This is a genomic window from Micromonospora sp. WMMA1363 (assembly GCF_030345795.1).
In the GTDB taxonomy this organism is placed as follows: Bacteria; Actinomycetota; Actinomycetes; order Mycobacteriales; family Micromonosporaceae; genus Micromonospora.
The window spans coordinates 57672-114515 of sequence record NZ_JAUALB010000015.1 but is presented as its reverse complement, the minus strand read 5'-3'; the positions used below and the strand labels follow the sequence as shown (position 1 = coordinate 114515).

The 56844-nt window shown below is 67.6% G+C and carries 54 protein-coding genes and 7 pseudogenes (1 of these 61 cut by a window edge); 33 read left to right on the top strand and 28 right to left on the bottom strand.

Going from position 1 to position 56844, the window contains the following annotated elements; genetic code table 11:
* Positions 1-397: 397 nt before the first annotated feature.
* The 3 genes from QTQ03_RS29575 to QTQ03_RS29565 all read left to right on the top strand — a co-directional run bounded on the left by QTQ03_RS29575 (position 398) and on the right by QTQ03_RS29565 (position 7792).
* Positions 398-1180 (top strand): transposase family protein, encoded by a 783-nt coding sequence (locus QTQ03_RS29575; protein ID WP_289277203.1) that lies wholly within the window; start codon positions 398-400, stop codon positions 1178-1180.
* Between the two features lie 3231 nt (positions 1181-4411).
* Entirely contained in the window at positions 4412-5755 is a 1344-nt protein-coding gene (locus QTQ03_RS29570; protein ID WP_289281240.1) for an NF041680 family putative transposase, read from the top strand.
* Positions 5756-6610: 855 nt separating this feature from the next.
* Positions 6611-7792, top strand: a complete 1182-nt coding sequence (locus QTQ03_RS29565) for a cation:proton antiporter (RefSeq protein ID WP_289281239.1) — start codon at positions 6611-6613, stop codon at positions 7790-7792.
* A 242-nt stretch (positions 7793-8034) separates the two neighbouring features.
* Here QTQ03_RS29565 and QTQ03_RS29560 read toward each other — a convergent pair.
* Positions 8035-8553, bottom strand: a pseudogene (locus tag QTQ03_RS29560) (transposase); the annotation flags it as partial.
* A gap of 855 nt (positions 8554-9408) precedes the next feature.
* On the opposite strand from QTQ03_RS29560, the gene QTQ03_RS29550 reads away from it, so the two are divergent.
* Together QTQ03_RS29550 and QTQ03_RS29545 are read left to right on the top strand one after the other, a co-directional pair.
* Complete coding sequence (locus tag QTQ03_RS29550) at positions 9409-10110, top strand: MIP/aquaporin family protein (RefSeq protein WP_289281238.1); 702 nt, start codon at positions 9409-9411, stop codon at positions 10108-10110.
* A gap of 174 nt (positions 10111-10284) precedes the next feature.
* Positions 10285-11106, top strand: a complete 822-nt coding sequence (locus tag QTQ03_RS29545) for a transposase family protein (protein ID WP_289281237.1) — start codon at positions 10285-10287, stop codon at positions 11104-11106.
* 103 nt (positions 11107-11209) lie between these two features.
* Here the strand turns inward: QTQ03_RS29545 and QTQ03_RS29540 are convergent, their stop codons facing one another.
* Positions 11210-12415, bottom strand: a complete 1206-nt coding sequence (locus QTQ03_RS29540) for an IS256 family transposase (protein WP_289280776.1) — start codon at positions 12413-12415, stop codon at positions 11210-11212.
* Positions 12416-12834: 419 nt separating this feature from the next.
* Here QTQ03_RS29540 and QTQ03_RS29535 point away from each other — a divergent pair, with 419 nt between their 5' ends.
* The gene (locus QTQ03_RS29535) at positions 12835-13518 is read left to right on the top strand and encodes a hypothetical protein (RefSeq protein WP_289281236.1); all 684 of its coding nucleotides are present in this window, start codon (positions 12835-12837) and stop codon (positions 13516-13518) included.
* Between the two features lie 218 nt (positions 13519-13736).
* Here QTQ03_RS29535 and QTQ03_RS29530 read toward each other — a convergent pair whose 3' ends face one another.
* The 4 genes from QTQ03_RS29530 to QTQ03_RS29515 all read right to left on the bottom strand — a co-directional run bounded on the left by QTQ03_RS29530 (position 13737) and on the right by QTQ03_RS29515 (position 19176).
* Entirely contained in the window at positions 13737-14981 is a 1245-nt protein-coding gene (locus QTQ03_RS29530) for an ISAs1 family transposase (RefSeq protein WP_289279424.1), read from the bottom strand.
* Positions 14982-15099: 118 nt separating this feature from the next.
* Entirely contained in the window at positions 15100-15993 is an 894-nt protein-coding gene (locus QTQ03_RS29525) for a transposase family protein (protein WP_502889898.1), read from the bottom strand.
* Between the two features lie 72 nt (positions 15994-16065).
* Positions 16066-16569 (bottom strand): transposase family protein, encoded by a 504-nt coding sequence (locus QTQ03_RS29520; RefSeq protein WP_289281235.1) that lies wholly within the window; start codon positions 16567-16569, stop codon positions 16066-16068.
* 408 nt (positions 16570-16977) lie between these two features.
* Positions 16978-19176, bottom strand: coding sequence for a hypothetical protein (locus QTQ03_RS29515; RefSeq protein WP_289281234.1), 2199 nt, complete (start codon positions 19174-19176; stop codon positions 16978-16980).
* On the opposite strand from QTQ03_RS29515, the gene QTQ03_RS29510 reads away from it, so the two are divergent.
* Positions 19129-20193: a hypothetical protein gene (locus tag QTQ03_RS29510; RefSeq protein WP_289281233.1), complete on the top strand. Its 1065-nt coding sequence runs from the start codon at positions 19129-19131 to the stop codon at positions 20191-20193. The two genes, QTQ03_RS29515 and QTQ03_RS29510, sit on opposite strands and share 48 nt — an antisense overlap.
* A 131-nt stretch (positions 20194-20324) precedes the next feature.
* Here QTQ03_RS29510 and QTQ03_RS29505 read toward each other — a convergent pair whose 3' ends face one another.
* From QTQ03_RS29505 to QTQ03_RS29495, 4 genes and pseudogenes are all read right to left on the bottom strand, one after another.
* Entirely contained in the window at positions 20325-20759 is a 435-nt protein-coding gene (locus QTQ03_RS29505) for a sulfotransferase family protein (RefSeq protein ID WP_289281232.1), read from the bottom strand.
* A 74-nt stretch (positions 20760-20833) separates the two neighbouring features.
* Positions 20834-21397: pseudogene (locus QTQ03_RS29500) on the bottom strand (IS3 family transposase); the annotation flags it as partial.
* A 43-nt stretch (positions 21398-21440) separates the two neighbouring features.
* Positions 21441-21680 (bottom strand): annotated as a pseudogene (locus QTQ03_RS30510) (IS3 family transposase); the annotation flags it as partial.
* Between the two features lie 47 nt (positions 21681-21727).
* The gene (locus tag QTQ03_RS29495) at positions 21728-22048 is read right to left on the bottom strand and encodes a transposase (RefSeq protein WP_502889683.1); all 321 of its coding nucleotides are present in this window, start codon (positions 22046-22048) and stop codon (positions 21728-21730) included.
* Between the two features lie 175 nt (positions 22049-22223).
* On the opposite strand from QTQ03_RS29495, the gene QTQ03_RS29490 reads away from it, so the two are divergent.
* Complete coding sequence (locus QTQ03_RS29490) at positions 22224-23066, top strand: transposase family protein (RefSeq protein ID WP_289276277.1); 843 nt, start codon at positions 22224-22226, stop codon at positions 23064-23066.
* Here QTQ03_RS29490 and QTQ03_RS29485 read toward each other — a convergent pair.
* Both QTQ03_RS29485 and QTQ03_RS29480 read right to left on the bottom strand, forming a co-directional pair.
* A complete protein-coding gene (locus QTQ03_RS29485) occupies positions 23049-23459 on the bottom strand; it encodes a sulfotransferase family protein (protein ID WP_289281231.1) in 411 nt (136 codons plus the stop codon). The genes QTQ03_RS29490 and QTQ03_RS29485 overlap by 18 nt on opposite strands.
* A gap of 455 nt (positions 23460-23914) precedes the next feature.
* The gene (locus QTQ03_RS29480; protein ID WP_289281230.1) at positions 23915-24076 is read right to left on the bottom strand and encodes a hypothetical protein; all 162 of its coding nucleotides are present in this window, start codon (positions 24074-24076) and stop codon (positions 23915-23917) included.
* 666 nt (positions 24077-24742) lie between these two features.
* Here QTQ03_RS29480 and QTQ03_RS29475 point away from each other — a divergent pair.
* The 5 genes from QTQ03_RS29475 to QTQ03_RS29455 all read left to right on the top strand — a co-directional run bounded on the left by QTQ03_RS29475 (position 24743) and on the right by QTQ03_RS29455 (position 27562).
* Positions 24743-25321, top strand: a complete 579-nt coding sequence (locus QTQ03_RS29475) for a hypothetical protein (protein ID WP_289281229.1) — start codon at positions 24743-24745, stop codon at positions 25319-25321.
* An 18-nt stretch (positions 25322-25339) separates the two neighbouring features.
* A complete protein-coding gene (locus QTQ03_RS29470) occupies positions 25340-25699 on the top strand; it encodes a PIN domain-containing protein (protein ID WP_289281228.1) in 360 nt (119 codons plus the stop codon).
* Between the two features lie 235 nt (positions 25700-25934).
* Positions 25935-26537: a recombinase family protein gene (locus QTQ03_RS29465; protein WP_289281227.1), complete on the top strand. Its 603-nt coding sequence runs from the start codon at positions 25935-25937 to the stop codon at positions 26535-26537.
* Positions 26538-26566: 29 nt separating this feature from the next.
* The gene (locus QTQ03_RS29460; RefSeq protein WP_289281226.1) at positions 26567-26896 is read left to right on the top strand and encodes a hypothetical protein; all 330 of its coding nucleotides are present in this window, start codon (positions 26567-26569) and stop codon (positions 26894-26896) included.
* Positions 26897-27070: 174 nt separating this feature from the next.
* Positions 27071-27562: a hypothetical protein gene (locus tag QTQ03_RS29455; RefSeq protein ID WP_289281225.1), complete on the top strand. Its 492-nt coding sequence runs from the start codon at positions 27071-27073 to the stop codon at positions 27560-27562.
* Between the two features lie 12 nt (positions 27563-27574).
* Here the strand turns inward: QTQ03_RS29455 and QTQ03_RS29450 are convergent.
* Positions 27575-28657, bottom strand: a pseudogene (locus QTQ03_RS29450) (Tn3 family transposase); the annotation flags it as partial.
* A 60-nt stretch (positions 28658-28717) separates the two neighbouring features.
* Here QTQ03_RS29450 and QTQ03_RS29445 point away from each other — a divergent pair.
* Entirely contained in the window at positions 28718-29038 is a 321-nt protein-coding gene (locus tag QTQ03_RS29445) for a transposase (RefSeq protein WP_502889683.1), read from the top strand.
* Positions 29035-29931 (top strand): IS3 family transposase, encoded by an 897-nt coding sequence (locus tag QTQ03_RS29440; RefSeq protein WP_289276716.1) that lies wholly within the window; start codon positions 29035-29037, stop codon positions 29929-29931. Before QTQ03_RS29445 ends, QTQ03_RS29440 begins: the two co-directional genes overlap by 4 nt.
* A gap of 42 nt (positions 29932-29973) precedes the next feature.
* Here QTQ03_RS29440 and QTQ03_RS29435 read toward each other — a convergent pair.
* Positions 29974-31971: pseudogene (locus QTQ03_RS29435) on the bottom strand (DUF4158 domain-containing protein); the annotation flags it as partial.
* A 362-nt stretch (positions 31972-32333) separates the two neighbouring features.
* Here QTQ03_RS29435 and QTQ03_RS29430 point away from each other — a divergent pair.
* The 6 genes from QTQ03_RS29430 (at position 32334) to QTQ03_RS29405 (ending at position 37863) form a co-directional block, all read left to right on the top strand.
* Positions 32334-32543: a hypothetical protein gene (locus QTQ03_RS29430; RefSeq protein ID WP_289281223.1), complete on the top strand. Its 210-nt coding sequence runs from the start codon at positions 32334-32336 to the stop codon at positions 32541-32543.
* A gap of 149 nt (positions 32544-32692) precedes the next feature.
* Complete coding sequence (locus QTQ03_RS29425; RefSeq protein ID WP_289281222.1) at positions 32693-33004, top strand: hypothetical protein; 312 nt, start codon at positions 32693-32695, stop codon at positions 33002-33004.
* Between the two features lie 504 nt (positions 33005-33508).
* A complete protein-coding gene (locus QTQ03_RS29420; protein ID WP_289281221.1) occupies positions 33509-34150 on the top strand; it encodes a hypothetical protein in 642 nt (213 codons plus the stop codon).
* 163 nt (positions 34151-34313) lie between these two features.
* Positions 34314-35780, top strand: a complete 1467-nt coding sequence (locus QTQ03_RS29415) for a coiled-coil domain-containing protein (protein ID WP_289281220.1) — start codon at positions 34314-34316, stop codon at positions 35778-35780.
* Between the two features lie 218 nt (positions 35781-35998).
* Positions 35999-37606, top strand: a complete 1608-nt coding sequence (locus QTQ03_RS29410; RefSeq protein ID WP_289281219.1) for a hypothetical protein — start codon at positions 35999-36001, stop codon at positions 37604-37606.
* Positions 37607-37614: 8 nt separating this feature from the next.
* A complete protein-coding gene (locus QTQ03_RS29405; RefSeq protein WP_289281218.1) occupies positions 37615-37863 on the top strand; it encodes a hypothetical protein in 249 nt (82 codons plus the stop codon).
* 66 nt (positions 37864-37929) lie between these two features.
* On the opposite strand, the gene QTQ03_RS29400 is transcribed toward QTQ03_RS29405, so the two are convergent.
* A complete protein-coding gene (locus QTQ03_RS29400; protein ID WP_289281217.1) occupies positions 37930-38274 on the bottom strand; it encodes a hypothetical protein in 345 nt (114 codons plus the stop codon).
* 411 nt (positions 38275-38685) lie between these two features.
* On the opposite strand from QTQ03_RS29400, the gene QTQ03_RS29395 reads away from it, so the two are divergent.
* From QTQ03_RS29395 to QTQ03_RS29385, 3 genes are all read left to right on the top strand, one after another.
* Positions 38686-39117 carry a plasmid mobilization protein gene (locus tag QTQ03_RS29395; RefSeq protein ID WP_289281216.1) on the top strand — a complete coding sequence of 144 codons (432 nt, stop codon included), beginning with the start codon at positions 38686-38688 and terminating at the stop codon, positions 39115-39117.
* Between the two features lie 155 nt (positions 39118-39272).
* Positions 39273-40625: a relaxase/mobilization nuclease domain-containing protein gene (locus QTQ03_RS29390; RefSeq protein WP_289281215.1), complete on the top strand. Its 1353-nt coding sequence runs from the start codon at positions 39273-39275 to the stop codon at positions 40623-40625.
* 81 nt (positions 40626-40706) lie between these two features.
* Positions 40707-42035, top strand: coding sequence for a DNA translocase FtsK (locus QTQ03_RS29385; protein ID WP_289281214.1), 1329 nt, complete (start codon positions 40707-40709; stop codon positions 42033-42035).
* Between the two features lie 131 nt (positions 42036-42166).
* Here QTQ03_RS29385 and QTQ03_RS29380 read toward each other — a convergent pair whose 3' ends face one another.
* From QTQ03_RS29380 to QTQ03_RS29365, 4 genes are all read right to left on the bottom strand, one after another.
* Positions 42167-42502, bottom strand: coding sequence for a hypothetical protein (locus QTQ03_RS29380; protein WP_289281213.1), 336 nt, complete (start codon positions 42500-42502; stop codon positions 42167-42169).
* Between the two features lie 57 nt (positions 42503-42559).
* Positions 42560-42823: a hypothetical protein gene (locus QTQ03_RS29375; RefSeq protein ID WP_289281212.1), complete on the bottom strand. Its 264-nt coding sequence runs from the start codon at positions 42821-42823 to the stop codon at positions 42560-42562.
* A gap of 247 nt (positions 42824-43070) precedes the next feature.
* The gene (locus QTQ03_RS29370; RefSeq protein ID WP_289281211.1) at positions 43071-43361 is read right to left on the bottom strand and encodes a hypothetical protein; all 291 of its coding nucleotides are present in this window, start codon (positions 43359-43361) and stop codon (positions 43071-43073) included.
* A 3-nt stretch (positions 43362-43364) separates the two neighbouring features.
* On the bottom strand, positions 43365-43622 hold the full coding sequence (locus QTQ03_RS29365) for a hypothetical protein (RefSeq protein WP_289281210.1): 258 nt from the start codon (positions 43620-43622) through the stop codon (positions 43365-43367).
* A gap of 224 nt (positions 43623-43846) precedes the next feature.
* On the opposite strand from QTQ03_RS29365, the gene QTQ03_RS29360 reads away from it, so the two are divergent.
* The gene (locus QTQ03_RS29360; protein WP_289281209.1) at positions 43847-44689 is read left to right on the top strand and encodes a helix-turn-helix domain-containing protein; all 843 of its coding nucleotides are present in this window, start codon (positions 43847-43849) and stop codon (positions 44687-44689) included.
* Positions 44686-45021: a DUF397 domain-containing protein gene (locus QTQ03_RS30505; RefSeq protein ID WP_353890663.1), complete on the top strand. Its 336-nt coding sequence runs from the start codon at positions 44686-44688 to the stop codon at positions 45019-45021. The genes QTQ03_RS29360 and QTQ03_RS30505 overlap by 4 nt, the downstream gene beginning before the upstream one ends.
* A 113-nt stretch (positions 45022-45134) precedes the next feature.
* On the opposite strand, the gene QTQ03_RS29350 is transcribed toward QTQ03_RS30505, so the two are convergent.
* The gene (locus QTQ03_RS29350) at positions 45135-45632 is read right to left on the bottom strand and encodes a DUF4913 domain-containing protein (RefSeq protein WP_289281208.1); all 498 of its coding nucleotides are present in this window, start codon (positions 45630-45632) and stop codon (positions 45135-45137) included.
* Entirely contained in the window at positions 45629-47215 is a 1587-nt protein-coding gene (locus QTQ03_RS29345; RefSeq protein ID WP_289281207.1) for a type IV secretory system conjugative DNA transfer family protein, read from the bottom strand. Before QTQ03_RS29345 ends, QTQ03_RS29350 begins: the two co-directional genes overlap by 4 nt.
* Positions 47216-47310: 95 nt before the next feature.
* On the opposite strand from QTQ03_RS29345, the gene QTQ03_RS29340 reads away from it, so the two are divergent.
* The 5 genes from QTQ03_RS29340 (at position 47311) to QTQ03_RS29320 (ending at position 50958) form a co-directional block, all read left to right on the top strand.
* On the top strand, positions 47311-47511 hold the full coding sequence (locus QTQ03_RS29340; RefSeq protein ID WP_289281206.1) for a hypothetical protein: 201 nt from the start codon (positions 47311-47313) through the stop codon (positions 47509-47511).
* A 26-nt stretch (positions 47512-47537) separates the two neighbouring features.
* Positions 47538-48476, top strand: coding sequence for a hypothetical protein (locus tag QTQ03_RS29335; protein WP_289281205.1), 939 nt, complete (start codon positions 47538-47540; stop codon positions 48474-48476).
* A gap of 25 nt (positions 48477-48501) precedes the next feature.
* On the top strand, positions 48502-49041 hold the full coding sequence (locus QTQ03_RS29330; protein ID WP_289281204.1) for an AAA family ATPase: 540 nt from the start codon (positions 48502-48504) through the stop codon (positions 49039-49041).
* Between the two features lie 15 nt (positions 49042-49056).
* Positions 49057-50508, top strand: a complete 1452-nt coding sequence (locus QTQ03_RS29325) for an ASCH domain-containing protein (protein WP_289281203.1) — start codon at positions 49057-49059, stop codon at positions 50506-50508.
* Positions 50509-50787: 279 nt separating this feature from the next.
* Complete coding sequence (locus QTQ03_RS29320) at positions 50788-50958, top strand: hypothetical protein (RefSeq protein WP_289281202.1); 171 nt, start codon at positions 50788-50790, stop codon at positions 50956-50958.
* 95 nt (positions 50959-51053) lie between these two features.
* On the opposite strand, the gene QTQ03_RS29315 is transcribed toward QTQ03_RS29320, so the two are convergent.
* The 6 genes and pseudogenes from QTQ03_RS29315 to QTQ03_RS29290 all read right to left on the bottom strand — a co-directional run.
* A complete protein-coding gene (locus tag QTQ03_RS29315; RefSeq protein WP_289281201.1) occupies positions 51054-51836 on the bottom strand; it encodes a hypothetical protein in 783 nt (260 codons plus the stop codon).
* Positions 51823-52686, bottom strand: coding sequence for a ParA family protein (locus tag QTQ03_RS29310; protein WP_289281200.1), 864 nt, complete (start codon positions 52684-52686; stop codon positions 51823-51825). Before QTQ03_RS29310 ends, QTQ03_RS29315 begins: the two co-directional genes overlap by 14 nt.
* Positions 52687-52876: 190 nt before the next feature.
* Positions 52877-53446, bottom strand: a complete 570-nt coding sequence (locus QTQ03_RS29305; protein ID WP_289281199.1) for a YlcI/YnfO family protein — start codon at positions 53444-53446, stop codon at positions 52877-52879.
* A gap of 238 nt (positions 53447-53684) precedes the next feature.
* On the bottom strand, positions 53685-54020 hold the full coding sequence (locus QTQ03_RS29300; RefSeq protein WP_289281198.1) for a hypothetical protein: 336 nt from the start codon (positions 54018-54020) through the stop codon (positions 53685-53687).
* Positions 54021-54135: 115 nt separating this feature from the next.
* Positions 54136-55341, bottom strand: a complete 1206-nt coding sequence (locus QTQ03_RS29295) for an IS256 family transposase (RefSeq protein WP_289280611.1) — start codon at positions 55339-55341, stop codon at positions 54136-54138.
* Between the two features lie 122 nt (positions 55342-55463).
* Positions 55464-55868 (bottom strand): annotated as a pseudogene (locus QTQ03_RS29290) (transposase family protein); the annotation flags it as partial.
* 328 nt (positions 55869-56196) lie between these two features.
* Here QTQ03_RS29290 and QTQ03_RS29285 point away from each other — a divergent pair.
* On the top strand, positions 56197-56418 hold the full coding sequence (locus QTQ03_RS29285) for a hypothetical protein (protein WP_289281197.1): 222 nt from the start codon (positions 56197-56199) through the stop codon (positions 56416-56418).
* Between the two features lie 176 nt (positions 56419-56594).
* Positions 56595-56715, top strand: a pseudogene (locus tag QTQ03_RS29280) (IS5/IS1182 family transposase); the annotation flags it as partial.
* 49 nt (positions 56716-56764) lie between these two features.
* On the opposite strand, the gene QTQ03_RS29275 reads toward QTQ03_RS29280, so the two are convergent.
* Positions 56765-56844: the end of an NYN domain-containing protein gene (locus QTQ03_RS29275; RefSeq protein ID WP_289281196.1), read on the bottom strand. Its footprint extends 565 nt past the window's final position; only the last 80 of its 645 coding nucleotides appear in the window; its start codon lies off the right edge, out of view — the gene reads right to left on this strand; the stop codon is at positions 56765-56767.

Here is a 56844-nt window from a genome sequence, read left to right as displayed (position 1 = left end):
CAGGCACCGGCCGGCTTCCATCGAAGATGATCTCGTTCAGGGCCGGTCGAGAATGCCGGTCAGACGTGCCGCAACCCGGCAGGACACGCCGGAGGCGGCAGGATGTGAACCCATGCCGGTCATCCCCGCCAGTATTCATGTTGTCCACAAACACACGATCTTGGTGGGGATGACCTATTCCTGGCGTGAGCAACACGCCGGATTCCTTTGAATTACGAGGCTTCCACAGCTGGAGGGCCATTCAAAACTCGGTCGACGCCCATGGATGTCACGTTGAGTGAGGTTCGAGGGTGCCCGTGACCCGGGTTGACTGTCCGGAGTAGACGCAGCGGCTGGGATCCGATAGATCAGCTTTGTGTGGAAGTTGATCGAGGGTCAGCCGCTGCGCTGTGAAAGTATGACAGGACTCCCGACGGACCGGCTCGCTGACCTGATCGGCCGGGTTCGCGAGATCGTGGGCGATGAGTGGGAGAAGCCGCCGGTCGGGCGTCCGCACGTGTTGCCGCTGGCCACGGCGGTGATCGCGGTGCTGTTCGGACTCCGGCACAACATGCCCGACGAGGTCCTCGGCGAGGTGTTCGGCTGTTCGCAGGCCACGATCACCCGCTATCACCAGATCCTGCAGCCGATCCTGCGCTGGGTCACCCGTCCTGAGGTCGACCAGCGCCTGGAGCAGACCCGCCGTGACGGTGTGCTGGTTGACGGGTTCGTCGCCCCGGTCGGCGAACGCGAGTCCTACCACGGACTGTTCTCCGGCAAGAAACACCTGTCAGGGCAGAACGTGCAGGTCATCGCCAACCTCGATGGCCGCGTCGCCGACGTCGGCGAACCCGTCAACGGCGCCCGCCACGACGCGGCGGCGTTCTTCATCTCCGGCATCGCCGAACGCTGGGCCAGCCACCTCACCGACGGACCAGGCATGATCGGCGACGGCGGCTACCAGGGCACCGGCCCGATCACCCCGCACAAGAAACCACCCGGTGGGGAACTGACCGCCCAGCAAAAGGCGTACAACTACAGCGTCAACCGGCTCCGCGCCGCCGTCGAACGCGCCATCAGTCATCTGAAGAACTGGAAGATCCTCAAGACCGGCTACCACCGGATCATGACCGACTTCCCCGACGTGTTACGCACCGCCACCGCCCTGGAGATCTTCAGAACCGCCGCACCCGGGTTTTGAATGACCCTCCCGGTTACCCCAGGTAGTCGGTCGGTAGCACAACACTCTCTCAGCCGGGCGCGGCCCTCAAGCAGCCACAGGCTTGACGCGCCGTGCTCGTCCTCCAGCTCCCGCGCCCGCTCCTGGGATGGCTTCTCGATTAGGCCAGTCAGGACGAGCTCGGCGCCATCGCGGTGGGAGACCACCACGCCGCGGTGGCCGGCCTCGGCCGGGTGGTAGGGCGCGCGAGCACTGCCGTCTGCCCGGCCGGGACGGCGGCCAGCGCGAGGCTGGGGTGGCCAGAAAGGCCCGCCGGGGCGCGTAGCAGATGTAGTACTAGCACGGTCCGACCATCATCCCGACCAGGGGCTTGTCTTTACGTCCCGAACTTGCGGGGATCCGCCTCACGTGCGGTCTGGGCAAATCAGTACAAAGTATACAAAAAACCCAATTTCTGAAGGGTGCAATTATTGCATATCCCAGATCTGGCCGGTGGCTTCGGTTCGTGTCCTACCCCTGGCCGTCGGGGTCGACGGCGGGCTGTCTTCACCGGTCGACCTGGCTAAGCACCTTCCGCCGATCGGGAAGTTACTGCGGGTGACCAAATGCTTGCCTGTCATGCTGTCCCCGCCTGGATCCCTTGCTACGCAAGGGATCCAGTTTGTCCTTTTTGGCGACAACTGAGGCTTAGTTCATACGAGAAGGCTTCGATGGAGCGTGTAGATGACCCATAGAGTGTGTCGGTAGACGTAAGATCCACGGGTTATGAACTAAGGACTTGATCTTGAGGAGCGCTTCCGCTTAACCCCAAACTCCAGAAAAAGAGCGAGCCTCAAACCCCTGACTGTTTGGCCGCAGGAACAGGGTTTGAGGCTCCACAAGCTCGGAGGTAATCATAGCATCCACCTTCGGGCTGGGTGCAGCATTGTCTTTGAACTTGCGTTCTGCGTGTCGTAGCGACGCCATCTCGCGCCCAGCCTCATTCCTCGTTTCTGCAGCTCAGGCTGCGGTTATTCAGCGGGCACACCGTGGACTTATCTGGTTTGCGGTGGTACTGCGATGATCGCGGTAGGCCCCCATCTGGATCCTGCGCGGGTGGCGGCGCTTGGGTACTGCCCCGACTGCTACACCGCGTCGGATTCGCCGGTGCTTGTGGTGCCTGGCCAGGCGCGCTGCCGGGTGCACATGATCGATCCACAGCGACTGCTAGAGACCACCTCGGCGGGCCAGGTCCGTCTGGTGAGCGGGCCTGGTGGCCACCGGCGACCGGTCTACCCGACCGGGCTGCAGGTGCCGTGCATCTCATGCGCGGCCGCAGGTGTAGACCGACAGGGTTTGCCCCGTGACAACGACGAGTCGGATCCGCTGTGTATCCCGTGCTGGCGCGGCCGCGTCGCCCGCCGAGAGGCCTTCGAGCGTCGCCGCTTGATCGCCGAGCTACGCGAGCGTCTCGACGATGGTGGTGAGCCGGCGAGCTGTGCGGCGTGCGGTGAGCCAGATCCGGTGCCGGCGTGCTGGTTGTGCGGCTACTCGTGGCTGGCCGAGGCCCGCGTGGCCCAAGAGCGCGCCGACGCCGCCGAGGCTGCTCAAGTCGCCGACGAGTTCGCACAGATGACGAAGGTGGCCATAGCGGAACGGCGCGTCGATGAGTTGGCCGAGTGGGTAGATCGGCTACGGGCGGTGATCAACGGCTACCCGACCGGGTCGCGTCTGGCCAGGGCGGTGGAGTTGCTGGCCGACGTGCTGGCTCGGGATGCGACCGCCCGGGCCACCCGTCGCGGGCGGCCCCCAGTAGAGACCCGCCGGGTGTGGGGTGTGCTCGCGGTCGACGCAAACTGGCAGTCGGGCCGGGATGGCATGCCGGGCCGGGCCCGTAGCGCGGAATTGGCCGGCTGTTCGGTGCGGGTGGTAACCGATGCCTGGGCACGTGCAGAGGCCCTGCATTGGGCAACACGGACGTGTCGAGGTCGACGGCTGACTCTTGCAGAGCGGATCACCACGGGCCGCACCCGGGATCGAACGATGTTCGACCTAGCGCCTCTTCATCGGAGCGACATAGCCGGCCGCGCTCCTTATGTGCCAGTAGCCCTCGCGGTCCTGGCCGATCTGGCGGAGCATGCTGCCACGTTGCTGGCCAACGCTGAGGCCCACCTCGACGCTACCCGCGCCCAAGCGGACAGCTGGACTGAACGGCCAGAAGTCCTGCGGCGAGCTCGGATGCGCGCTGCAGTAGCCAGCAGCGTCGAGCGGACCCGAGACATGATCCGGAACTCAGGCTCGACCCTAGACATCCATGGGAATTTCCGCTCCCCCCACACAGTGTTCTCAATGTTGAGTGTTTACTCCTGCTTGTCTTGGGGTTTCGGATTCTCCCCAGGCAACATGTCTCGCTCGAACAGAGCTACCAACCGGCGCAAGCGCCGGAGAGACCAGGACGGCGCTTCGCGCTCACCAACGAACAGACTCGATGATCATGCGCAAGTTGAGTCACGACCTCTAAAGCGTCCTAGGGTGATTTCGTCGATATCTAACCGTACGGCCTATAGACGTCCACCATGGACAGACTGGGCTTTCGAGCTCGCGCGTGCGCTACAGAACCGGTGGTGCTGGCTAACCGAGGTGCCAATCATGCGGCTAGCCGCCACGCTCGGTCCTCGGCTCGGGCCGGCTTGGACCGAGGCCACTGCCGATGCCCTGACCGATTTTGTGCAGCGGGCGCGGCCGGTACCGGTGCTCACCGATCCGCATACACCGTTGGGCTACCTGCGCCGAATCCTAGACGAGGCGCTAACCAGCGGCGAGCAGCCGCCGTACCCAGCTGCTTTAGCCGATGCCCATCAGCGGGATCAGGAGGCAGCCCAGCGGTCACTGGCCGCGACACAGGCCGCCGTCGACCGTGCTCGCCTAGCCACTATCCGCGCCGAGTGGAACGCCCGGGAGCAGGCCGCACAAGCCGAACGCGCCGGCTGCAGATCAGCTCGGTCCGCCGCCCTCGCCGCCGCGCGAGGTGACCACATCACCGCTACCGCCGACTGGCCGGCGGTCTCTCAGCCGGGCGCCGGTCTCCCAGGGCGATTGCGTAGTCGGCCAGCGGGCCGTTGACCAGGAGTTTCGGGACGAGCTCGGCCTCTGCTTGTCGTTTAACCTGCCGGGTCTGTCGATGTGACCCTGGTCGATCATGGGGGCAGCCCTTGCGTGATCATGGTTCTTGCGAAGGAGCCATGACTCACAACAAGGGCTGCGGTGATCAGTGTGAACGATGCCGGTCGGCGTGCCGCGTTCGGGGAGTTGTCGGAGTTCCAGCAGGAGTTCTACCGGTCTCTGCGCCGCCGGGCGGACGCGTTGTTCGAGCTCACGGATTCGGTGTTGTGCACCGACGGGCCGGTCACCAGCTTGGTCGGGTTGTCACTGGCGGCGGAGCATCGTCGCGGTCACGGCGCGTTGTACGACGCGGTGAACAGCGGCGTTGTCGAGGTGGACCGGTTGCGGCGGGCGCTGGTCGGGCTGCCGTTGCCACGTGACCGCGACGGCCGGATCGTGCTGACGGTCGATGTCAGCCCGTGGTTGCGGCCCGACGCCGCGACCGCGGAGGCGCGCTCGTTCTGTCACGTGTACGGCCGTGGCCGTAACGCCGCGCAGATGATCCCGGGCTGGGCGTACTCGTTTGTCGCCGCGCTGGAGACTGGGCGTTCGTCCTGGACCGCGGTGCTGGATGCGGTGCGGATAGGGCCGATCGAGGATGCCACCGAGGTGACCGCCGGGCAGGTTCGGGAGGTCGTCAACCGGCTTCGTGAGCACGGGCGGTGGTGTGACGGCGACCCGAGGGTGCTGATCGTGTTCGACGCCGGCTACGACGTGACCCGTCTGGCCTGGCTGCTGCGCGACCTGCCTGTGGATCTCGTGGGGCGGCTGCGTTCGGACCGGGTGCTCTACCTACCCGCCGCGGCTTCGGCGCCGGGGCGGGTCGGACGCCCGGCCCGGCACGGCGAGGTCCTCGACCTCGACCAACCGGAAGATCATCCGGACCCTGCCGTGGCCACGGTCACCGAGACCCTCCGCTACGGTACGGCGTTCGCCGACGCATGGGACCGAACCCACCCGAGGCTGACCCGCCGTGGCGGGTGGGCTGAGCATGCGGGACCGCTACCGATCATCGAGGGCACCGTCATCCGGCTGTGCGTGGACCGGCTGCCCGGTGACCGCAATCCGAAACCGGTGTGGTTGTGGGCCTGCGCGACCGGGCTGAGCGCGTCGGAGGTGCACCGAATCTGGCAGGCGCACCTGCGTCGTTTCGATGTGGAGCACACGTTCAGGCTGTTCAAGCAGACCCTCGGATGGACCCGGCCCCGGCTGCGGGATCCGCGAGCCGCCGACCGGTGGACCTGGCTGATCATCGCCCTCATCGCCCACGATCTCGCGAACCCGGCCGATCAGGTCAGCGAGCCGGTCCGTCGGGAGTCCTGTCATACTTTCACAGCGCAGCGGCTGACCCTCGATCAACTTCCACACAAAGCTGATCTATCGGATCCCAGCCGCTGCGTCTACTCCGGACAGTCAACCCGGGTCACGGGCACCCTCGAACCTCACTCAACGTGACATCCATGGGTGTCGACCGAGTTTTGAATGGCCCTCCAGGTTTGCATGCATGCATGCATGCATGCATGCATTAGCTTTTTGGTGCGTACATGCTATTTTTATCACCCGTGTCCACGGAAGTGTGATTGAGGTTCGCGCTACTGATTGGCTAGGGCTGAACGACCATAATCAAATGAGGCGCCGGTCACATCCAGGTTTGGCCCGAGCAGGCGGTATCCACTTCGCGCAGCAGGCGCGGGGACACACACCGCTCTCCCTCTATCTTTTCTTAGGAGGATTCTAATAGCTATCCATACCCCCTCGTCGCCAGTACAAATTTTGGCGGCACCGCCCTCCTACCACCATCCTCGCAGTGGCGGCGCTACTCTGCCCGACCTCCTAGCGTGCCCACACATGTCCCCTAACGGGTTACTAGCAGAACTTCACCAACGGTGCGGCCGCGTTCAGAAACTGCGTGACATTCTACCACAGTACGACATCATCGCAGTGGCGTTCGCAAATCCAACCCTGACTCCCCAGTGAGATAGTTTTCAACCTTGACCCGCCATCGGATACGAATCGGGCGACGAGTTCAATACAGATATTGACACGAAGTAGAGCGACGGGAAGTCTGTAATCGGGTGGGCGACTCAAGGAGGGGGAACTGTCTGTCAAATCTTGGTCGTCGCCATGAAATAATCTGTTCAGCTTGACCAGTGGCTTGATTTGCTTTGCAGGTCTTCTGGAAAAACTATTCGACTTCCGGCACGCATTACTCTTACAGGCTTGCACGTCGTACAAACTGCAAAGCATAGGGGCTTGTTTCTGTAGCAGTAGCCAAGCATCCGGCTACTACATCAGCGAAGGCGCACCAACATGAGCGATTCACGGATCGGGATTTCTCTGATTCTTCTGTTGGTGGTGACGTGCCAGATAACCGCGTCCCGTCTGCGTATTCCCGCGATCATATTGCTGTTGCCGGCAGGGCTCTTAGCCGGTGCGGTCGGTCTAATCAACCCATCCGAGACATTCGGTCCCATTTTTCGGCCCCTGGTGAGCATAGGGATCGCCGTTGTCGTCTTCGAAGCCGCACTCGACCTCGACTTTACCCAGCTAAAGGGAATTGATCGGCAGATAACGCGACGCCTTCTCGTGTGGGGCGTGCCAATCACCTGGGCCGGCGCTGGCCTCCTCGCGTCGACTTTGCTCGGGCTACCGGCGAAGGCTGCCATCATGCTCGGCGCTATTCTCATCGTGTCGGGTCCCACGGTCGTAAATCCCCTACTAGAGTTTGCCCGCCCCAACGCGACCCTGATGTCAATCTTGCGCTGGGAGAGTACTACTCTTGACCCGATCGGTGCACTGATCGGGGTACTAGTCTTCCACGCACTGCTGGCCAGCGAGTATGACCACCCGGTTCGCTTCGCGCTCGAATTTGCCTTTGACGTTATCGTGGGAATATCAGCCGGGATACTCGGTGCCGCCTTACTCTGGCTCGTTTTCCGTAGCATTGAGCTATCGAATTCGACCCGCGCGGTCACCACTATCGCCGTGGTCGTGGCCGACACGGCATTCTGCAACGTGTTGCGCCAGGAAACGGGTCTGACTGCTGCGCTTACCATAGGAATCGCTTTGGCTAGCCTACCAGGTCTCAAAGTTCCGATCACTGAGCAAGTGCGGCGGGCCATCGGCGAAATGATTATCGGGATGTTGTTCATTGCGATCTCCGCCGGTGTATCCCTGTACTCGCTACGTACGCTCTTCTGGCCATCCTTGGGAATAGCCGCCGGTCTGATGGTAATCATCCGACCTGCCGTCGCAGCACTGGCCACCGCCCGCACAACCTTAACTTATCGAGAGCGGATCGTCATCGCGTCAATGTATCCGCGCGGCATCGTAGCCGCATTCACCGCCACCGCCTTCTCCTCACGCCTAACGACGAAAGGTCTCGCCGGCGCTGAGGACCTCCTACCTACCACGTTCCTGGTCATCGCTGTGACCGTCACCGGATACGGGTTCACGGCCCAGCCGCTAATGCGATGGCTCGGGCATCGATAGCCTAACTTGATCTTTAACCTGTTCGGCGTGGGCAGGGGCTGCTGCAGGGCCCCGGAGTAGTCCGCGAATGTCCCTTTTGGCCTGAACTTGTCCTGAGGGACGTGACCGGATGAGGAGCGAGCACGACACCTGTGGATCATGAAGTTGTCTACGCTTCAAGACTCACCAAGGGTGTCGTGCTCGCTGTGTCATCATCGCTCATCGCCGGGGCGGAAGGTGTCAACCTTTTTGGGGCGGTCGGTTCAGGGGTTCGTTGACTGAGTCGTGGTGTCCTCGGGCTTGTTGATCCACGCGGTGGTGGGCAGGGCGGGTGGTTGCGGGATGCCGCGGACGAATCGTTCGGGGTTGCGGGTGTAGGCGGCGGTCAGGACGTCGGCGCGGACATCGCGGACCTGCCGGGCGTGGCCGTGGTGGACGTCGTGTGGGGTGTGCCAGCCGATGCCGGAGTGCCGGTGGATGGTGTTGTACCAGGTGAAGAAGGCGCGGCAGTGAGCTCGGGCGTCCTGGACGCTGCCGAAGCGGTCGGGGAAGTCGGGCCGGTACTTCAGGGTCTTGAACTGGGCCTCGGAGAACGGGTTGTCGTTGCTGCACCTGGGCCGGGAGTGGGACTTGGTCACGCCGAGGTCGGCCATCATCTGCGCGACCGTCTTGGACGCCATTGAGGTGCCGCGGTCGGCGTGGATGGTCAACTGCTCACGCGCGACGCCCTGCTTGGTGATCGCGTCGGACAGCAGCCGTTCGGCCAGGGCGGCGGAAAACCGACCGTGACCAGCAGCAACACGACAATGCAATAGCCCTGGGGTTCGGGGTGTCCAAGGCCACCGCGCACCGCCGGTTCGTCGCCTGGACCCCGGGCGGGTCTGTGGCACAGGTTGCACGTGGCCGCCCTTGACCAGCTCGGCGCCAACGGGTTGATCGACTGGTCCCGGGCCCCCCACCGCTGACGCGGCGTCGGTGCGGGCGAAAAAGGGGGCGGCCTGACCGGCCCGAGCCCGGTCGACCGGGCTCGGGCCGGCAGCAAGATCCACGCCCTGTCCGACCGTAACGGGCTGCCCCTGTCCGTCGAGGTGTCCGCCGCGAACACGCACGACAACCTGCGTTCCGCAAGATCACGTCGATATAGTCGGTTGGCGGGGATGAAGGTCCTGGTCGCGGGGTTGCAGCCTGGTGGAAATGACGGAAAGCCCTAGCCTGGGTGATTCACCGTGATCGCCGAGGTGTGCTGTTCGTCGGCGTGTAGATGAGCGGAAGTGCCTGCCCTGCAAGGGAAACTTGTGATTATGACATCTACAGGTTTCTCTTTGAGGGAGGCACTTCCGAGGTGGAGCTTACGGCGTGGTCGCGGGATCTGCGGGTCACCGCGGGTGGTTCGGGTGTGGTGTCGCACGTCGGTGCGGCGTTGCTGCGGTTGCTGGCGGATCGGGCCGGGTTGAAACCCACTGGCACTGTTACCCATCCCTCTGACATGCGGTTCGCATGAAAGTAGAGTATACGAGTGGATTCCCTTAGAGGCGGGCGGGTAGTGCACACTTTAACCTGGCCTACCGGAACACTGACATATTCTCTAAAACGCGACGGAGTGCGCCACAACTGAAGTAGATCCCGAGGGGTGAATCATGGTTGGCGAGTACATCACATCAGCGAATCTCCGGCGGTATTTCGCGGAGTTTCTTGGCACCTTGCTGCTAGTCTTCTTCGGGGTTGGTAGCGTAATAGCAGCCCGAAGAGAAAGCGGGGTCATTGTAATCGCCTTAACGTTCGGCTTTACCCTAGTAAGCCTGGTGTACCTTCTTGGCCCGATTTCCGGCTGCCACGTAAACCCAGCGGTCACGCTAGGTGTGCTAATTGCTGGTCGAATCCGGACACTTGAAGCGCTTTTCTACGGCGCCGCGCAGCTCGCTGGTTCGGCCACTGCAGCCTTGATGCTCTGGATTCTAGTTAAATGGGGTAACGTAAAAGATCAGAGCGGCGCGTTCGGTACCAACGGATACGGAAATGAAATAAACATGGCCGGCGCACTCCTATTGGAGACGACGCTCACCTTCTTGCTAGTCTTCGTTGTTCTAACCGTTACCGCACAAGGTAGAGATACGACTATTTCGGGGGTCGTGATTGGCATCACTCTTGCCGCCTGCAACTTGGTCGGGGTCGCGCTTGATGGAGCCTCGGTCAACCCTGCTCGGTCCTTCGGACCTGCAATCTTTGAAGGCGGAGACGCGCTTTCGCAACTTTGGTTATTCTTCGTCGCACCAATGTTTGGCGGGGGGCTGGCTAGCGCGCTTTCGCGAGCCATTTCAGGTTTCGCAAAGAAACAGTAAGGCCGCCAATCATTGAGCCCTTCCGGGTAAGGCTCTGATTACGGGGCGCGATGTTCGAGGTGCCCGAGATATACGGGAAACGCCTGATGGGCCGGGATGAGCCAGTGAAGGCGCGGAACGCCGGTACGAAGTGTTCCTCTCACAGACCACTCACTCCGGAGTTCCGCGCCGCCCATGAGTATCACCTATACCGCCACGTTGCCGGTACGCGACAAGACCGTGCTTTACCTCTCTGGACTGCTGCACGCCGAACGTCTCCGGCGCGGTACCCGGCAAGGGCGGCGGGCGCTGACCTGCTTCCGGCAGGCTGTGCTGGTCCTGCGCTGGCTGCTCGACGGCACCCGGATGAGCCAGCTGGCCCGCGACAACACGATCAGCCTGTCCACCGGCTACGACAACCTGCACGAGGCCATCGCGGTCCTGGCTGCCCAGGCTCCCGGCCTGCACGGCGTGCTGCTGGCCGCGAAGGCCGCCGGCTACGACTACGTCCTGCTCGACGGAACCCTGATCGAGACTGATCGGATCGCCACCCCGGGACCCACGCCGGGCGTCGACCTGTGGTGGTCGAAGAAGCACAAGAACCACGGCGGCAACATCCAGGTCCTGACCGCACCGGATGGCTGGCCGCTATGGACCTCCCCTGTACGCCCCGGCCGGGAACACGACACCAGCTGCCTGCGTGCTCACCCCGGCCTGCTGTCCACCCTCGCCGAGATCCGCGAGAATGTCCGGACTCTGGCCGACCTCGGCTACGAAGGCGAAGCCGACACCATCGCCGTCGCGTTCAAAACGCCCAAGAACGGCCAGCTCACCGACCTGCAGCAGACGTTCAACCGTGCCCACAACCGGCTTCGCGCTGTCGGCGAGCGCGGCAACAGCCTGCTCAAGACCACGTTCAAAGCCTTGCGCAACGTCAGCCTGTGCCCGTGGAAGATCGGGAACATCGTCGCCGGAGCCCTGACCATCCTCCACATCGAGCACGACCGAACCACCTGAAACGGGCACTACACACAGTCGCGGACCGTTACCCGTAAAGGCTCATTGAGCTGCCTCCCAGAGGGAGTGTCAAGTTAACGGCTGATCTTGGTTGTTGAGGTGGTCAGTTGTTGGCCGGGGTGAGCCGGCCTTCGAAGGCGATCTGGAAGGCGTTCAGTGGTGCTTTCCAGCGTATGGTCCAGCGTCGGCGGCCGGCTCCGGTCGGGTCGAGGCTCATCAAGGCCATGTAGACGCACTTGAGTGCGGCCTGCTCGTTCGGGAAGTGGCCACGAGCTCGCACGGCCCTGCGGATACGGGCGTTGACGGACTCGATCGCGTTCGTGGAGCAGATGACCTTGCGGATCTCCACGTCGAAGGCGAGGAACGGCACGAACTCCGCCCACGCGTTCTCCCACAGCTTCACGATCGCCGGATACTTACGGCCCCACGCCTCGGCGAACTCGAGGAACCGCTCGGTGGCGGCGTCCTCGGTCGCCGCGGTGTAGACCGGCCGCAGCGCTTTGGCGATCTTGTCCCAGTCCTGCCGGGCGGCGTAGCGGAACGAGTTGCGCAGCAGGTGCACCACACACGTCTGCACGATCGTGCGCGGCCACACCGTCTCCACCGTCTCCGGCAGTCCCTTGAGCCCGTCACAGACCAGCATCAGCACGTCGGCCACGCCGCGGTTCTTCAACTCGGTGAGCACGTGCAGCCAGTACTTGGCGCCCTCGCCGCCGTCACCGGCCCAGATACCGAGGATGTCGCGGTGGCCGTCGACGGTGACCGCCATCGCGAGGTAGATCGGCCGGTTCGCGACCTGACCGTCCCTGATCTTGACGTTGATGGCGTCGATGAACACGACCGGGTAGACCCGGTCCAGGGGCCGGTTCTGCCACTCGGCCATGCCGTCCATGACCTTGTCGGTGATCGTGGAGATGGTCTGCTTCGACACCTCAGCGCCGTAGACCTCAGCCAGGTGCGCGGCGATCTCGCCGTGGGTCAGGCCCTTGGCCGACAGCGACAGGACCATGTCGTCGACGCCGGTCAGACGCCGCTGCCGCTTACGCACGATCTGCGGCTCGAACGTCCCGGCGGCGTCGCGTGGGACCCGCACCTCGACCGGCCCGACGTCGGTGAGCACCGTCTTGGTCCGGCTGCCGTTACGGGTGTTCCCGCTACCCCGACCCGCCGGGTCGTGCTTGTCGTAGCCGACGTGGTCGGTGATCTCCCCATCCAACGCCGACTCGAGGACCCGCTTCGTCAGCTGCTGCAGCAGCCCACCCTCGCCGGTCAGCTTCAACCCGTCACCACGAGCCCGATCGACCAGCATCGCGATCAACTGCTCATCCGTGACCGCACCCACCGGCTCCACGGCCGGCTGTCCCACGGTGGTCTCGGTCGTCATCTGGCGTCTCTCCCTTGATCGGTCGATCAGCCGTTATTTGTACAGTCCCTCGCAGGAAACTGATGGCCCGACCGGAGCATCGCCGTGCTGTCTTACTCGCCACGATCCCGCTGTCCAGTCGAATCCCTGAACCGTCTCTCCGACCATGTCCGTAACCCCATCTAGGGGTAGATTGCAAGCAATAAATAAAGCATCAAAGAATTGATGATGTAATACGATTGTATCGATAGCCCCTTTCGGGTGAAAGGGGCTAAGCTTCATATTCGACTCCAAGCGAATCGGATATCTTTCACAAAGAATGGTCCACAACAGCTATTAATGCGTTGCTACAAAGGAGTGCGCTCATGGCGAATCCGAACCCCGTACCTCCACTCAAGGATATCGTGGATGGCTGCATAGAACACCTTATGTCTACAGACAAATATCAGGAAGATCAGTCGCCGAACATAACGCTGGCAGCCACTGTTGCGAATGAGCTGGTGATCAGTATGGTCAACGGGATGTCAGGGAAACACTGGTATGCCAAAGAGGCCAAGAAATACCTTAACGAGGAGGAGCGGGATGAAACTCTTTACGCGGCGCAGAAGTTCAATGGTCCAAGCAATCATGCAGAAATGTGCATTCTTTGCGTCTGCCATGACGACAATGATCCAATCTCATACATCAGATGCACTGCCAATAATTGCGACGCATGCCACGAAACGCTACGTTGGGCCGGCGTGACGACGCAGAATGGAAAAAATGGTAACCAAGGAGGCGGGAAAAGTCAGACCGGTTGGGTGCATCCGATATTTCCACTCTCGATCGGAACGCAGATATTCAGTGATGTCCCCTGGGCAGACCAGGTGGAGGCTCTGAAAGATGAAGTGCATGATGTGGTTAACTACCAATCAGGTGCTAACCTAACACTTCCGGGTGGCAATTCGAAAAAGGATACGACTATATCGCAAGACAAGTTGAAGGTTCTTTTTGGTACGCCGGGATCTTCATCCCAAGAGGTAACTCAAGCTAATGAGGACGACGAATAACATGGTAACCATTCAGCAGGTTCTTAATCGCCTGGCTTGATCTTGTTGGTGGTTCAGGGCCCCGGAGTAGTCCGGGAATGTCCGCTTGATCATGGGATGCCGTGGAGGTTGAGGGCGGGCTGTGGGCGTGGTGTGGGCGTGGTGTGGGCGCGGCGGGCGCTGGCGGTGTTGATCCAGCCGGTGAGGCGGAAGGTGCCGCGGATGATGTCGCGGCAGGGCTATTGCATTGTCGTGTTGCTGCTGGTCACGGTCGGTTTTCCGGTAGTCACGGCGTCGATGAGCTCGTGTGGGCGGTGACTGGCCCGGCGAGTTGCTTCGGCGATGTTGGTGGCGCCGTCGGTGTGGTGGTATCCGATTGCGGTGTTACGGAGGGTGGCGAACACGGCAGGACCGTTGTGGGTCCTGGCCTGGTGGGCGTCTTCACGTAGCGTGACGTCTCGGACGTGATGTAGGCGGTTCTCGATATGCCATTCAGAGCGCGCCCAGGTGCCGAGGTCGGCGGGTTGGGCCTGGTCGGCGGGCAGCGAGATAGTCAGGTACTCCGTTTCGCGAGTGGTCTTGCCCTTGATCGTGCGGGTCCGGGTGATCCGGACGGCCTGTTCGGCGTTGGGAAAGCCCAGCCCGCCGGGGGTCTTGACGGTGAGTGCCTTGACGGTGCGGGTCTCTTTGCGGCCGTGACCGGTCTCGCGGGTCTGTGCCCCGACCGGGACCTGCGCCCAGGGCAGGGCCTTGAGCTGGGCGAACAGCTTGGGTTGGTTGGCCTTGATCGGGACCATCAGATGAGCGTCGGCGGAGGCGAGCAGATCGGCGTGCCCGGTCTGGGCGTGCAGCGCGTCGGCGACGACCAGGACGTCCTTCAGGGATCCCAGCACGGCCGCAACCAGGCGTAGTAGTGGGGTGAACGCCGGGATTTCGTTCGACTTCGCCGTGATCTGAACCTGGGCGAGCACGATCCCGGTGCTGGTGTCGTAGGCCGAGAGCAGATGCACCTGCCGCCCGTCGGCGAGGCGGGCACCCCGGGCGACCTTCCCGTCGATGGCGATGACGAGTCGCCCCCGGCGCCCGCCGATCACGACCGGCCCGGCCCGCTCCCGCAACCAACACGCGAGGACCTGCGACAACACCTCGGCGTCGAGCCGGATCAGCAGCCGCCACACCGTCGTCGCGGCCGGTACCCGGCCGTCGAACCCGAGCCGGGTCCACACCGACTCGTCCTGGAAGCGCATCCAGTCCGCGACCGCGGCGAACGTGCACGCCCCGGCGAGTACCGCGCACACCGCCGCCGCCAGGACACTGACCAGCGGATACCGCCGGCCCCGCGGATCGCGCGGGTCGTTGATGACCGCCAACGCCACGAACAAGCTGCGGCGGTCACTGTCACGGTCGCTACCGGTGACCACAACCGGTGACGGCAGGCTGGGGGGTCGGTGCGGCAGCACGATCTCGGTCAGTGATGATGACATCAGCGGGTACGGTCCTGTTCTCGATCACGGTTGTCTTCGCAAACACCATGATCACCAACGGGCCGTACCCGTCCCACATGGACCCCGGACCTCGCCGAACCCCCTGCGAAACCCCAGTTCAACCGCCCTTTGATCGACTACGCAACAGCCCTGGATGTCGCGGAGGGTGGGCCGCGACTGCTCTGGCGATGCAGAACCGCGGCACCTGCTTCCAGGGCAGGCGCCGCAGCTGCGCGGCGAGTGTGGGCTGATTGTCTTTGACGGTGAACAGGTAGTGGGCGTGGCGCTGCTGCACGAGGTAGACGGCGTGGGCGCGTTGGGCGTGCATGGCATCCGCGGTGATCACCGTGTCGGTCAGGTCGGCCGCGGCGATCTGGTCCAGCAGGGGCGCGAACTCACCGATTTCGTTGGTCTTCGCGGTGATCTCGCGGGCGGCGAGGGTGACCGCGTCGGTATGACGCACGGCGGACAGGATGAACACGCGACTGCCGTCGGGCCGTTTGGCCCCGCGTAGACATTTACCGTCCACCGCGACGGCGGCGCGGCGCGGCCGGTCAGCGGGGGCGGCACGGTGAGCGCGACGCTGTTCCCGCTCGGGCACACCATCCGGAGTCACCGCGGCGGTCGCGGACCGGGCCAGCGCGGCCAGGTGCCCGTACCCGACGCCGGTCAGCACGCCCGGATCAACCCTGGCGTAGGCGTCACGCAGGGTCCGCTCGTCAGGAACCCGGTACCGGCCGGTCAACGGGTTGAACGGGCAACCCAGCCGGGCCAGTTCCCGCTGTTCACAGCGTCGGACCCACTCCGCGATCGCGGTCAGCGAGTTGTGGCCGGCCGCGCTCATCGCGCACACCCCGATCGCCAGCAACGTCGCCAACCGGTACCGCACACCACGAGGATCACGAGGGTCGGCGACCTGCGCCAACCGGTCCAGCAAGCCCGCAGACGGTGAATCGGCACCGATGGCGGCAGCCGCGGCGTGCCCCGCCCCGGCGATGAGCGATGATGACACAGCGAGCACGACACCCTTGGTGAGTCTTGAAGCGTAGACAACTTCATGATCCACAGGTGTCGTGCTCGCTCCTCATCCGGTCACGTCCCTCAGGACAACGTCAGGCCAAAAGGGACATTCGCGGACTACTCCGGGGCCCTGGGCTTGAATGTTGGCGCCGAAGTCGCGGTGCTTTCCGGAATACCCAGGCGTCGATGGTCTCGCCCCTGACCGACAGGGTGGTTTCGGTGAGCCGGTCGCAGTCGAACAGCTTGCCGTCGAGGATGACGTACGACCAGCCGTCGTCGGCGACGCGGCGTAGCCGGTGTGCAGGTCGGTTGCCTGGGCGGCGAGCACGGCGACGCCTTCGTCGCGGTAGCGGTACGCCGTGGCCCGGGAGATGCCGAAACCGGCGGCCAGCAGGGTCAGGTCCTCGGCTTTGCGGAACCAGACGAGCACGAGAAGTGCCTGGTAGAAGCAGGTCAAGGCGCGGGTGTCGCGCCGGGTTCCCCTGGCTCGGCGTTCGGCGGCGAGTAGCCGGCCGAGGTACTGCACGAGTTCCCTGGGCACGTCGATCGTGGCACGATATGCGATCACGCGGAGTCCTCACCGTGTAGGTGATCTTGTGGTGAGAACTACCTACCGAGGACTCCGCGCCCCGTTCCAGTACCGTCCAATCTCAGCACCTTCGCCCGTGTCGCACCAATCAACACATTTGCGTCGCTGAGATCAGCTCACTATCGCTACCTGTAACTAGCGTTCCGCGCGCAACGTGGTCTGTAGCGTGCGCCCGGGAAGGTCAGAACCCCGGCGGCGTACCCAGCGGGGCAGGGGCGACCGGGGTCTTCGAGCGGAGCTTACCGTTTGAGTCGGCACAGACGCGTCGAGGCACGTCAGGCGGAGTTGAGGCCCCGTCCTGATCGGTGGGTGCGCTTCGGCAGCCGGGACGGGCAGTAGAATGACAGTGAACGCTCTGGGCGTCCTCGGGCCACCAGAGTTCTGGTTCTAACCTTGGGTGGCGCTCACCGGTTCGGTGGGCGCCACTTCAGTTGCTCTGCCCTTTCCCGCACGTCCGGCGTGACGGCCCCTACGCTGTGCCCTGGCATCCTTTACATCCCGAGTGATGGCCCGCCACGGTCGATGTTCGGTCCACGGTGGGTGGTCGCGGTTGGGTTGTGGACTGCTGCGGTGCTCGGCTGCCTGCTGTTTGGCGCGGATGGCGCGTTCGCGGGTTTGTTCGGTCTGCCGGCCGAGGTCTTCCACGCGGGCGAGTATCGGGTCAAGGCGTTCACGCAGTGTGGTTTCGGCGCGGAGCCCGGCGGCGCGGCGCAGCAGGGCCTCGGGCGACTGCCGTTGTTGAGGGAACGATTCGGCTGCCAGGGTCCCCGCGGTGCGTGGCGGCTTCTCGTCGACGCGTATCGCTTCCGCCGCCCGGGCGGGCCAGTGGCGCTGCAGCTCGGTCAACTGTTGCGCGGCGTTCGGGGCGCGGCGTGCCAGTTGCTCGTGTGGGTACGCGGCCGCGCGGGCCTGCCCGGCGTCGTGGTCGGCCCGCACGGCGACGTCGACGAGTTGCCGTACCTGCCGGGCCACCTCGTCGGCGCGGGGGCGCAGCAGTTTCGCCAGCCGGCTACGGGCGTGCTCGGAGTGTTCCAGGGCGCGGATCTCGGCGCGGGCCTGCCGTGCGGTGTCCTCGTGTGCTCGGGCGGCCTGTAGGTGCTGCTCGGCCTGGCGGGCCGCGTCGACCGCGGCGGCCAGTCGCTCGCGCTGCTGGTCGAGTTCACGCATGGCCGGGCCACGCCCGGCGCGGGCCTCGGCGAGGCGGGCCTGCTCGGCGCGCTGCCGTCGGGCGTGGGCGGCCGTGATGCGGGCCGCGGCCTGTTCCGCGTGGGTGATCTCGTCGGCGAGCTGCCCGGTCGGCACCCTGCCGTAGGGGCGCCGCTGCCACGGCACGTAAGCGTCGGCGGCGCCGGCCGGGACGTGTCCGCCGCGGCCGGCGGCGGCCGGGCGTTGGCGGCGGGTGGTCTGCGCGCGCACGGCGTCCAGGCCGTCGCGCAGCTGCTCGCGGGTGAACCGGCCGGACGGCTCATCGCCGGCGGCGATGGCGCGTAGCTCGGCTATGACCTCGCGGCGGGTCTGCTCGTCAGCCGCGCGCCGCCCGGCCGGGTCCAGCCGGATCCGCTGCAGCCGTTCGCGCAGCAGATCCCGCTCGGTCGGCTGACGCAGCCGTTCGTCGTCGAGGGCGTCGACGCGGGCGGCGAGGGCGTCGACGTCGGTGACCGGGTCGCGTCGCGGCGCCGTCTGCGGCTCGGCCGGCTCGGCGTGTGGGTCCGCGCGGCGGGGCACGATCGGCTCCGGCGCCTCGCCGAGTTCGGCGAGCACGATGCCGTCCGGCTGGTCGTTGTGCACGCTGGCGGTGTAGGCGTCGACGGCCCGCTGCCGGGCCTCGGCCTCACCGGCCGGGATACCAAGCCGGGCCCGGTCCGCGTCGGTTTCCAGCCCGTCGAGGGCTAGCCACAGGTCGGCGCGGTGCCGGTCGCGGGACATGGCCGGGTAGAGCACGTGGGCGTCCATGCCGTTGCCGTAGACGAGGGCCTGGTCGCTGGTGAGGCCCTGGGCTTTGGCGGCGGTGATGGCGTAGGCGAGTTGCAGCCCGCCGCGCTTCACGTAGCCGGCCGGGACGGTGACGTGGGTGAGGACCGGCCCATCCGGGCCGATGCCGCGGCGTTCGATGGTGACCCGGCCGGCGTCGTCGATGCTGGTCACGATGCCGCGTTGTCCGTTGAGCACGCCCAGGGCACGGTTGTTCGTGCGGGTCATCACCTGGTCGCCGACGTGCAGCCTCAGGGCCGCGCCGGTCGCCACGGCGTACCGGGTGGCCTGGTCGAGTTCACCGGCGGCCAGGCGGTGCTGCTGGGCCAGGTGGTTGAGGGCGTCGACGTCGGCGTTGGTGTGCGCGAGCATCAGCAGCCGGTCGATCCGCTCGTGCGGGTCGGCCCATGCGGTACGCGCGGTCGCCCACCGCGCCAGTATCGCGGTGTGCGCCTCGGCCGGCGTCGCGGTGACGTGGACGCGGCTGGAGTCGGCCCACGTCTGCAGCGCGGCACGACGCTCGTCGGCCCGCCATGTTGCCAGCGCCTCGCGTTCGACGACGTCGCGTTGGCGGCGGTTCTCCGTCAGCTCCAGCCCACCGAGCATGGTGTGCACGGCGGCGAACACCCCGCCGACGCCGACAGCCCGGCCGAGGGCGCGGCGGGGCTGTTGGCCGAGATCAAGGCCGATCCGGGGCGGCCGGGGCTGGAGACGTTCCTGGACGAGGTCGCGAAGCTGCGTCGGGTCCGTAGTCTCGGGTTGCCGGCGGACCTGTTCGCCGACGTGGCCGAGCGGCGGGTGACGTTGTGGCGCAACCGGGCGGCCATCGCGGCGCCGTCGGCGATGCGCCGTGACAACGCCGACCAGGTGCGCCAGACCCTGTTGGCGGCGTTGTGCTGGCGGCGGCAGACCGAGCTGACCGACTCGCTGGTGGACCTGTTCATCACCCTGGTGCGGACGATCAACACCCGGGCGGTGAACAAGGTCAACAAGACGGTGGAGGCGGAGATCCGCCGTGTTCTGGGCAAGGAGGGCATCCTGTTCAAGGTCGCCGAGGCCGCTGTGGAGCATCCCGACGCGACCGTGCGGGAGGCGGTCTATCCGGCGGTGGACGGCGGGGAGCAGACGTTGCGGGCGCTGGTCGCCGAGGCGAAGGCGAACAAGAACGCGATGAAGGCGAAGGTCCGTACCGTGTTGGAGTCGTCGTACTCCAACTACTACCGGCGGATGCTGCCGCAGGTGCTGTCCAGCATGGAGTTCCGGTGCAACAACACCGCGTACCGGCCGGTGATGGACGCCCTGGACCTGCTGCGCCGCTACGCCGACCGGCCGAAGGTGCCCTACGACGCGGCCGAGGTCATCCCGATCGACGGGGTGGTGCCCGCCGACTGGCGGGAGGCGATCTACAACAAGTCCGGCAAGATCATCCGCACCTCGTACGAGTTGTGCGTGCTCAGCGCCCTGTCGGCGGCCCGCCGTGAACTCCAACGCCTGCACGTCGGCACGTTCACCGGCCCCACCGGCACGTTCCAGCAGGTCACCAGCCTGACCAAGCCCCAGCGAGACCTGCTCGCCAAGCTCGGCATCCCCCACCCCAAGCAGGTCCTCGACCTTCAGCCCGCACCCCGCTGACCAGCCGAAACGCCAACGCCTAGAGAAACGCCCTCCAGGCGGTCCCACCATGTCCGCCCAGGTCAGAACCAAGATTCGACTCTCCAGGTCACCGAATTACGTCGAACCCGGGCCTTAACCAAGGGCCGAGGCTAATGCGTCCCTCGCTGCTGGTGCGCCACTTGACGAGTCGTCGGAAGCCGGGTCGTTATCGTGGAATGTGGCGTGCCGAGAACCTTGCGGATCGCCCGCTCGTCGAACCGCACACCGAGAAACCGCATCAGCGCCCGGATGTTGTCGAGGCTGTCGTCGATCTCGTCATAAGAAAAGTGAAAGTGCCTGTCGTCTACATCGACTGTCAAGAGGCGCTCGTCGGCTGCCCTGATCTTCTCTTCGGCCCCCCTGACCTTCACCCACCAGGAGCTCTTCGCGACGGCCGCAGGATCGCGGTGGTTAAAGACGATCTTGCAGTTGGGGAACGCCTGGCGGAGGAACTCCAGGTATCCGGCGAGGTCGAGCATGTGTTCCGGGGTGTACCGGATCTCCTTGAACCCGAGGACCTTGTCGCCGGGCTCGGGACGCAGCACATTGAGCTGATCTCAGCGACGCGAATGTGTTGTGGGGTTGACCCGGTTTGACGGACAGGGTCGGTAAGTTGATCTCACGCTACCTTGCTCGTTGGCCTGCGGGAATAGGCCGTCGCCTCATACTCGGCCGGGCTCATGTAGTCCAGGGTGGAATGGCGGCGGCGGGTGTTGTACCACCCCTCGATCCACTCGAAGATCGCCGCACGGGCGGCGGCCCGGGTCGGCCACGCCCTCCGGTCGAGCAGTTCGGCCTTGTAGAGGGAGTTGAACGCCTCGGCCATCGCGTTGTCGTAGGACTGACCCCGCCCACCGACCGACAACCGCACCCCGTTGCGGTCGGCCAGCCGGGCGTACTGCGCACTCGTGTACTGGCAACCCCGGTCGCTGTGGAAGATCACCGGCCCGGTCGGGCGTCGGACGGCGATCGCGTTGGACAACGCCTGAGCGGGCAGATCGGTCCGTAGGTGGTCGGCGGTCGCCCAGCCCACAACCCGGCGTGAGGCGATGTCGATGACGGTGGCGAGGTACAGCCAGCCCTCCCACGTGTGGATGTAGGTGATGTCGCCGCACCAGCGGGTGTCGACCCGGCCGGCGGCGACGTCGAAGTCCCGGCGGATCAGGTCCGCCGACAACGCCGCCCCCCGGGTCGGGCACGGTCGTGGTGCGCCACCGCTTCGGCGTGCGGCCGCACAACCCGGCGCCCCGCATCAGCCGGGCGACCCGCTTGCCGGAGTGCCGCCGCCCCTGGGCGGCGAGTTCGGCGCGGACCCGGGGTGCGCCGTAGGTGCCGGCCGAGTCGGCGTGGATCTGCGCGATGCGGGCGGCGAGGTCTGCGTCGTCGCGTTCCCGCCGCGACGGCCCGGCACGGTGCTGGTAGTAGGCGGACCGGGAGACCTCCAGCAGCTCACAGGAACGCTTCACGTTCCCGTCGGGCCGCGCCTTCTCCGCCTTGATGAACGGGTACACGTTCACCGGGTCTCCCTCACGAAGAAAGCCGTGGCCCGTTTCAGGATGTCGACGTCCTCGCGGAGCCGGCGGTTCTCCCGCCGCAGCCGCGCCAGCTCGTCGCGCTCGTCGCTGGTCAACCCGTCGCTGCGGGTGCCGGCGTCGATGTCGGCCTGCCTGACCCACTCACGGACCGCGGTCTCGGTCAGGTCGAAGTCCCTCACGACCTGCGCCACCGATCGGTCACCCCGCCGGCACACCTCGACGATCTCCGCCTTGAACTCCGGCGTGAACGCTCTGCGCGGCCGGCGTGGTTTCTTGCCCATGCCTTCCATGATGAACATCCTCCCGAGGAGCACACAGCCCCTCTGAGCTGGGATGTCCGTCAAACCGGGTCAGGCCCAGTTGATTGGTACGACACGGGCGAACCGGGTCACGCCGGACGGTGCTGGAAGTGGGCGTGGAGCCATCGATAGACAGGTCTTTGCGACAAGATCCACGTCTTCGAGAGGGCTCCACGTGATTGCCTATCGTGCCATGGTCGACGTCCCCAGGGAACTCGTGCAGTACCTCGGCCGGCTGCTTGCCGCGCAACGCCGAGCCAAGGGGACACGGCGCGACACCCGCGCGTTGACCTGCTTCTACCAGGCACTCCTGGTGCTCGTCTGGTTCCGCAAAGGCGAGGACGCGACCCTGCTGGGCGCCGGGTTCGGCATCTCCCGGGCCACTGCGTACCGGTATATGGCCGAGGGTGTCGCAGTGTTGGCCGCGCAGGCCCAGGATCTACACACAGCCCTGCGCCGGGTCGCCGACGACGGCTGGTCGTACGTGATCCTGGACGGAAAGCTGTTCGACTGCGACCGGGTGGCCGAGACCACCCTCAGCGTCAAGGGCGACACGATCGACGCCTGGTATTCCGGCAAGCATCGTGACTTCGGCGGAAACGTTCAAGCGGTCATGCGCCCGGACGGCCTGCCGGTGTGGACCTCCGCGGCGATGCCGGGGCATCTGCACGATCTGACCTGCGCCCAACAGCAGGGCATCACGGCTGCCCTGAACTGGGCCGCCTCCGAACTCGACCTGCCTACCCTGGCCGACTCCGGTTACGAAGGCGCAGGTCAAGGCGTCAAAGTCCCGGTCAAGCAGCCCACCGACGGGCAGCGGCTCGCTCCCGACAACCGCGCCTACAACCGGCTGCTACGCGGACTGCGCTGGCAGGGCGAACGCGGCTTCGCGATCCTGGTCGGACGCTGGAAAACCCTCCGGCATACCACCGCCAGCCCACACCGGATCAGCGACATCCTCGCCGCCGCACTCCACCTGACCCATTTCGAGTACAAGTACCTACCGCAAAGTCGCTGAGATTACTTCATTGCTGACGAAGTTGTCGACCAATTCTGCGCGGAAGCGGTGCGGGCGGATGCGAGGTACTCCATACCAGGCGTTCTGCGGCACAAGGTAGCCGTCGCCCGAATACCTGTCGCATGCCTTGGCGATCGCCGTGTCGGCCTGGTACAGCCGGTACAGCGCGTTGTAGTTCTCACCGCAGATCCGGTAGCCAGGAAGGCTGTTCAGGATGCCCGCGAGCAGGGTCGACCCCGAGCGCGCGTACGTGACGATAAAGACGAACTGGTATTGCCTGGCGCTGCTCGCGCGCGTGGCCATCCGCAGCTTGACGCGCCGGAGCAGGCGGACGACCCTCCGGCGCAGCGGCGAGAGCCGGGCCCTCAACCGGCGCGGGACAAGGGCTCGCAAGGTGTCTCCAAAATGAGAGATGGGCCATCGCCAAAGTCCAAGATCGACGCGAATCTACCACGATGGGCATACGTAGCTGTCGAGTAGACAACTGCCGTACGCCGCGAATCGAAACGCCCCGACCGTGTGCTCGCGCTGCTCATCCTGCTGTTCGCACAACCGCTGAACCGAATCGCGGGCTCGGGGTCGGTGCAGACGTCCAGGCGGTACTCGTCGGTCGGGCGGCGCGCAGCTCGGCGGCGTGCCGGCGCCGCTCCCGGTCGGTGCGGGAACTCCCGCCAAACCCGCGACGACCTGCACCAACAGCCCCACGAACCTTGCCGTTCGGATCAAGAGCAAACGGCAACATTCGCCAACGAAGCCACGCCGCCGGCGTCCAAGCCGCGACCTGGGATCTCTCGTCTCGGTAGCAGTGGGTCTCTCATCTCCTGTCAGCGGTGATCTCTCACCTGGTGTCAGGGCTTGAGCGGCGGGTTGAGCACGTACGCGACCGGCCGTCGATCCCCCGGGCCGGTCAGCGGGGTCCACGGGTGCTGGTCGAGGTGGTTGAGCGTGCCGGTGATGTCGCGGACCGCGGCGTAGAGGCTGCGCCGGATCCGATCGGCCCACACGGTCACGTCGGCGTGGTGCGCCGCGCCAGCCCCGAAGTGTCGAATCGGGCCGCCGGCCGCCGCTTGTGGGCCCAATCCCGGAATTGGTGGACCTTCCCACGCCACGTAGGCGGCGCTCGGAACTCCCGCCCCCGATCGGCACCCGCGTGAATCCTCGCGTACGCGCGCGCGTTTTGTGCTTGAACGTTCACACACCACGAGGTTCAGCCACGAGCTGACCGCCGCTGGCGCCTGTCACAACGGCCACGACCTGCGCTGACAGGTCGATAAGGTGCGATGTGGACGGACTCCGCCGCCGTCCAAGCCGCGACCCGGTGCACCCCCGGATAGCCGCCAAGGTTGGCACGTCTTATGGGTTGGCACGTTCCGCCAATCTCACGCGGGTTTCCTTGCCGGTCCGAGCACCCCTGATGCTCGTTTCGGGTGCGGCGTTCCGCGGCCCTGTTTCAGGGGGCTGGCGGCGCGACGGTGGCCCCGTTGCCACCCGTTGCTGGCCTGGTCGGCAGCCGGTGGATTGGTGGTGGTGCCGGTCGTACCGCCGCACTGGCTCACACGCCGAAACTCGCGGCGAGCCGCGCCCTCACCCGCGCCCAGGACGCCGACATCGACAGGTGTAGCGTCCGGCCGTACACGGGCTGGGGCGCAGTGGACGGAACGAGGGTGAGAATGCTGATGGCGGGTGTGCTGAGCCTGGACGAGCTGATCGGGCTGCTGGACCGGTTCGGCATGAAGGTCGCCGTCGACCTGGACGATGCTGCCGCCGACGGGGTAAGCCCTGAGCTGGTCACCGCCCGCCTCGCGCACGCCCTGGTCGGCGTGGTCGAGGCCCACGCCAGCCGAGCCGAGGACGCCGCCCGCACCGCCGGCGCCGGGGTCGACGACATCGCCGAGATCACCCTGATGGCGTTCGCCGGGGCGAACTGCCAACGCGAGTCCGACGAGTGGGCCCTGATCGAGTGGCGGGCCGTCAGGCTGGCGATGGCGCTGTCCGGGCTGGACTTCGGCGGCCCCATACCCCGTCAGGGGCAGGTGGGCTCCGGTGACGTCCTCGTCCGCACGATCCGCACCGTCGCCGGAGCGCTGTCGGGAATGGCCACCGCCAAACGGACCGCGTCCGACCCGCTGCGCCCCGCCGGGGAGGCCACCGACGCCGGCCGGGCCCTGTCCAAAGCTATGGACGCCCTCGAACGCGCGGCGGCCGACGCGGCGCTGCACCGCAACCTCGGCGACCTGATGCGGATGACCGACTGAGACACGGACCACGCTCTGATGGACCACGACAACGGCACCGGCGGACCACTCGCGCGCTACTCACCCGAGGCCCGGGTCGCGGTTTTCATCGACTTCGAGAACCTGGTCTGCGGGGCCGGCAAGGGCCTGCCTGGGCAGAGCGACCCCATCCCGGCCAAAGCGCTGACGCACCTGTGCCGCGGCTTCTACGGCAACGCCTCCATCCGCAAGGCGTACGCCGACTGGGCCAACACCGGCTTCGGCCGTCACCAGCCCGCGCTGGCCTCGGCCACCACCTGGCCGTCCCGCTCGACCTGCAGCACGCGGCGGTCCTCGTCGCAGCTGGTGCGGTACGAGCAGGTCGGCAGGCCCGGCGCGGGCAGGTCACGGCGCATGTAGGGAGTCACACTGGCGGAAACCGGCAGTAGGTCGGGATGGGCTGGGGCTGACAGGCTGTCTCAAGATCGCATGCGTCGGCTTTGGGGTGTCAAAGAATCTCGAACGTGTTTTCTTGACACCCGCCTCAACTTCGAGATCTTGAGAAGGTCCAGGTCGAGTGTCAAGAAACACGTGTCAATAAAGGCGCTGTCAGCCAATATGGCTTGCGGGACCGTGATTGCTTTACACTCGGCCGGTGAGGATCGGCTACGCCCGGGTGTCGACCCGCGAGCAGAACTCCGTCAGTCAGCGCCAGCTACTGGCCGAGGCCGGCTGCGAGGAGATCTACATCGACGAGGGTGTGTCGGGCAAGACCGCCAGCCGCCCGGAACTGGACAAGGCCCTGACCCGGCTGCGCCGCGGCGACACCCTGGTCATCACCCGGCTGTCGCGGCTGTTCCGCAGCCTCAAGCACCTGATCAGCCTCACCGGTGACCTGCGTGAGCGGGGCGTGGACCTGAAGGTCACCCAGCAGGACATCGACACCTCCACCTCCACCGGCCGACTCATGTTCCACCTGCTCGGCGCATTCGACGAGTTCAACCGGGAACTGATCGTGGAAGGCACCCGGGAGGGCCTGGCCGCCACCACCAACCGCGGCCGCAACGGCGGGCGCCCGCACAAGCTGTCCATGCGCCAGATCAAGCAGGTCTACCAGATGCTCGACGAACGCGGCCCCGACGACCGTCCGGTCTGGAACGTCACCGGCATCGCCCGGCACTTCGCGGTGTCCCGCCCGACCATCTACAAACTCATCGACGACCGCGCCGAACTGGCCGCCCACCTCACCGGCCGATAGCCGCACAGCGGAAAGGTACCGTGACCACCATGAACCTCGACGAGCTCGCCCAGCGGGTCGCCACGCTGGAGGCGGAGGTCGGCGTGCTGCGGCAGGAGGCGGCCGCAGCCCGCGCGTTGGCGTCCGGCGCCGATCGCGACGTCGCCGACTACCGGGCCGAGTTGCGCGGGCACACCCGCACGCTCAACGCGCTGCGGGAGACCCAACTCGAACAGGGACAGGCGATCACCGGGCTCGGCGAGAAGGTCGACCAGCTGACCGCGACGGTCGGGCACCTCCGCGATCAGCACGGCGCCCACCTGACCGAGATCGTGGGACTGCTCAACCGGCTGATCGACCGCGACGGCCAGCAGGAGTAGCCTCAGCCGACATATAGCGCAGCCCGCCGGCTTCCCCGTGGCCGGCGGGCTGCGCTATATCCGGGGCCGGTCGCGCGCCCCGACGCCCCCGGCCGGGGTACATGCCACCAGCCCCAAAGTCACCTAACGGTAGCTCGGTGTGGGGGATGTCGGCAGGTCGATAGGGTGTCGGCCGTGGCCAGTAACGTACGCGACGTCCCGACCGGCGACCTGACCACCGAGCAGGTCACCCTGCTGGTGCGGCAGCTCACGGCGATGCACGCCGAACTGTCCGAGGTTCTGGCCATGATGGGCCGTTACGCCGCAGCCGGTGGCCGCGACTACGAGACCTGGGACCGGATCCTCGACGGGATCGGCCGCTCGGCCACCCGGCTCATGCAGTACTCCGGCGACCCGATCCACCCCGACTGGCAGGCCGCCGCCGTGCAGGCCATCGCGGCCGCGGCCGGCGCCACCGTCAAGGACGGGGCCTTGCCCGAGGCCACCCACCGCACCCTGGCCCAGGCCGTGCTGGTGACGGTGTGGCGGTCCGGCGCGCACTTCTTGATCAGCCCGGACGACTGGCCCGATCTGCTGCCCGAGGTGGTCCTCGGCGCGGTGCGCCGGGCGCCGCTGGTCAACGGTGACCCGTTGATGCGCGACCTGCGCGGCGAGGGTCAGGGCTGAGACAGGCCCAGGTCAGGACACCGGAGCGGGGTCGAGGGTGAGGTCGATGTCGGGCAGGTGCGCGTCGTACTGCTCCGGGGTGACGGTGATCTCGTCGGTGGCGTAGACGCCGAACCGGTTGATCCGCATCGTCTGGTACGGCGAGAGCACGGCCAGGTCCTCCGGCGTGATCTCCCAGCCCTCTGCGGCGAGCTGGCGCAGCACGCTCATCATGTCCAGGGTGGTGTGGAAGATGACCGCGTTGGTCAGCAGGGTGGAGAACTTGATGTGTTTCTCCTGCTCGGCGGGGTCGTTGTCCCGCACCCGGCCCTCGTTGCCGAAGCGGCACCAGGCGGAGAAGTTGTTGTAGGACTCGACCTTGTTGGTCGCCGCGGTGGTCCGCCGGCGTAGCTGCGGGTCCGACAGGTACCGCAGCAGCTGGATCGTGCGGATGACCCGGCCGACCTCGCGGAACGCCTTGTAGAAGTTGTTGCGCCGCGAGTAGGTCGACAGCCGGCGCAGCAGCGTCACGGATGAGATCTTCCCGGCGGCCACCGACAGCACGACGCGCATCAGGTCGTCGTAGTGACGTTCGATGAGGTCCCAGTCGATGACGTTGCGGCCGGGCTCGCCGAACAGGGCCTCGATGTGCAGGAACCGGGAGGTCGCGGACACGCGGTAGAAGTTGAGGTCCTTCCAGTTACGCACCCGCGGCATCAGCTCGAACCCGCACAGATGCGCGAGCGCGTACACCGGTAGGGCCTGGCCCTGGGTGTCGGCGTGGATCGTGCCCGGCCGCACCTTCGACTGCTGGTCGAGCAGGCCCTGGATGATGTGCACGGCCTCCCACACCCCGACCGGGATGAACTTGGAGAACAACGCGATGTAGGTGTCCGACACGTAGTGGTAGGCGATTCCGCCGGTGCCGCCGTAGCGGATCGACGTCTCGGCGAGCAGGTTGTCGATGAACGTGTCGACCTGAGTGCCGTCCGCGGCCACCACCGACCCGTCACCCCACACCTTGATCAGGTCCAGCTCGGTGAACGCGTCCACGACGTCGGCGATCGCCTTGTTCAGCTTGCCGATCGTGACGTGCCGGGCCGAGGTGGTGGCCAGTGGGCCTGACCCGGTTTGACGGACATCCCAGCTCAGAGGGGCTGTGTGCTCCTCGGGAGGATGTTCATCATGGAAGGCATGGGCAAGAAACCACGCCGGCCGCGCAGAGCGTTCACGCCGGAGTTCAAGGCGGAGATCGTCGAGGTGTGCCGGCGGGGTGACCGATCGGTGGCGCAGGTCGTGAGGGACTTCGACCTGACCGAGACCGCGGTCCGTGAGTGGGTCAGGCAGGCCGACATCGACGCCGGCACCCGCAGCGACGGGTTGACCAGCGACGAGCGCGACGAGCTGGCGCGGCTGCGGCGGGAGAACCGCCGGCTCCGCGAGGACGTCGACATCCTGAAACGGGCCACGGCTTTCTTCGTGAGGGAGACCCGGTGAACGTGTACCCGTTCATCGAGGCGGAGAAGGCGCGGCCCGACGGGAACGTGAAGCGTTCCTGTGAGCTGCTGGAGGTCTCCCGGTCCGCCTACTACCAGCACCGTGCCGGGCCGTCGCGGCGGGAACGCGACGACGCAGACCTCGCCGCCCGCATCGCGCAGATCCACGCCGACTCGGCCGGCACCTACGGCGCACCCCGGGTCCGCGCCGAACTCGCCGGCCAGGGGCGGCGGCACTCCGGCAAGCGGGTCGCCCGGCTGATGCGGGGCGCCGGGTTGTGCGGCCGCACGCCGAAGCGGTGGCGCACCACGACCGTGCCCGACCCGGGGGCGGCGTTGTCGGCGGACCTGATCCGCCGGGACTTCGACGTCGCCGCCGGCCGGGTCGACACCCGCTGGTGCGGCGACATCACCTACATCCACACGTGGGAGGGCTGGCTGTACCTCGCCACCGTCATCGACATCGCCTCACGCCGGGTTGTGGGCTGGGCGACCGCCGACCACCTACGGACCGATCTGCCCGCTCAGGCGTTGTCCAACGCGATCGCCGTCCGACGCCCGACCGGGCCGGTGATCTTCCACAGCGACCGGGGTTGCCAGTACACGAGTGCGCAGTACGCCCGGCTGGCCGACCGCAACGGGGTGCGGTTGTCGGTTGGTGGGCGGGGTCAGTGCTGGGACAACGCCGTCGCGGAGTCGTTCTTCGCCACGATCAAGACCGAACTGCTCGACCGGAGGGCGTGGCCGACCCGGGCCGCCGCCCGTGCGGCGATCTTCGAGTGGATCGAGGGGTGGTACAACACCCGCCGCCGCCATTCCACCCTGGACTACATGAGCCCGGCCGAGTATGAGGCGACGGCCTATTCCCGCAGGCCAACGAGCAAGGTAGCGTGAGATCAACTTACCGACCCTGTCCGTCAAACCGGGTCAACCCCACAGCTCGTGCGCGGTGACGCCGGCGATGTGCCGGGCGGCCTGCGCCGGGCCCAGGTTCGTGCCGTAGGTGAACGTGGTCAGGATGTAGCGCACGAACGGGTCCTTCAGCTTCGGATCCGAGCCGGAGACCGGGGAGAACCGGCGCCACCACTCCAGCCAGTGCCCGGTCCGGGCCAGGATCCCCATCAGCGTGCGCTCCGGCATCCGGTCCCGCACCGCCAGGGCCAAAGCCTGCGCGGATGCGGTCGGCGGTGCCGCCCGGAACTGCTTGAGCGACGGCCGGCCGGCGTCGTCGATGGTGAAGTCGGCCAGGTCCGGATACGCGCCGTCAGTCGCCCGGCCCTGCCTGTCGAGGCGCTCGTGCAGGTCCGCGCGGAACCCGGCGGCGGTCGCCGGGATGCCGACCTCGGCGCAGAAGCCGGGCAGCATCTCGGCCACCTCCGCGGGAGTGAGTAGCTGGTCGGCCCAGTTCGCGTACGCCTGCGCGCCGGTCACCGCGATGTCCCCGGTGCGCAGTTCCTCGGCCAGGTAGGTCAGCACGCACGCCTCCAGGTGCCGGCGCACGAACATCCCCGGCCGGGCCCGGTCGCGGATCGCCTTGTTCCAGTTCTCCGACGCGAACGACGTGTCGAACACGTGGACCCGCTGCTCACCCGTCTCCGCATCCAGCACCGGGCGGCCGTGCTCGTCGAACACCGGAATTCGGTCCCCGATGTGGTCGCGGGTCAGCATCGTGTGCTCGCGCATGTAGTCCAGCAGCAGCAACACGCTGCGGTCCGCGCTGGTCGCCTCCAGGTCCAGCACGCCGACCATCGCCAGCATCGACGACCGGTCCTTGCGGAAGTGCCGGGCCACCAGCGGCACATGGTTGTCGCCGTGCGTCGCCCGCACCGCGTCGATACGAGTCAGCTCCTCCGGGAAACCGCCCGCGGCCTCGACGGTCTTGCGGGCCATCTCCAGCGCGGCGGCGTGCTGCGCCGCGGCCGGGCCCAGCGGGTCCAAATGCTCCAGGACCTGCCGGTAGTTGATGATCAGCGCCTCGGTGACCTTCTGCTGCTTCTTCTTCAACTCCTCCAACTCCACCCGGGCCCGTTTCGTCAGGGTGGCCACCCGCCGGCAGAACATCTCCGCCGTGTCGTCACGGGCCCGCTGCTGCGCGGCGTAGACCATCGCCGCCAGGATCGCGATGCGTTTCGCGTCCCCGTAGTCACCCAGCACCGCGGCGTCGCCGGCCTCGCCCTCACCGGCGAAATCGGCGATCTTCGACGGGGCGACCCCCTCCCACCAGGCCCGCGAGTCACCGAGACTGTCGACCCACCGCAGATGGTCGATCTGAAGCCGGTAGTTCGTCCACGACGGCCGCGGCGCGGTCCGCCTCAGCCGGTTGTAGTCGCTCTTGGCGCCCGGACCGCCCGCTGTGACGAGCATCCGATTCAATCCGGCCACGCCTGCCGGGCCGATGCGTTCGACGACCAGCGCGAAGATCGCCGAGTTGACCTCCTCACGGATCTGCGCGGCCATCTCGTCCAACGTCGTGTAACCCGGCAGCTCGAACGAGCCCTCGACCAACTTCTCCAACGCCACGTTGATCAAGTCGGCCGGGTCGTTCTTGCGCCCCGCCGCCTCCCGGATCGCCGCGGCCGCCACCGCCCGGGCCGCCGGCATGTCCAATACGACCTCGCTACGCCGGCGGATCAGCATCCGATGATGGCCCCGGGTCCGGTCCGAGTCGTACACCGCGGCGACGTCCTCACCCAGGCCCAGATCCCGGCGGATGTGGGCTACCACCGCCTCGGGGACATCATCCAGGCGCGGGAAGTACCCCATCCGGTTGAAGCACTTCATCTGCACCATGAACGCCAGCAGGTGGCTGTCCGAGCGCACCTGCCCACTCGCCCACGCGATCTCCTCCGGCTGCGGCGTGTAGAACACGTGCAACTCCCGGGCCGACAGGAAGCGCTTGAACCGCGGATACGCGGTCCGCTCGATCGACGTCACGCCACAACCCCAGACCCGCGAAGATCAACCCATACGGACCGGGAACGTACCAAAAGATCAACTATGCCGACGGTCCGGATCGATCACACACGAGGTCCACGACCCTCATCGGCGCAAACGCAAGAACCGCTCAGCCTATTGCCGGTTTCCGCCGTACCTTGGCTGACTCCCCGCAGGCTCCGCACCACCTGACACACCACCCAGCACCACCACGAGGCCCGGGGCAACCGCCCCGGGCCTCACCGCGTCCAGCCCCGGCCGGGACGCTTGTCACCGCCACCACCTACACCCAAGAAGCCGCGCGCCTGGACCGGCCCGCCCGATCCCGGCACGCTGGAACCCCGACGAACGGAGCACCGACCATGACCACCGACCCCGCAGCCACCCGCGCCTACCTGACCGCCACGCTCGACCAAGCCCGCGCCGCCGCCCGCGACAACGACCAGGCCGCCGCCGACGCCGTGACCGCGAAGCTCATCCAGGACGACCGACCCGACGCCCGCCAGGCGATCGCCGACGCCCTACGCCTGCACGCCGCCCGCCACGACCAGCCCAGCCGAGACAGCGCGTGAGATACCTCGCGAGGTAACCGGCGAGACAACCCCCAACACCCACACGATCACAGAAGACCTACGGCTGCCAGGGGAAATGCCTTGACACGTACGTGTCAAGAATGGGAGAATGAAGACACAACACCGGAAGCGACCAGGGGAGGGGCAACATGGCGGGCCAGGCCGAGACCAAGTACGCCGAGGCGTTCGCGCACGAGGTGGCCGAGGTGCTGCGCAGCGCGCCGCAGTCCGCGGCCGCCCGCATCGAGGTCTACCACGACGCCGACGCGCAGACCCCGGCCGTGCGGGTCCGTATCACCCGCGTGCGGTACGAGCTGTTGATGCCCGCCCCCGGCGCGATCTTCGCGCTGTTCTGCAACGGCACGTGGCTCGGCGGTATCAGCCACCGGTTCGGCCAGGTCGACCCGCGCCAGGTGGCGCTGGCCCTGCTCGACCGGATGAGCCAGAGCCTCGCACGTTGACCAGTAATTGACACGTGCGTGACAAGATCAATCGCGACGCCAGCGACCAGGAGTGAGGGAGTAACCATGCCCACGACCGAGACGACCGACACCACCGGCCGGTGGACAGCCAGCACGGCCACCGGCCCCGCCGACTTCACCTCAGTCACGACCCGATGGGAAGACGTCGCCGATGCGTACGTGACCCGCGTATCCAAGATGCTCGGCGCCGCGTGGACCCCGCTGGAGTACCCACCACAGCGACGACGAGGACCAGGCCCGCAAGACCCACCGGGCCGCAGCCCGCAGGCACCCCAAGAAGGGGCAGGCCCGCACGCTGCCCCGCCGCTACGACGAGAACGACCTGTGCACCCGGTGCGGCGAGCACATCGCCGACCCGCGCCCCCCGTTGCCGCGACTGACCCCCCGCGCCCGCCCGGGGTCGACCAGGCCCCGGGCGCCCTCAGCTCGACGCCGAGTGAAGGAGTGACCGCCGTGACCGCCGCTCCGCCTACCATGTGGCCCGTGACCATCACCGTTCCCCTACTCGGCGCCCTGGACAGTGCATGGTCCGCCATCCGCGACCACCACCCCGAGCTACCCGAGGTGGTCGTCACGATCGGGTCCGGCACGCTCGGCGAGCGCGGCCCCGGCCGGCTCGGTCACTACGCCTCCGCCCGGTGGGAGCGCGGCCCCAACGACGAACTGCCCGAGCTGTTCATCGCCGGCGAAGGACTCGACCGCGGTCCGCTCGACGTGCTGGGCACCCTGCTACACGAGGCCGCCCACGGGCTGGCCACCGTCCGTGGGATCGCCGACACCTCCCGACAAGGCCGCTACCACAACACCCGGTACGCCGAGCTGGCGCGCGAGGTCGGCCTGAACGTCGAGCAAGGCCCCAAATTCGGATGGGCCGTCACCCACGTACCAGGCGACACCGCCCACCGGTACGCGCAGCAGATCGAGGCGATCCGCGGTGCCCTGGTCGCCGTACGCCGGCCGGAAAGCCGAGCCACCAGCACCGGGCGCACCAGCAGCAACAACCCCGTAGCCGCCCTGTGCGCCTGCCCACGACGTATCCGAGTCGCACCCAGCGTGCTAGAGCAAGGCCCCATCACGTGCGGCATGTGCGAGCAGGACTTCACCACGGACGACGCCGGCGAGTAGAACCTCCCCACAACACACCCTTCCCCCTCTCCCAGCCCCCGGAGAGCCCTCACGCCAGGACGTGAGGGCTCTTTTCGTGTCCAAAACATTTCATTTCAAATCTCATTCTAAAAATGCGATGCAATGAATTGACGCGATGAGATGCGATGAGTTATCGTGAGGCATGGACGAAACCAGCAGCAGAGGCGAGGGGGCCGCCGTCGCGTCGGCGGTGCCGCTGGAGGCAGCCCAGCACGGGCCCGAGGTGCGCGCGGGAGCGCAGGGCGAATCGCGTCCCGGCCTGTGTGAGTGGCCTGCCGGATGCGCCCGACGCAAGGCCCCGAAGCAGGACGGCGCACGGGGGCCGAGCCCCAAATACTGCGAGCAGGCCGACCCGGAGGGTGGACCTGTGCACAACCCGCTGAACGCCTGGCGGATGAAGAACCGGCCGGGCGGAAGCGCCGAGCCGGTGCCCGGCGAGGAGGAGGACCGCGAGCCGGTCAAGACCGCCGGGGAGACCGCAGACAACGCGCTGACCCGGGCCGAGAAGCTCGCCGCCGGCTTGAAGGAGACCACCGAGCAGCTGACTGCGGCACTGCACACTGCGGCCGACCCGGACGCCGCCGCCGCGCAGATCGCCGCCGCCACCGCCGACGCCCAGGAGAAGGCCGCCACCGCGGCCGCGGCCGCGGCCCGGGCCGAGGCCGCCCGGCTGGACGCGGTCAGACGCGCGGACGATGCCGAGACCGCGGCGGCCGAGATGGCCGAGCAGGCCGAGCTGGCCCGGGCCCGGGCCAGCGCCGACGCGGCCGACGCGCTCGCCCAGGTCGCCGAGCTCACCTCCCAGCTACGCGAGGCCCGTATCCAGGCCACCGACCTGACCGTCCAGCTGGAGCAGGTCAGCGCCGAGCGGGACCAGGCCGCGGGTCAGCGCGACGAGGCCGCCGCCCAGCTCGCCGAGCAGCAGCAACTGACTCAGCGGCACGTCGACGAGCTCGCCGCCGTCCGGGGCGAACTGGAGGACAGCGAACGTCGGGTCGCTGACCTGACCGTCCAGCTGGAGCGGGTCAGCGCCGAGCGGGACCAGGCCGACGAGCAGGCCCGCACCGCGCACACCACACTGGAGCAGCTAGCCGGCGAGCTCGCTACCGCCCGCCAGGCGCAGGAACAGGCCACCGCCCAGGCGGCCGAGGAACTCCAACGGCGCCGGACGGCCGAGCAGACGGCGCGTGAGGCCGGGCAGACGGCCCGGGCCGCCGAGCAGGCCGCCGCCGCGGCGCAGGCTGCCCGCGAGCAGCTCGCCGAACGGCTCGCGGGGCAGGCCGAGCAGATCACCGATCTGCGGGCAGAGCGCGAACAGGCCCGCGAGCAGGCCGAGCACGCCCGTCAGGCCGCGGACGCCGCCCGCGAGCAGCTCGCAGACACCGCGCGCCGAGCAACGCAGCTGGAGACCAGCCTGACCGCCGTGCGCGAGCAGCTGGCCGATGTCCGGACCGACCGCGACCGGGAGCGACAGGAGGCCCAGCAAGAGCGCGACCGGCTACACGCCGAGGTCCGTGCGGCGGAGGACCGTGCCGACCGGCTGACCGAGCGGTTGTCTGCGCTCGTGGCCGGGCAGGCCGGCGGGCAGCAACCCGAGCGGCGGAACTGATCAGGTTGCAGATGGGCCTGGCGGGTCGCACCCCGCCAGGACCCCGACACCCCTCGAAACACCCCCGTTGAGAAGGAGATACGAGAGATGCCATCTACCAGCCTACGGGCCGCCGTGGCGGCCGAGGCCAGGCCACGGTATTGGGGCCGCGCGCAGGTGACTGACGCAGCTACGCTGACCGATCGTCCGATCAGCCGGGCCGGGAAGGGGTCGTGGTGATGGACTTCAGCGACGACCGGCTCACCCAGCTATGGCAGGACTACGGGACCGCGCTGTTGATTGGCGCCGGCCTGCTCGGCCTGCTCGGCCTACTCGGTCTACTCATCTACGTCCGGGTCACTGACGGCAAGCGGGTCCGCCCGGTCGCACTGGCGATCTCCATGAACGTTGCGTTGCTGCTGAACGCCGAAGGCATGTGGGTGGTGGCCAGGGACGATCTGAAGCTGCCCCCGGAGTTCGCCATCCTGGTGTTCGCGGTGTTCGAGATCTTGTTTTTGAACGCCACCGGGCTGGCCGCGGAGCGGTACCGGGCGACCACCGTCCGGGGCTCAAACGGCGAGGTAGTCAAGGCGGGCCACCCGGGCAAGATGGTGTGGGTCGCGTTCGGAATCGCGCTGCTGTCCGGCGCGGTGGTGGCGAGCAACGCGAGCAGCCGGACCGAGGTCCTACTTCGGCTCGGCATCCCCGTCACGATCTTTGCGATGTGGTGGGCCGCGCTAACCGCCGAGGGACAGTCGACCGAGCGCAGCCGGTTCGCGTACAGCCCGCGGAGGATCGCCGAGCGGCGCGGCTGGCTGATCGCTGAGGAAGACCCGGATTTCGCGCGCCTGGCACATGACCGTTCGGTGAAGAAGCTCGTCATGCACGGCGACCGGCTCCGGACCGGTGCGCCACCTGCATGGCTGTGGAGGTGGCAACTGCGCAAGCTCGCCCGCACCGCGACCGCCGTGGTCGAGAGCGAGGCCCTGGACCAACTCAACCGTATCGACCGGATCATGGAACGGATCGCCAAGGGCCACGATCTGACCCGCGAGCAGAACCCGCAGCCCGCCCGGCCCGCCGTGGGTCTGCCCGCTACCCGACAGCGCGCAGACGGCGAACAGGACCGTGCAGACGCCGGCCGGCAGCGGGCAGACGAGTGGCCCACATGGCCGGACCAGACGGACGAGCCGCAGCTGTTCGAGGCGGACAAGAGCAGCAGCGGGCAGGCCCCAGCGAACGCACGTGCGCACGGCCTGAACGGACACGCGCTGCCCGGCATCGACACCGAGACCACCGCGAGGTGGCCGCTGACACAGCGCAACGGCCACGAGCCGGCGACCGGGCACAGCGAACGTACGGGCGAGCACACGGCAGAGCCGCTCGTGGAGGACAAAGCCGCAGTCGGCAGCCCGCAGTGGGCGGACGCGGTGCGCCGGCTGAGCGCGGCTCTGGCCGCTACGTTGCGGCCCGAAGACCTGCGCGGCCACGAGGGGCGCGGCGCCGTTCAGCTCGCCGCCGAGCTCGGCCCGACGGTGCCGGAGCTGGAGACCGAAGCCGTACTCGCGTTCGTCGGCGACTACGCAGGGGCCGCGGCCGGGAACCCGCCGATCTCCGGGATGCCGTGGGAGCAGTTCCTGCCCGCGCAGCAGTTGCCCGGCCCGCGGCCGGACGATGCCCTGCTCGCCGCGTACGGCGAGAGCCTGGCGCGCGAGTTGAAGGAGAAGGGCAAGCTGTCGCGATACCGGGTCGAGCAGGTGACCCGCGCAGGCAGCCGTCAGGCGGAACGGATCCTGGACGTGATCATGCGCGGGCAGACGCCGGCGCAGTCTGAGGGCATCCGGTGAACCGGCCCGTGCAGACGGGCCCTGTGGCCGACCTGCCCGCAGGGCTGTACGAACCCGGCGACCGCGGGCAGACGCTCAACGCCGGTCGGCACGGGTGGTACGTGCGAGCACTGAGCACTGCCGGGGAGACCCTCGCGCAGAGCGCGGACGGGCCGCTCGCCGCCGTTCTCATCGCCGACGCCCTGCGCCGGCACCGGCCGGGATGGAGAGTCACGATCCGCCGCTACGCAGGACCATCCCCGCAGCTCGCTGCATAGCCGCAACGGGCCGAGGGCCTGGCCAGTGGACATCCCCACCGGCCAGGCCCTCGCGTTGTCCGAAACCTATCCCGCGTCGGGCGCTTGCGCGACTGCCGCCCCGGCTGGCTCCACCATCGCCGCAGCAACCGGCCCAGGCGATGGCCGCAGCGCCCGACGTACCGCGCGCCCGCCGGGGTCGTCTTGGATGCCCAGCTCGCGCAGCTGCGCGCGGGACCAACCGCCGGAGACGGCCGCCGCTACCGCGGCATCGTGTGCTTCCAGCGCGGCCCGCAGATCGTCGAGCAACTCGTCGACACGGGACTGTGTCTCGGCTGCTCTCCCGACCAGCTGCGCACGCTGCTGTAGATCCTGTCGCAGCGCCTTGCGTGCCGCCTGTTCCGCGCTGGCACGAACACTACGAGTTGCCATGAGCGCCCTCCCCTCCCAACACAAGATCGGGCGACCAGCCTAGCGCGACCACTTCCCCACGGGGTTGTTGGTTCCAACCCTGTTTTGGCACCGTGGACAAACGCCCTTTCAGAGAGCTCCCGCACGGCGTCAAGGGCGCTTCGCGTCGCTGCGCGATGGCCCTACGGGCCACCCTTGACACCGTGCGGGAGCGACCTATCATCCAGGCCCCCACGGGGGCAGGCACTAGGTTGTCACGCGCATCGCGCCGTGCTGCCAACCGACTGTTCAGCTAGAGGCTCGTTCATGACCATGATCACCCGAGCAAGCTAGAAATAAGGTCACCTTACGGTGCCCTAGGATGGACCATATCCCGGTCCATGGCGCACACTAGTGCGCAGTCGCGTCGCTTCCAGAAAGGTCTCGCTTCACATGACTCAGCTACCCGAGACGACCCACGTTGGTGCCGTCCATTCCCGCCGTCGACAGCGGAACAGTGGAGAGGCGCGGCGGGAGATCCGGGTTAACGCGCGCTTCAATGCGGCTGAGTACGAGCGGGTCGCTGCCAACGCTGCGGCGGCCCGGATGGCTGTGCAGGCATGGTGTGCGAAGGCGGCTGCTGCGCCAGGTATGGCGGCCCGAATCGCGGCGCAGGAGGACGAGCGGGCGGCCATGTTGACGGAGCTGCTCGGGATGCACCGACAGCTCGCCGGGGCCGCCCGGAACCTCAACCAGGTGACCGCGAAGTTGCACGCGCTCGACGAGAGGCCGGACAACCTGGAGGCGATCCTGCGGTACGTGGAGCGAGTCGCTAACCGGGTAGACGACCTCGTGATCCGGATCGCGGCGGAGCGCCGCGGGTGAACCCGAACATCACCAAGGGTTCCCGGTGCCGCGGCCTAGTTGAGTACCTTTTCGGTCCCGGTCGGTCGGACGAGCATGTCAACCAGCGGGTTGTGGCTGGCTACGAGATTCCGGCCGTGCTGGAGCCACCACGGCGAGACGACGGAGCGGCTATTGTGACCGACCTTGTGGCCCGCCTGGAGGCACCATTGATGGCCGCCGGCACCCACGGCGCCAAGGGGACGGTGTGGCACTGTTCGCTGTCGGTGCGCGCCGACGAGCGGCCGATCACGGATGCCGAGTGGCAGGAGATGGCCGGCAAGTTCGTCGATCGCATGGGGTTCGGCCCGAGCGGTGATCAGGCCGGGTGTCGATGGGTTGCCGTTCACCACGGGCCCTCCAAGGAGGGAAACGACCACATTCACTTGGTCGTGACCATGGCGACCGAGGACGGCCGGAAGGTTTACCCGTACCGAGACTTCCCCCGGGCTCAACAGGTCTGCGGCGAGCTGGAGCGTGAGCACTGTCTCCAGGCCCTTTCTCCCGCCCGAGACGGGGCCACCAGCCGGCCCGAGACGACCCGGGCCGAGGTTGAGCGGGCCCGGCGGGCGGGGCAGCCCGCCACCGACAGAGAGATTGTGCGGCGCACAGTCCGCGCGTCGCTGGCCGCAGCCAGCGACGAAGCCGACTGGATTGCCCGGATGAAGGCTGCCGGCCTGCTGGTCAAGCCGCGCACCGCGCGGGAGAACCCGCGCCGGGTGGTGGGCTACTCGGTAGCTGCGAAGCCGGCCGTAGGTAAGCCGGTGTGGTTCGGAGGACGCACTCTCGATCGAGATCTGTCGCTGGCCCAAGTGCGCCGCCGGTGGCCCGGCGCGGCGGACGCGGATCTCATGGGCTGGAAACAGCCAGCCCGGCCGATAAGAACGGAGATGACCAGCGAGGAACGAGTACAGGTATGGACGGCATCGGCCCAGACCATCGGCTCGATACGCGATGGACTGCGTACCGCTCCCCCGCCGCCGGAGCAGCTGCACGCGGTCGCCCGTAGCGCCGCCGACACGCTCGCCCAGATCGCCACCGTCGCCGAGCCCGAAGGAGGGGGACCGGTGTCGAGATCGGCGGACGCATTGGCCCGTGCCGGAGCTCCCCCACGCGGGCAGCGACGCCTGCCGCGCGGGGAAATCAGCAACCGATTGACCGGTGTCGCCGGGGCGCTGGCACTGACCGGGGCAGCGCGGACAGGCCCGGAAATTGCCGGCCTGCTCGCCGTTATCGTGGCCGCCACGCGCCTGGCCCAGGCGATCGCCGAGCTGCGCCAGGCGCAGCAGGCCGCCGCAGCCGCCGCGCAGGCCCGCACGGCCGCCGAGCGGATGATGCCAGTGCTCCAGCGCGCCATGGACGCCGGAGTCAGAGTCCCCGGCCGGGTAGACGGTGGCCGAGCCTCGGACCGGGAACACCCACAGCCCACACCCGCAGCGCCGCAACGGCGCCGTGCAGGCCCACTGGCCGACCGCGGCCCCGAGCGATAGGAGGACAACGTGACGCAACCACCCGAAGACATCGGCGGCGGCCTCGGCCAGCAAGCCGGGACGGCACTCTACGCGGTCGTGATGGCAGCCGGGCAGATCGCCGAAATCATTGTGACGGCGCGGGCCGAAAAGCTGCGCCAGGCCGCCGAGCGCGACCGCGAAGCCGCCCGCGTCTACCGCGCCCAGCTCGACCAGTCCCGAGCCGGGGCCGCCGAACTGTGGCGCCGAGCCGAACGCGATGACTGGTGGCGCCGCGCCAGCCCTGCCGACATCAGCCGGTTGTGGACGTCCGCAGCCAGTTGGCAACACGTCGACCCGCGAGCCGCGGACACCCTCTCGGCGATCCGTGATCGGCTGGCCCGGCGCGGCGTGCGCGTCGAGCAACCGACCGCGAACCCAGGCGACGGCGCATGGCTACGCGAGGCGGTCAACCTCGCGCAGGAGGAACAGCAGGCCACGAGGGCCGCTGGAGGCACGCAGGCCGCGACGGCAGAGACAGTCATGCGGACCTCCGAGGAGAGAGACCTACACGCCACCGCCGTGTATCAGCGGCTCGACGGACAGGACCAGCAGCGCATCGCGGACGCGATCCAGACCGGTTGGCCGGACAAGGCGGACGACCTGACCAACTGCCGCGCATGGCCCGCGCTCGCCGGGCGGATCTGGGAACGGGGCCAAGCCGGGCACGACATGGTCGAGACCGCCCGCCTGCTGTCGGCGAACGACATCAGCCGGGCCCGCCTGCCCGCCGCTCTGACGTGCTGGATTTTCGACCGGATGGCGTTGAAAGAGTTCGCGCAACGGGCCGAGGTCATCGGCGGTGAAGTCGTCGAGCAGAGCACCGAACAGACGGCGACCGTAGCCAGACAGGAGGCGCAGCCCGCCGAGCAGCCCGCCACCACGGCACATGTCGACGCAGCGCAGCTGCGCGCCGCCGCGGCCTTAGTCGTCGAATCACAATTCGGGTCCGCGGCCATGCTGCAACGCCGGATGCAGATCGGCTTCAGCGAGGCCGGACACCTCATGAACGAGCTGGAGACCCGAGGCGTTGTCGGTGCCAGCGGTGATGGCGCACGGGACGTGTATGTGCCGCGCGAACAACTGCCCCAACTACTAGCCAGTCTCGGCACCGGACAGCAGACCGATCACACGAGGGAGACCGAAACGGAAGCCACCACACCACAGCCGACCCCCGCCACGGCGACCCGCGGCGCGGCCGTGGCCCCAGCCGAAGTCACCGCGACCGAAGGCGAAGTTACCAACGCAGCCAGAATTGCACAGGGCTACCCGACACCCGCAGCGGCAAGACCGGCGGTGGCTGACGGTGGCCACCAAGCCGGCACTCCTACCCCCGCCGCCCAACGAGCCCCGCAGCGGCCCGAAGCAGCAGCGCCTAGCGCCGGCCGCTAAAGGGCGTGAGGACCGACCACCAAATGCGACTGATCCACCGCGGCCCAGGTGCCCCGCCACAGGGCCCGACGCCCGTGTCCCCCGACTCAGCTAGGCAGTTGAGTCGGGGGACACACGTGGTAGAACAGGTCTTATCCCCGCACGATGCCGGGGAATCCGGCCTGGTCGGCACGCAGTTCCCACTGCTCCAACGCGGCGGCGTACTCCGCGCGCCGGCGGCGCGGCCCGGTCTGGATCTCGCCGCGCAGCCACAACCGCAGCGCGACCAGCCCGGCGTGCGCCCGGGCGAGGTCTTTATCGTCCAGCGCGACCTCGATCCGCCGCTGCGCCAGTCGGTACGTGCGCCGATCGACGACAACGATCGGACGGTCCGGACCATCAAGACGGCGGCCGACGAAGATGGCCGTCACTGCGAACAGGGCGAGGCCAACAGCGGGCACAAGCAGAGGAAGCAGGAAGTGGCTCACGCGGGGACTCCTCAAAGGGTTGGCTACGTTGAATGTGGCTTTACTCCGGGGTTGAGGTCAACGGCGTGAGGGCTGAGCGGGTCGGGTCGGTGCCCGCAGGCCGGCGAGCTGTACGAAGACCGTGTGGCGCCGGACGGCGAGACCAGCGTCGTCCAGCTCGTATCCCTCCAGCCAGATCCACCCGTCGTAGGTGGGCCTGTTATCCGCAGCGATGACGCGGAGGGTGATCGCACGTGGTCCGCTGAACTGCACGCTGGTGCGCTCATCGAGGCGCAGTACGTCACCTGAACCCGGCCGCCACCGTCCCGGCTTATCGACCATCGCTGCCAACTACGTACGGGCGGACTATCGCCGGGGCGCCAGTGGGATGCTCGACCCACGCCCGGTAGTGCTCACGCAGCCGGGTGGCGCTGGTCAGGTCGTCACATGGCACTGGCCGGCCACATTTCCCACAACAGCCGTTGATGTCGCTGCGGTGAATGGTGAGCAGTTGCTCGGCGTCATCTACTCGAGCGCGGGCGTACGCCCGCATCGCTGCCGAGCCGGACTGGTAGACACCCACGGTCGCTCACCTGCCCGCAGGAAGTCGCGCCGCAACCGGGCCGGTCTGGCAGATGACCTCCCGGCCGACCGGCTCGAACAGCGAGGCGTTGAGCACGAGCACCGCAATCTGCCGTGCGTGGCATGGGGCGACCTGCGTCGGGTGGCAGATCACGCAGTGCTTGTCCCGGCCCGGTCGATGGTCGACGAGCGACTGCCGGGCCAGAGACCACAGCAACGGCGACCAGCAACCGGCAGGCGCCTCAACCGGGGGCAGGTCGACGACCTCGGCCTCGGACATGATGTCGTGGATGGACATCGGCTACACCTCGCCCTGGGCCAGGCGCAGCAGCACCGGCGGCGGTGTCAGGTGGCCGACCGCGTCGATCTGGCCGGCGGCGACCAGGAGGCCAGCGACGAGCTGACGCGCGGCGCATCCGTCAACCAGCCGCTGGCCATCACGCTGTCGCCATGCCCCGCCGCAGAAGCGGCACCGGGAGATGTTCATCCGGCACTGCTTGTGCCGGATGAACACCCGGCGAGCCGCCTTGATCGCGTCTGTTCCGTCGGTGTGCGGCACTGGCCTCCCCTGTCAGATCGTGAAGACCGGGAGCGCGATGTATCGCAGGCTGCTCCCGAGGGGTTTCGGCCCGATTGCGAACGGTGGCCGAATCCACTCGACTATCGCAGTGATACTCTCACCACACAAGTATCGCAGTAATTTGTCTTGCTGGCCCCCGGGCTGACGGCGCAGTCTCAGACTGAGACACTGTGGGCGTGGCCAGGGATCATGAGGAGGGGAACATGTCCGCTCCAACCCCAGTAGCAGGCCCGACCGCGGTCCGCCGCCAGCTCGGCCGGCAACTGCGTGCGCTCCGCGATGCCGCCGGGACGTCCGTCGACGAGGTGGTGGCGCATCGTCGACTCGGCATCAGCCGTGCGAAGCTGTTCAAGATGGAGGCCGGCCGCCACCCGGTCAAACCCCAAGACGTCGCGGTGTTGTGCGCGCACTACCAGGCATCGGCGGAGGAAACCGAGCAGCTGACCGCCCTGGCGCTCGCCACGGCCGGTCAAAGCTGGTGGCACGTCTACGGTGACGATGTCCCGGAGTGGTTCAGCCTCTACCTGGAGATCGAGCCGGCTGCAGCCGCGATCCGCACCTACGAAGCCGAGCTAATCCCAGGCCTGTTACAGACACCCGAGTACGCCCGCGAGGTCTATCGGGCACGCAACCCCGACGACGGCGAGATCGAGCGTCGTGTCGCCCTGCGCATGGAACGGCAGGCGATCCTCACCCGAGACAACCAACCGCCGACATTGCATGTCGTGCTCAACGAAGCGGCCGTGCGGCGCGAGGTCGGCGGACCGGACGTGATGGTCGAGCAAATCACTCGGCTTCGCCAGGCGGCCAGCCGACCCACCATCACTATCTCAGTCCTACCCCTCAAGGCCGGCGCGCACGCAGCGATGGAATCAGCATTCGTGATCTTGGACTTCCCGGACCCGACCGATGACCCGTCAGTCGTCTATATCGACTCGCCCAGCTCCGCCGCGTACCTGCAAAAGGCCGCCGAGATCGCCCGTTACGAAGCGATCTTCGGGCATGTGCTCAGCCAAGCCGTTCCCATCCTGGAGTATCAGCCATGACCAACAACAGCCAGCCTCGTAACTACCGCAAAAGCACTCGATCAGGAGGTTCGGGCGGGAACTGCGTCGAGTGGTCACACACGGCGCACGGCGTCTACATCCGTGACAGCAAGAACCCGGACGGGCCGGAGCTGGTCGCCACGCAAGCCGAATGGGCCGACTTCCTGGCTGCCGTCGCGGCTGACCTGGAGCATCCGTGGATCAGCCACGAGCCGGCCGGAGTGCACTTCACCAAGGATGGTCACCGGCTTGAGTTCACCGCCGCCGAATGGACCGCGTTTGTCGCGGGCGTCCACGCCGGCGAGTGTGAGCGCGAGCCCGCCACCGTCTAGAGCCGGTCATCGAGCCGGGGTCGCCACCGGCCTCTATCCTGACCATTGAGGACGCTGTCAGTTCCTCCGTGCTGGCAGCTTCCTCGTGCTTCCCAGACCCTTGCCAACTGAGGTTATGGGCGAGAGTGGCGGGGTGGCCCGCCAACGGGGGGTGCTTTGTCGGCGAAGTGCACGCGGATCGATTGCGGTGCGGCCAGGGCGGGCGCGGGTTCGGCTTCGACGTGGCGCTGGCTGTCGCACTCCCGGAACGGCCCGTGGTCGCCGGTCAGGTCGGCCACGGCCGGGGCGAAATGGTCCCGGTACCAGACCGACAGGCCGGTGCCGGGGTCTAGACGTAGTGCCTCCCACGCCCGCCAGAGCGATTCGAGCCGGTCGAGGGCTAGGGGATGAGCCCACCAGCGGGGGCACCACCGCAGGCCCTCACCGCGCCCTGCAGATGTCTGTCGTTTGTATTCGCCGAACAGCAGCACGAAGACATCACGGACCCACTGGTCAGCATCGCGGTAGACTGGTTTGATCTTCGGTGCGGACGGCCCGGCTGGGGAGTTCTCAGGGCCGGTGTCGTCGTGGTCGCCTTCCAACTGGGCCAAAACGTCGTCAATCGAGGTCACCGCCGGTCACCTCCGGCGGCCGTGTCGAAATTGAACGCGGGCACCGCGGCCAGGGCGGTGCTGTAGTGCTCGCCAGCCGGGTCGTAGCGGGCCAGCGACGCGCGGATCTGCTCGGCGTAGGGAGTCTCCTGCCAGGGTCGCGTGCGGCCGAGGATAACCGGCGCCCCGGACGGGATGACGATGGTGCGGCCGAACGCCAGCGACGCGAGTTCGGCCACGGTCAGGATGCTTTCCTTGCGAGGCTGGAGCGACGTAGACCGGCCGCCGCGACCTGTCGAGACCGAGCGCACCGGCACGTCGCGCTCGCCGATCAGGTCCGAGATCCTCCTGAGGAATGCGGCATCCTTGATGCCGCCGCCGTAGGTGATGATGTTCGCCGCAGCGAACATGCTCTCCATACCCTCGCGACCCCAGACCCCTTCACCCTGCGTGTAGCTCTGCAATACCGCGACAAGCGGCATTCCCCTGCTGCCGTAGAAGCTGAACAGCTGCGGCAGCCGCTTGATTCGGACGACGTTCGCCAATTCGTCCAGAAAGGACACCATCGGTGGGTCCAGGCGACGACCCGGCATCCGCATGGCGGCCTCGCTGCCCGCTTCGTGGACGGCGTCGACGAGCGCCGAGACCAGCGGGGCGGGGGAGCTGGGACCGCCCTCGCTGACCAAGTACAGGGTGTCTGTGCTGGTCACGAACGGCTCGGGTAGGAACTCCGACAGGCCCGGCTGTTCGGTGATCCACCGGGCGTAGGCCGGTTCGAGTAGGCAGACCAGCATTTCCTGCGCGGTGCCGTAGATGCTGCCCCTGAACTTGTCCGGCTTGCTGATGGTGCCCCATAGGGAGCTCGCGGCGCTGGCGGGGCCGCCGTGGCCGGAGCTCTCCAGCAGCTTGGCGGGCTCTTCCTCGCCCGGCCGGGTCGTCCAGTCGTAGACGTCGAGCAGCGTGCGGCCCGACGCTGCGGCCGCGAGAATCAGGTTGGCGAGCAGCGCCTCAGCGAACAGGTCCCACTCGTTCTTTCCGGTGCTGCGTTCGCCCGCGCTGAACGCCGAGGCGAGCCGTCGAGCGTGGGTGATCGAGGTGACCTGCCGCAGGGGGTTGAACCAGCACTCCTGCCGCCGCCCGGTCAGGCCCTGCGGGTCGAACACCCAGACCCGGCCGCGCTGTTCCTGGACGAGGCGGGTCGCGTCGACGAAGTCCGGCTTGTTGCTGGTGGCCAGCACTGGCCCAGGCGCCTCCACGATGCCCGGGATGATCCGGGCGGTCGTCTTGCCCCGCCGGGTGCCGGCCAGTTCGACGTTGGTGGACTCGAAGTCCATGCGCAGCAGCACCTTGTTGGCCACGGTGTAGCACAGCGGGACACCGGTGTCGGCGTCGGTGACCGGCCCCGTCATGCCCGGCCGCAGCCGGGCCGCGCTGGCCCGGACTGCGGCGGGGTCGAGGTTGCCGAGCTCACCGCGACGTCCCATGTGGCCGGCCTTGCGGTCGATCTTCGAGCGGCCGCCGCGCAGGCGCCGCCACAGCAGCAGACCCCCGATCGTGAGCAGCGCCAGCACGAGTAGTTCGCCAGCGAGCACGAGCGTACACATGCCCGTCCATTGCACCTTGCCCGTAGCCACGGCCAAAGTCGCGCCGATGGGGCCGTGCCGACAAGTACGGCCCGTTCGTGGTGGGCGGTGGCCGGATGGGTTACGTGGAAGCACCGGTGGAGGTCCGCGGCAGTCACGGTCAGGTCTGTGGTCTGTGGCCGTTCGGGATCGGCACCGGCGCACCGCTGGTAGGGGTGCCGATGGGCAAGCACCTACGCACGTCCAGCACGGTGTGCTTCGACCCGAGCGTTTCCGGGACGGATAGAACTGGGCATTTTCTGGGCATCTCTGGTTGACTGATGGGGAACCCCGAGGAGGTTCCATGCCGACCACCCCACCGTCCGCCGCGATCCCCGACGACGTGCACGAGGCGATGACCGCCGCGCTGCGCACCTTGGCCCGTCCGGGCCTGCCGTTCGCCCCGGACGTTGTCGATGACGTGCTGCTCGACCTGCCCGGCGTCCGCGCCCGGGCCACGAACCCCGACGACCGCGCGTCGCGGGCGGCCGCGTTCGAGGGTCTGCTGCGCTGGTGCCTGGCCCGCTTCGATGACGAGTCGCTGACCGACGCCGCCCGGGCGCTGTTCGGGCTGCCGCCCGCGGTCAGCGGGACGACCCTCACCCAGCGGCGCGAGGTCGCCGCTGCGGCGTCCGGGCACGAGGTGCACCACTTCCGCAAGCGGATCGAGCCGCGGCTGCTGGGCCTGCTCGCGTGGGCGCTGCGCCGTGACAGCGACGAGTACGCGATGACCCGGGCGCTCGCCCCGCCGCTCGCGCCGGCATCGGCCCGGCCCCGGGTGCCGGCCGACCCGTTCGCGTGGGAGGCCGCTGAGCACGCCGAGCTGCTGTCGCGGTTGTGGAGCGGGGTGTACCTGCTGCGTGCCGAGCTGCTCGGCTTGGCCCGGGCGCGCAGTATGCGCGCCGAGCCCGCCGCCCTGGTCGCCGCCGCGTGCACCGCGCTGCGCCGGTACGGGCAGCTGCTCGCCCTGGCGCAGCGCTACCGGGCCGCGTACGGCGAGGTGCTGCTGCACGCCGACACCGGCCTGACCCCCGAGGGCCTGGCGGACCTCGCCGGGTGGACGCCGCCGCTCAATTCGGGCCAGCGGCAGGCGCTCGCGGCGGCCGCCGCCGACGCGCCCACTGAGTTGGCGTTCCTGGCCACCGTGCCAGGCGAGGTGAGCGCCCGCTGGTGCGAGGCGCTGACCGGCTTCAACCCGGGCACCGCCACCGGCCGCGCCCCCGACCCCACAGACCAGCAGTGACACACCGACCCATGAGGAGAGCAGCGTGACCGAACAGCGGTATGTGATCACCGGCGGGCCGTCCGCCGGCAAGGAAGGCGTGTTCGCCGAGATGGCCGAACGCGGGTTGCCAATCACCGAGGGCGAGCCGGCGCGGGAGATCTACCGGGCGCACCGCGAACGTCTCGGCCGGCACCTGGAGGTGGGCGACCGCCGCGCCTACTCCCGCGAGGTGCTGGGGGCGTTCATCGCCGAGTACCGGGCCCACACCGGTGGGCTGCACTTCTACAACCGGGGCATCCCCGACGGGGACGGATGGGACCGGGCGTTCGGCCTGGACCCGTACCCGGAGCTGCGCGAGGCCACCGAGAAGTACCGCTACGACGGGGTGTTCGTCCTCGATCCTCTGGACGACTTCAACAGCGAGGACGATCTGGTGTGGGCCAAGGAACGCGAGATCGTCCGCGTCCACCAGCTGATCATCCAGGGCTACTACGACGCCGGGTACTCGCCGATCTTCGTGCCCGCCAACGACGCCGCCGCCCGAGTCGACTTCATCCTCGCCAACGTGCCCGCCGCCGCATAGCTGGAGGACCGCGCTGTGACCACCCCCGGAATCGAGTTGGTCAGTCCGAACAACGTCACCGCCAACGCCATGCTCCGCGCCGTCGACATGGTCCGCCCCCGGTTGCAGGCCACCCGGCCCGAGCGGGTCGCCCTGGTCGTCGGTACGCAGATCAACGGGGCGCCGCACCTGGGCACCAGCCTGGTGCAGACTGCGGCGTTCCTGCTCGCCAAGGCGATCCGTCGGACCTTCAACGTCGACGCGATCGTGCGGTTCGGTGCGCTCGACAACGCCCCGCACGACATCCGCCTTGACCCCGAGACGATGCACGCCTACCAGCAGACCTACTTCCACGCGCTCGGCAAGACCCAGATCGGGGAGCTGATCGAGCGCTACTACCGGGCGTTCTTCGACAGCCTCGCCGACGCCACCGGCGTCGACTACGAGGTGGAGACCTACACCGAGCAGCAGGAACAGCCGGCGTTCCGGGCCGAGTTCCTGCACACCCTCGATCGGCTCGACACGATCCGCTGGCCCCTGGCACCGTCGCACGGGGTGGTGCACATCCGGGTGCCGTGCCCGCAATGCGGGTGGGCGGAGAAACGCGCCGAGCGGACCAGGGTGGCCGTGCACCGGCGGATGGACGCCACGTTCAGCGCCGTGTGCACCGACCACGGCCCGTACGAGATAGCCGTCGCCGCGGACGGCGGCGGCTATCTCGATCTGGCCACCCTGTACCGCAACCTCGTGAAGGAGCGGGTGCTGGCCCGCGACCCGGTCACCCTGTCCGTCATGGTCAAAGGTGGCGACTGGGCGTTCGGCTGCCAACTCGTCGACGAGGCCCACCAACAGCTCGGTGGCCTGCTTGCCCCGCCGCGGGTCTTCACGCCGATGGTGCTGACCGACACCGGCGCGAAGCTGTCCAAGAGCCTCATCCGCGAACGCCTGGTCGCGCTGCCCACCGGCGCCCAGCCGTGGATGCTCGACGCCACCGCGTGGGACGGCGGCGTGGACAACTACGTCGACACTCTCGTCTGGCTGGTGTCGAAATTCCTGTCTGACCCGAAGCACTTCTACCGCAGCTACACCACCCAGGAGCTGAACCGCATCATGACCGCGCACCCGATCACCGAGGCCCCGCCGCGCGCCCGGGAGATGAACCTCTACCGCCGTTACTTCGACCTGCTCGCCGCCGGCCGCAAGACCATCGAGGTCCGGGTGCAGTACCCGAACCTGCGCAACCTCGCCCCCGGCCAGCTCATCCGGTTCGTGTGCGGCCGCGACGAGGCGTTGACGAAGGTCAAGCGGGTGGCCCGGTACGAGTCGTTCGAGCAGATGCTCGACACCGAGGGCCCCGACAAGGTCAACCCGGACAGCCCCCGCCACCAGCAGCTTGCGAACATCCGCCGCATCTACGGCCCTGAGAAGGAAGCCCTCGGCGTGCTCGCCATCGAGGTCGAGCTGATCCCCCCAGCACTGAACGTCTGACGGCCAGTCCCCGCCGGACACCGTTGACCTGGGGGTCGGAGGCGTAGCGTGGTGGGGCATCGGAAGGGACCGGCATTCCTCAGCCGGGTGTGTGACGGTGCGAACCTCCGGCTGATCCCGCCGGACACCTCACGCGCGGTGACCAGCACGGGCAGCCCGCATCGAGTGGGCCCGGCATCGACGTAGCCCGCGGGATCGGATCACCCTAGCCGCACGGTGCGGTTTGGGTGCGAGTGGCCCCAGGCGTAACCGAGGGCACGAGCCGACGGAGGAACCGTCATGGCCCGATCAGAACCGACACCGATGGACCACGAGGCCGCCGACCGCATCAGCGCGGCCGCCGACCGCGATCCGCACTCGCCGACCGCTACCAGCGGCTTCGACGACCGAGCGCAGGAAGCCGCCGACCGCAACGATCCACAAGACCCGTACGACTACGACGACGAGTAGCCCCCGCTCCGGGTAGCTGTCCGCCTCCTGGAGTCTGGGGCGGGCACCTACCCGGAGCGGGGGCCCCAACGGATGCAGCCAGTCATGTCAGCAGCTTAAGATCTACTGCCGGTTTGCCGGCGTACTCCAGTGGCCCTGAGTTGTGGCAGGTAGACGTCGAGCGCGACCGCGACGACCTCGGAACGCGAGACCTTCCGGCCGCCAGGCCGCCGATGCCAGATCTCGTTATTGACCCAGCCGCTCAGCGCGTCCATGATGGCCAGCTCTCCGGCCGTGGGCCGGATACGCAGCGGCGCCGGCCGCAGCGGCGCCCCCGACCCCGGCTCTGCCCGGTACGGGAACAGGTCACCCGGGCGAGGCCCGGGCCGCCGCTCCAGCACCAGATCCGGCAGATGCTCGGCGTGCGCACGAAGCGCATTGAGCACCAGTGCGGTGTGGCTGGCGTGCTGAGGCCGCGCCTGCTCGAACCGGCGCATGATCTCCCCCGGGATGCTCAACACCGTGGGCGTGACCATCATCGCCGCCGGGTCCGTTAGGTCGACCTCCAGTTTCGGCAGCGGCGAGCCACCCGTCCGGGCGGGCGAACTGGCGCGAGCCGGCACCGGCCGCGTACCGGAGGCCGGTCGCGGTGACGTGGCCTGCTCGACCCGCTCCCCCGTTATCGGTGCGGCTGTCTCGGGTGCTACCTCGCGAGGTATCTCACGCGCTGTCTCGCGGTCGTCGTCGGGCGCGTCGGCCGGCGCCAGGTTCGCGGCCGCCTGGTCGTCGGCGGTCGCGGGTATCACCTTGGGATGCCGCGGCGGGGGTGGCTCGCGTCGCCGGCGCTCCCGCCGGCCACGAAGCTCGTCTAGGCCGTTACCCGGCTCAGGCTGCGACATAGCGCACCACCTTTTCCCCGACCCGATGCAGTTCCTCGACGAGGGGTCGCGCCCGGGCCGACACCGGGTTGCTCGCGCATATCGCCATCCGGCGCTGCCGCGTGGGCAACCATGAGTAGTTACTGACCGACGGGCCGACCGGGACGAACGACGTCGCCGAGATCCGGCTCAGCCATTTGATGTACCGCTCCGGCGGACTGATCCCGACCTTGTTCGGGATCAGGATGATCCGGTACGACTTCAGCTCGGACACCAGGCCCTCGGTAGCCTCCATCTCCCGCTCGCCGAGCACGGTCGGCACGACGATGCCGTGCGCGGCCGCCACCGCGGCGTACGTCGAGGACTGCGCGCCCGGGTGCGTGTCGACGACCACGGGGCAGCGGTACTCCTCACCCCAGGCAGCGGCCCACGTCTCCAGCGCCTCGGTCAGCTGCTCGTGCGGCGGCTGGTCGATACCGAACTCCGCCGAGCAGGGCACCAAGTCCGGCCGCCACGGTCCCCCGGCGAGGGGCCGCGGTACCCGGCCACGCCCCAGCGCGTCCATCAACGGCGACCCGATCCGGTTCTCCTCCCGGTACCCCCAGGCCCGGGAGGCGTTGCCCCGGTCCCAGTCGAGATCAATCAGGACCGCGCCGAGCAGGTACGCCAGCTCGTACGCCAGCAGCGTCTTACCGATCCCGCCCTTGTACCCGGCAACAACGATGATCTTTCCGGTCAGATCGGCCGGGGTCATGCCCAGCGTGGCCAGCCACGCGCCCTTGCCCGCCCCGGACTCCCGGGCGCTGTGCCGCCCGCCCGGTATTCCGTCCTGTTCGACCAGCGCCGCGGCGCTTTCCACGTCATCGACCACGGCGACCCCTCCGCCCGAGACTGCATTGCAGCCTCCATACCAGGTTTCGGCGCTCAGTGCACGCGACACGTCGCACCTCCACCGGCAGCGTTATGGATGGTTACATGCGTGGTCTATCTCATGAGCTATCTCATGCATCATCTCACGTACTATCTCGCCGGATCAGGTGTACGAGCGTTGGGCTCCGGGTTTAGGCGGCGCGGCCTGCCTGGGTGGCGTGGGCGATCGCGCGGCGCAGCGCGGACAGCGACACGAGCCGGTCGTTCTCCAGCTCGGTCAGGCCCACCTCGATCCACTCGCGGATCAGGGTGGAGGACTTCACGCCGGCGACCTCGGCGGCCGCGCGGACCCGCTGGTCCAGGTCGACGGGCAGGCGCACCCCACGCATGACCATCGGTTCAGCCTCCGCCGCTGGCGGCAGCTCTACGGGGGCCGTGTCGTCGTACTCGACCTCACCACTGGCGAACGCCTCGGCCGCCCGCACCACGTCCTCGCTCATCTCCCATGCCTCGAACCGCTTGAGCTCCGCCGGGGTCATCTCCCGCGCCCCGATGATCTGCTGGTCGAACTCGCCCACCTTGCGCACCGCCACCACGAGGGGCCGCCCGGCGTGGGTGCGTCCCATGACGGCGATGAACCGCACGCTGCCGCTGGTGGCGGCAAGGGGCAGACTCCGCCGCGCCGCGAGCACCTGCGCGACCTCGTACGGCTCGACACCGAGCAACGCGGCCAATGCCTCAGGCAACCAGTCGTATCCCACACGGCCAGTGTAAAACGTTCGGTTGACGGGGGCTGAGCCTCGATCCACGTGTGTCACGAACGTTGAAGGGAGCTTGATGTAGGAGGAGCTTCTGGGTGCGGTGCTGCGTAAGAGATGAGGGTTGGCCCCTCGGAGTCGGGCCTGCGGGGGCAGGCTTCAAACCGCCCACTGCTGCGTTGGCTGAAGACTGTCGTGGTGAGCGTGTGGGAGAAGGCGCACGTGATGCGTCAGGTGGGGATCAGGAAGACGAGTGTCGTAGCTGTTGAGGTGCCGAAAGAGGCTCGGATGGCATCGAAACCGGAGCATGTGGATAAGTGGGCACGCCGAGCATCCTGCTCCCCACACCATGCGGTTTCGGTATCTCCACCGCGAGCACCGGCGGCGGGAAGTAGCTCCCCGAGGACATCCGGTTCCAGACCCGATACAGGTTGTTCTTCAGGTCGGCCTCGAAGTCCTCAACCGAGCAGCCATCCACCCCAGCGGCGCCCTTGTTCGCCCTGACCTTCTCCCACGCCTCCCATACTTCCCGCTTCGAGATCTCGAACGACTTGCCTGCTGACTTCAGCTCGCTCACGCGACTCCTCCCAGACCCGAAGGGCCCGGTTGATCGAACGAACAAACCACGGATGACCTGACCCCTTGGCTCCAGGGAGTGTCAAGTTAACGGCTGATCTTGGTTGTTGAGGTGGTCAGTTGTTGGCCGGGGTGAGCCGGCCTTCGAAGGCGATCTGGAAGGCGTTCAGTGGTGCTTTCCAGCGCATGGTCCAGCGTCGGCGGCCGGCTCCGGTCGGGTCGAGGCTCATCAAGGCCATGTAGACGCACTTGAGTGCGGCCTGCTCGTTCGGGAAGTGGCCACGAGCTCGCACGGCCCTGCGGATACGGGCGTTGACGGACTCGATCGCGTTCGTGGAGCAGATGACCTTGCGGATCTCCACGTCGAAGGCGAGGAACGGCACGAACTCCGCCCACGCGTTCTCCCACAGCTTCACGATCGCCGGATACTTACGGCCCCACGCCTCGGCGAACTCGAGGAACCGCTCGGTGGCGGCGTCCTCGGTCGCCGCGGTGTAGACCGGCCGCAGCGCTTTGGCGATCTTGTCCCAGTCCTGCCGGGCGGCGTAGCGGAACGAGTTGCGCAGCAGGTGCACCACACACGTCTGCACGATCGTGCGCGGCCACACCGTCTCCACCGTCTCCGGCAGTCCCTTGAGCCCGTCACAGACCAGCATCAGCACGTCGGCCACGCCGCGGTTCTTCAACTCGGTGAGCACGTGCAGCCAGTACTTGGCGCCCTCGCCGCCGTCACCGGCCCAGATACCGAGGATGTCGCGGTGGCCGTCGACGGTGACCGCCATCGCGAGGTAGATCGGCCGGTTCGCGACCTGACCGTCCCTGATCTTGACGTTGATGGCGTCGATGAACACGACCGGGTAGACCCGGTCCAGGGGCCGGTTCTGCCACTCGGCCATGCCGTCCATGACCTTGTCGGTGATCGTGGAGATGGTCTGCTTCGACACCTCAGCGCCGTAGACCTCAGCCAGGTGCGCGGCGATCTCGCCGTGGGTCAGGCCCTTGGCCGACAGCGACAGGACCATGTCGTCGACGCCGGTCAGACGCCGCTGCCGCTTACGCACGATCTGCGGCTCGAACGTCCCGGCGGCGTCGCGTGGGACCCGCACCTCGACCGGCCCGACGTCGGTGAGCACCGTCTTGGTCCGGCTGCCGTTACGGGTGTTCCCGCTACCCCGACCCGCCGGGTCGTGCTTGTCGTAGCCGACGTGGTCGGTGATCTCCCCATCCAACGCCGACTCGAGGACCCGCTTCGTCAGCTGCTGCAGCAGCCCACCCTCGCCGGTCAGCTTCAACCCGTCACCACGAGCCCGATCGACCAGCATCGCGATCAACTGCTCATCCGTGACCGCACCCACCGGCTCCACGGCCGGCTGTCCCACGGTGGTCTCGGTCGTCATCTGGCGTCTCTCCCTTGATCGGTCGATCAGCCGTTATTTGTACAGTCCCCATGGCCGAGTATCGCCAGCAGACGCGACCCTGCCCGGCCCGCTAACTCCTTGACGACGGCTTTGACCTGCCTGTTCAAACGGGCTGTGCGGCGCTGGTATCGCTCCAGCACCCCGGGAACCTGTTCACAGAAGGTGTGGCGGCAGCCGCGCGTGGGGCACACCAGACGCCGCACCCGCACACGGACCACCACCCGGCGCCCGTCGACCGGAACGTCGGCGACCGTCCGCCAGTGATAGCCGTGCACCCGTCCGGACGAGGCCCCGCACCTCGGGCAGACCGCAGTGTCACGCGGCGTCCGGGCCCGCACCACGATCCGCTCACCCTCGTCGGTCACGTCCTCGATGACCAGCGGGGACAGCCCCGAGAACACCGTCCGTACAAGCCTGTTGACATCCTCCACATAGGAACAACGACACCCGCCACCCTCCGTCACCACCGAAAGTGAGACAGGGCCGTTATTTGTACAGTCCCGGGACTGCTCGGTCGCCTGTCCGGCCTGGTATGACTTACCGCCCCTGTCGTATGGATGATCCGGGGGTGTTGTCGCCGGGCCGGGTGGCGTCGACGGACCGCTGATAGGGACACGGCCGCCCGTGACTTGGGGTAGGTCTCTTCGTAACGTGGGTGCCGGCAGTCGACGCCAGACTGGCGACCGAGCCGAGACGGGCGCAGCCTTTGGATGATCATCCAGGTGTCGAGTCTGGGAAGATCAAAGAGGACCACGCCCGTTGGCACCATCATCGCTGATTGACGTGTTGGCCGTGCACGCGGACCGCCTGTTGGACGAGCCGTTACCGGGCCAGGGCAGGGCAAACCTGATCACGGCGTTGACGGCTGTGCCGGACCGGCGTGACCCTCGCGGTGTCGTGCATGCGCTGCCCCCGGCGCTGGCCACGGCGGTCGCGGCGGTACTGACCGGCGCCCGATCCGCGGCGGCGGTCGCGGAATAGGCCGCTGACACAGCGTGGACGGCAAAACCTTCGAGGCAGCGGCCCGGCCGGTGCCCAGGTGCATCTGCTCGCCGTGCTGGATCAGCACACCGGAACCGTCCTGGCCCAGGTCGATGTCGACGGCAAGACCAACGAGCCGTGAACGGCAGTTACCCGAACATGCAATGACCCTGAAACACGCCCTGGCCAGGATGAAGTGCTTCAAGATCCTGCGCGACTACCGCCGCGCCGCCCACACATTGACGTATGCCGCCTCCGGCATAGGTCAACCTCCACAACATCATCCTCACTGGCTGACCACCGGCCCGGTACCAGGCGATACCTTCAGCTAGTTACGAGACGTCCCTTAAACGCTGGATGCGTCAAGAATATCGCTACTGATCTCTGTATACCGGATCAGTCGCTGAAGTGCCGCCGAAACTCCCC

Bases quoted from the DNA above. Each gene is read 5' to 3' on its own strand.
- QTQ03_RS29540 (WP_289280776.1), bottom strand. From the start codon at position 12,415: ATGCTGGTCGATCGGGCTCGTGGTGACGGGTTGAAGCTGACCGGCGAG.
- QTQ03_RS29400 (WP_289281217.1), bottom strand. From the start codon at position 38,274: ATGGCAACTCGTAGTGTTCGTGCCAGCGCGGAACAGGCGGCACGCAAG.
- QTQ03_RS29495 (WP_502889683.1), bottom strand. From the start codon at position 22,048: ATGTTCATCATGGAAGGCATGGGCAAGAAACCACGCCGGCCGCGCAGA.
- QTQ03_RS29395 (WP_289281216.1), top strand. From the start codon at position 38,686: ATGACTCAGCTACCCGAGACGACCCACGTTGGTGCCGTCCATTCCCGC.
- QTQ03_RS29565 (WP_289281239.1), top strand. From the start codon at position 6,611: ATGAGCGATTCACGGATCGGGATTTCTCTGATTCTTCTGTTGGTGGTG.
- QTQ03_RS29370 (WP_289281211.1), bottom strand. From the start codon at position 43,361: ATGTCCATCCACGACATCATGTCCGAGGCCGAGGTCGTCGACCTGCCC.
- QTQ03_RS29470 (WP_289281228.1), top strand. From the start codon at position 25,340: ATGGACCACGACAACGGCACCGGCGGACCACTCGCGCGCTACTCACCC.
- QTQ03_RS29430 (WP_289281223.1), top strand. From the start codon at position 32,334: ATGACCACCGACCCCGCAGCCACCCGCGCCTACCTGACCGCCACGCTC.
- QTQ03_RS29475 (WP_289281229.1), top strand. From the start codon at position 24,743: ATGGCGGGTGTGCTGAGCCTGGACGAGCTGATCGGGCTGCTGGACCGG.
- QTQ03_RS29460 (WP_289281226.1), top strand. From the start codon at position 26,567: ATGAACCTCGACGAGCTCGCCCAGCGGGTCGCCACGCTGGAGGCGGAG.
- QTQ03_RS29415 (WP_289281220.1), top strand. From the start codon at position 34,314: ATGGACGAAACCAGCAGCAGAGGCGAGGGGGCCGCCGTCGCGTCGGCG.
- QTQ03_RS29315 (WP_289281201.1), bottom strand. From the start codon at position 51,836: ATGTCGCAGCCTGAGCCGGGTAACGGCCTAGACGAGCTTCGTGGCCGG.
- QTQ03_RS30505 (WP_353890663.1), top strand. From the start codon at position 44,686: ATGACCAACAACAGCCAGCCTCGTAACTACCGCAAAAGCACTCGATCA.
- QTQ03_RS29425 (WP_289281222.1), top strand. From the start codon at position 32,693: ATGGCGGGCCAGGCCGAGACCAAGTACGCCGAGGCGTTCGCGCACGAG.
- QTQ03_RS29575 (WP_289277203.1), top strand. From the start codon at position 398: ATGACAGGACTCCCGACGGACCGGCTCGCTGACCTGATCGGCCGGGTT.
- QTQ03_RS29335 (WP_289281205.1), top strand. From the start codon at position 47,538: ATGCCGACCACCCCACCGTCCGCCGCGATCCCCGACGACGTGCACGAG.
- QTQ03_RS29320 (WP_289281202.1), top strand. From the start codon at position 50,788: ATGGCCCGATCAGAACCGACACCGATGGACCACGAGGCCGCCGACCGC.
- QTQ03_RS29295 (WP_289280611.1), bottom strand. From the start codon at position 55,341: ATGCTGGTCGATCGGGCTCGTGGTGACGGGTTGAAGCTGACCGGCGAG.
- QTQ03_RS29410 (WP_289281219.1), top strand. From the start codon at position 35,999: ATGGACTTCAGCGACGACCGGCTCACCCAGCTATGGCAGGACTACGGG.
- QTQ03_RS29375 (WP_289281212.1), bottom strand. From the start codon at position 42,823: ATGGTCGATAAGCCGGGACGGTGGCGGCCGGGTTCAGGTGACGTACTG.
- QTQ03_RS29535 (WP_289281236.1), top strand. From the start codon at position 12,835: ATGGCGAATCCGAACCCCGTACCTCCACTCAAGGATATCGTGGATGGC.
- QTQ03_RS29445 (WP_502889683.1), top strand. From the start codon at position 28,718: ATGTTCATCATGGAAGGCATGGGCAAGAAACCACGCCGGCCGCGCAGA.
- QTQ03_RS29360 (WP_289281209.1), top strand. From the start codon at position 43,847: ATGTCCGCTCCAACCCCAGTAGCAGGCCCGACCGCGGTCCGCCGCCAG.
- QTQ03_RS29530 (WP_289279424.1), bottom strand. From the start codon at position 14,981: ATGTCATCATCACTGACCGAGATCGTGCTGCCGCACCGACCCCCCAGC.
- QTQ03_RS29545 (WP_289281237.1), top strand. From the start codon at position 10,285: ATGAGTATCACCTATACCGCCACGTTGCCGGTACGCGACAAGACCGTG.
- QTQ03_RS29345 (WP_289281207.1), bottom strand. From the start codon at position 47,215: ATGTGTACGCTCGTGCTCGCTGGCGAACTACTCGTGCTGGCGCTGCTC.
- QTQ03_RS29385 (WP_289281214.1), top strand. From the start codon at position 40,707: ATGGCAGCCGGGCAGATCGCCGAAATCATTGTGACGGCGCGGGCCGAA.
- QTQ03_RS29340 (WP_289281206.1), top strand. From the start codon at position 47,311: ATGGGTTACGTGGAAGCACCGGTGGAGGTCCGCGGCAGTCACGGTCAG.
- QTQ03_RS29550 (WP_289281238.1), top strand. From the start codon at position 9,409: ATGGTTGGCGAGTACATCACATCAGCGAATCTCCGGCGGTATTTCGCG.